Below are 55,903 nucleotides of genomic sequence, written 5' to 3' on the forward strand. Positions count from 1 at the left end.
GGTTCGAGCAATCAGATGTCACCGACAGAATATGAAAACCAGTATTATCAACGGCTCGGAAGTGTCTAGATTATCCGTGGCGATTCAGGATACCGATTTCAATTGTGCGTTTTTTCATCGAAAGGATCCATGATAATAAATACCTGACACTGGCGCGCTTGGGTTGTATACCCTGAACAGGCGAGAAGGCTTTTTCGTTCTCCACCTAAGGCGACAGTAATAAATATAGTCATATTTTCACTGCAGGTGATTCCAGCACGCTGAAGTAAAAAATTAATTTTATTATCCGTAAGATTTCCTGGAGAACTGTAAATCTGGCATTGCTGCTGTTTGAGAGTATAATTTCTGAAAATATTATCTCTTTTTTCGCTGGAGTTTTTCCATATTAAAAAAATGATACAGCAAAATATAATAATAGCCGTCGCTGACAGATATCCGCCAACACTCAAAAAGGAATGCCAGCGATGTTGATTATGTAAAGGGGGAACAGATACCGTCGCGGGAATAATACTCAGTTCGCTGCTGATCCCGATTCCCTTCCGCGTTACGGTAAAAATCACATCCGGCAGACCGGCCTGTGCCAGAGACTGTCTTAAATGATGCATTGACTGATAAAACGTATTTGGGGTGATATATTGCGAGCGCTCTTCGCCCCAGGCATAAGTAATGAGATCATTTTGGGGTATCAGTACCCCCCGGTGCTTAATTAAAAGCGCCAGGCATCGACAGGCTGGCCGTTGTAATTTTACTTCCTGTTGCAGATTCATGTCCCGAAGAATCGGCTCTTCCGTGGAAAAATACCATCTTCCGTCCAGAATATACTGCTCAGCATCCTGCAAAGATGCTGCATCATCGTCTTTATCCATCACAAGCTCTTTATGTAACTGGTTGATCTTTTTTACATAAGTTCTCTTAGGTTATTATTTAACCTTAGCTAAATCTTTAGTTGTTTCCACTTTTATCTGTTTGCGTAAAATCGCGCTCAGTTTTCCACATTAGACAGGTGATTTTATTATGAATACCCACTCTCTCAGTCTTAAGGATCAGGCCGTACTGCAATATCTTATTACCCGTGCAGCAGAAACGAACGGTGACGGGGTACGCTCCCGGGAAATAGCAGATTCGTGCGGGCTTGATATTTATAGCGCACGCTATACGCTCCTGAAACTCACTCGCATGGGATATGTTGTGCGTAACCACGCCGCTGGCGCAAAACGACATTATTGGCTGCCTGTGAAGGACTCGGTGCCCCCCGTTGTGCATCAGAGGAGCACATACTGCCAGTCAGTAAATTGAGCTTCCTTTCCCAGAGGGTAAGGCGCATGGCGAGCTGCGAAAGGTTGCGTACACCCAGTTTATTTTCTACCTGTGCTTTTTTCCCGTACACGGTTTTAAGTTTGATCTGAAAATGTTCTGCAACGTTGTGTACAGAGTAGCCAGCGAGCAGCCTGTTTGTCAGATTTATTTCCTTAACAGTAAGGGACAAGGGTTTTCTGGATATGAAAGGGGTCGAGGTATGTTGAGTAATATAGCGGTATAACTGTTCTGCTGTCATGACGCCATTACAAAGACTGATATAGGAATGTAGCGGATCCATAAAACTCTCTGCTTTATAATTTTGGATCTGATAGCTGGTAATGAAGGCAAGCAGGTTACCCTCCAGATCAAGTACGTTCATATTGCTTATATTGTCGTCAGTATTATTCTCCAGTAATGTCTGAAGGCCGATTTTTAAAAAATAATTTTCAGTATAAATTTTCATGATTTACATTGCTGCGGATAAGATAGGCCAGAAGGAAAGAGTTTCCTGTTTATTTCAATCATATTCTGACGGTCAAGGCATCATATAGATACCCGTCATCAGTTATTAAGACACTCTATCGTATTTCATGACATATGACGACTGAATATAAACCGTGTCACGATTTTCAGGTATTTTTATCGTAATTGACGGTATTACTCTATTTTATCGGGGTGAGGAGACATTTTTTTCTTTATTTTGTGAGGTGAGAAATCATATTCCCAGTTGATAACTGCCGGGGCTTCAGCATGCCATCTCCTGACAACTCAGCAAATATTCTCCGGCAGAACCGTTCGCCGTGATACTCGCTGTCACAGCCAGAACAATGCCAGTCGGCCCTGCGTACTATAATTACATCGCGACAGAAGCCGCCGCCACTCCTGGAAGTGTGCCGGCAACGTCGTCATTTAATATCCATGACTCCTGAATGATTTCATACCTCCGTGCGTTAACGGAGGCTGCTCTCCTCCCTGCCTATCTGCACTCAGTCACAAAATCTGCATCGCTTTTCTGCCCTTTCTTGACAACCTGAATCAGGAGCGTCAATTCTTGCTTCACCGATTGAGCAAATGTAGCTGCAATGATAATGAAAAGCTGAATTCTGGATTCCAGATGTTAAACAAAACCACTGCCTCAGTGAATTAATCGCGAGGTGGTCATCTTATTCGAGTCATTGAGGATCAGAACTATGCGTTACCCTACGGTATTCAAAGCATCGCTTATGGCGGCAATAGGTTTCAGTAACATGGCGCAGGCGCAGGAAGCGGCTACCATTGCTTTTCTGATGCCAGATCAGGCATCCACCCGTTATGAGCAACATGATTTTCCCGGCTTTAAAGCGGAGCTGACCCGGCTCTGTCAGCAGTGCAAGGTTATCTACCAAAACGCCAACGCCAGCGCCTCTTTGCAACAGCAGCAGTTCAACTCCGCCATTGCCCAGGGTGCGAAGGTGATTGTACTGGATCCGGTTGACTCCTCCGCCGCGGCAGGCCTCGTGGAAATTGCCCACTCACAAGACGTGAAAGTGGTGGCTTACGACCGCCCAATCCCCGACAAGCCAGCCGATTTTTATCTCTCCTTTGATAACGAAGGCATCGGCTACGCAATATCCACCTCACTGGTTGAACAGCTGAAGGCGACAAATGTGCCCGCTGGCGCTGGCGTACTACAGATTAACGGCTCACCGACCGATGCCGCAGCGGGCCTGATTCGCGACGGTATCCACCGCGGGCTAAAGGAGTCCGGTTACAAAACGTTAGCTGAATTCGACACCCCGGAATGGGCACCGCCAAAAGCGCAAGAGTGGGCTGCCGGTCAGATAACCCGCTTCGGCGATAAAATTAAGGGCGTCGTCGCAGCGAACGACGGAACCGGTGGTGGGGCGATCGCCGCCTTTAAATCCGGCGGCGTACAGCCAATTCCTCCGGTAACGGGCAACGATGCAACTATCGCTGCATTACAGTTGATTATCGCCGGGGATCAGTACAACACCATCTCCAAACCGTCGGAAATCGTTGCCGCCGCTGCCGCCAAGGTTGCGGTGCAGCTGATCAATGGTCAAAAGCCTAAGGCCACCTCCACTCTCTACAACACACCGTCACAGCTCTTTGTTCCGGCGGTGATTACCGCCAAAAATATCAAAGCGGAAATTTTTGATAAGAAAATCCAGACACCGCAACAGGTCTGTACCGGAGAGTACCAGCAGGCCTGCCAGAAATTAGGGATCCTCAACTAAGTCGCAGCCGGTGCGTTTGCAGACGCACCGACGATAAGAAGGTTTTTACTATGTTAATCAACAATAGCCTCGCTCCGCACATGGATAGCCCGCTTCTTCAGCTAAGGAAAATCTCTAAAAATTTTGGCGCCGTTTCCGCCCTGACGGATATTGATCTCGACGTTTATGCGGGTGAGGTTGTGGCACTGGTCGGCGATAACGGCGCGGGTAAATCGACGCTGGTTAAAGTGCTGGCGGGCGTGCATCAGCCCACTTCCGGCACTATTGAATTTGAGGGTAAGGAAATCACCCTCGATAGCCCAGGAAAGGCGCTGGAGCATGGAATTTCCACTGTTTTTCAGGATTTGGCGCTGTGCGAAAATCTGGACGTGGTAGCGAACCTGTTTCTGGGGCACGAGCTGTCGGCCTGGCAGCTCGACGAAGTGACCATGGAGGTGCAGGCATGGACGCTGCTCAAAGAGCTGGCTGCCCGCATTCCTTCCGTGCGCGAACCGGTGGCCTCCCTTTCTGGCGGACAGCGACAGACTGTCGCCATCGCCCGCTCGCTGCTGCTCCATCCCAAAATTATCATGCTTGATGAACCCACGGCCGCTCTCGGCGTGGCACAGACTGCAGAAGTGCTGAACCTGATTGAACGGGTACGCGAGCGCGGGCTGGGCGTGATTATCATCAGCCACAATATGGAAGACGTGCGGGCCGTTGCCGACAGAATCGTTGTTCTGCGTCTGGGCCGCAATAAAGGCATTTTCACACCCGAAGCCACCAACCAGGATCTGGTTGCCGCCATTACCGGTGCGACGGAGAACGCCGTGTCGCGCCGGGTGGAAAGAAAAACGCATGAACATACGACGGGAGTGAGCTGAGCCATGACCACAACCACCAATAAACCGCTGACGCCTGAAACCAGGCTAGACCGTAGCGACGAGCGTGTCAGCCACCAGGACAGCATCTCCGGCCTACTGCGCGCGTATATCACCCGCATAAAAACAGGCGACCTTGGGATGATACCCGTGGTCCTCGGGCTGATAATTATCTCTATCGTCTTTACCGTGCTTAACCCGATTTATCTGGCACCGAATAACCTCGTCAATATGCTTTTCGACTGTGCCACGGTGGGCTTTATCTCACTGGGTATCGTCTGTGTGCTGCTGCTGGGTGAGATTGACCTTTCCGTCGGGTCGATGAGCGGCCTGGCCTCGGCCATTATCGGCGTGCTGTGGGTGAACCAGGGCTGGCCCGTTATTGGCGCGATAGCCGTCGCGCTGGCAGTAGGCGCCGCCGTGGGCCTGCTCTACGCCCAGCTATACAGCCGCTTAGGAATGCCTAGCTTTGTGGCTACCCTGGCCGGCCTGCTGGCGCTGCTCGGTATGCAGCTCTATATTCTCGGCCCGTCGGGAAGTATTAACCTGCCCTACGTTTCCCCGCTGGTCCGCTTCGGCCAGGTGTTGGTGATGCCAGGCTGGCTGGCACATCTGTTTGCGTTGCTACCGGGGGTGTTGATGCTGGTCCAGGGGTTACGCACCCGCACGCGACGGACTCAGGCCAACCTCTCCTGCGAACCTCTCAGTTCACTTTGGGCGCGCAGCATTTTTATGACTGCCGTGTTCGGGTTTATGGTGTTTTATCTCAATATGGGTCGCGGTGTGCCGTGGGTCTTTGGGCTGTTTATCCTCGTCGTCGTGGTGCTGAACTATGCCCTGAAACGCACAAAATGGGGCCGCTCAATGTTTGCGGTAGGAGGCAATCGCGAAGCTGCGCGCCGCTCCGGCATTAATGTACGCCGTATTTATATCAGTGCGTTTATGATTTGTTCCATATTGGCCACTACAGGCGGGATCCTTGCCGCTTCACGTCTGGCTTCTGCCAGCCAGCAGGCGGGGACCGGGGATGTGAATCTCAACGCTATCGCGGCGGCAGTGATCGGCGGCACCAGCTTGTTTGGCGGACGCGGCAGCGCATACTCTGCTCTTCTCGGCATCATCGTGATTCAGTGTATTTCCAACGGGCTGACGCTGCTCAATCTGCCGTCGTCGTTACGCTATATGATCACCGGCGGCGTGCTGGCCATTGCAGTCATTGTGGATTCTATGGCGAGACGCTCGCGGGTGAGCCACGGTCGCGCCTGAATTCAGCAAAGAGGGGAAGCGCAGAAACCGGGGTCAAAAAGAGCGTTTACTTCCCCGGGATAGTTTCTGCGCCGCCCTGATTGTGAAAACGTCAGGCAAACGCTGGCTGCAAAGCATCAATAAGTTCATCAAGCGTTGGATAGCGCCCGAGCGCTTCCGCAAATTTTGCGTCCTGGTAATCAGCGGCCACCACGAAGGTTTCGATATTCGCCCGCCGGGCGGCGGTAAAACCACTCAGACTGTCCTCAATGACTCTGCACTCCCCGGCCTCCAGCCCAAGCTTAAACATCACCTTATGATAAACAGCGGGATGAGGCTTGCCGAAAGGCTCCTCATCCGCGCTGCACACCACGTCAAACCAGCGCCACAGCTTCAGTCGGTCAAACACCACTTCAATGACCTGTTTACAGGAGGACGTCGCCAGCGCCAGACGGTATCCTGCGGCACGGAAACTGCGTAATGCCTGATCCAGCCCGCTCATTGCCACTCCCTCCCTGCGAATGGCGTCGCAAACCCGTGCGACAATCTGCACTTCGACCTGCCGTGAGGAAATGTTCAGCGGGTATCTTTCACACCATAGCCTTGCGATATCATCAATCCGCTTTCCTTTGGTAGCACTTTCGCACTCCTCAGCCGTTATGGCGATTCCCTGTTTTGCCAGCACCTCGATTTGGGCGCGCTGCCAGAAATTTTCTGAATCGATAATGACGCCGTCCATATCAAAAATAACCGCTTTTATGCTCATCGCTGTTCCTGCTTGTTAGCGGCTGGCAGGATTCGCCAGCCGTGCCCATCTTAAGATGCCCGCACCACCACTTTGTCAGTTTTAACCGCACAACTTTCAAAGCCGGGCTGTTCGACATGGATAAAGTGGCAAAGGAAGAAGGCGATGATATAGAGCGCGGTGTAGGCAATCACTACGCCGATGGTGCTGAAGTACGGCAGCAGCACTACCGCAATCGCCGGAGCCAGGAAGTTCGACAGGCCCGCAGAGAGGTTGTAGACAGAAATCGCGGCCCCTTTGTGATGCGGTTCGAGCGCCGGGAAAACGGCTGCCATCGGCACGAACGCCGCGACGAAAATCCCCAGTGAAATAGCCGGAAGTAGCGCCATAGCAAAGTTATGCCCGAAATACTGCGGCACGTAGTAGAACGCCAGGCTTGAAAGGGCCATACCGATACAGCCGAACCAGCGGACGACGCGCATCCATCCCATTTTTTCAGCCACTATGCCCCAGAAGATATTCGAGAAAATGGTCGTAAAGAAGAATACCGCCCACACCTGGAGCCACTCAGAGGTGCTGAAGCCAAGCTCATCGACGAACATCAACGGCATGATTACCGCAAAGCCGAACAGCGACAGGGTGTTGATAATGCGCACCATGCTCGAATACATAATGCTACGGTTGGTATAGAGCAGCGTAATCGCCCGGCTCAGCTCGTTGAGTTTCTCTTTGGTGGTGAGATTATGCATGTGCGTTGGGGTATGCACGTTACGCAGGGAGATCATCGCAATCACTCCGCCCGTCAGGCAGAAGGCCAGCGCCATCCAAAGCGTACCCAGTTCACCCACCAGTGGAATGGTAAAGCTCGGAATGTAGCTGCCCGCCACGCCAATACCAATCGAATAGACCGCCCAGTACCAGCCCAACGCGGAGCTGGCGTTTTCGCTCTTCACGTTATGGATAATTACCACGATGAAGGAATAGAGGAACAGCGGATAGGCAAAACCGCGAATGCCGTAGAACAGCAGGATCAGCGCGTAGTTAGCGTGCCCCAGACCGAAGATCAGGAACAACACGTGGAACACACACCACAGCACAAAACCGATAAACATGGTTTTCTGCGGCGTAATAATTTCGGCAATCACTCCGGAAACCCAGGCAGACAGCGCGGCAGCGAGGCCATAGAGCGTAAAGGCAAACGACGCCTGTGCGGGCGAAAAGCCTAACTCTTTGATGTAGTGGGAGAGGAACGCCAACTCAAAACCGTCACCGGTCATGAAAACGGCGATAGCGATATAGCCCCACAGCAGGTGAAGCGGTAATCCAAACCATTGTTTATTCGCAACGGACATAGTGACCTCGTTTCTTTTGTACAGGGTAAGCCCGGCCGCAGCCGGGTCACTTTTATTATTAAAATCAGAAGGTTCTATAATTCAGATCGTTCAGGTAGAGCGAAGTAAAGTGCGCGTAACGTTTCATCAGTGCGGCATGCTGCTGAGCCCGCGGTGACCAGCTCTGATATATTTCAGGTTTCCTGCAAATCGATGCCAAATCTTTACCCGCCGCCAGGCAGGCCAGACGGGCCGCCCCGAGCGCCCCCCCGGTTTCGCCGCCCTTGTGGGTGACAATTGGAATATTGAGCACGTCAGCCAGAAGCTGCGCCCACAATGCACTCCGGGCACCACCGCCAACCAACGAACACTGTCCAACGTGCGTACCGCTTTCCTGCAACACCCGCAGCCCATCTGCAAGACCGAAGCTCACGCCTTCCAGCACCGCATACCCCATGTTCGCGCGGCTGCTGGCATGCGTTAGCCCGTGGAAAATGCCTTTCGCATTCGGATCGTTATGAGGCGTACGTTCCCCGGAGAGATACGGCAGAAACATCGGTGCCCCCGCCTTTTCCTGCTCGCTCAGCTGCGCGACTTCCTCAAGCAGCGCCGTTTCGGTCACACCAACCAGCCGACAGAACCATTGCAGGCAGCTGGCGGCACTCAGCATGACGCTCATCTGATGCCAGCGATTGGGCAGCACATGGCAAAACGCATGCACTGCGGAGGCCGGTGCCGGGCGACAGGCGTCGTTAACCACAAACAGCACGCCGGAGGTGCCCAGAGAAATAAACGCATCCCCTGGATTAACCGCCCCCACGCCTATGGCGCTGACCGCGTTGTCACCACCACCACCGGCCACCACCACCGACGGGTTAAGTCCCCAGCTCGCAGCGATTTCAGGAGCAAGCGTGGCTGAGACATCACAGCCTTCAACCAGCGCTGGCATGTTGTGCCTGGACAGACCGCACTTAGCAAGCAGGCTGTCTGACCAATCGCGGCGCGCTACGTCCAGCCAGAGCGTCCCCGCCGCGTCGGACATGTCAGAGATTTTTTTCCCCGTCATCCGTAGCCGCAGGTAATCCTTCGGCAGCAAAACCGTGTCGATACGTTTGAAGTTTTCCGGCTCATGCCTGCATACCCACAGCAGCTTCGGTGCAGTGAAACCCGGCATAGCGAGGTTCCCGGCCACCGTGTGCAGCTCCGGGGCCATTTCCTCCAGCTCTACACACTCCTGCGAGCTGCGGGTGTCGTTCCACAGAATGGCAGGGCGGATCACATTGTCTGCCCCATCAAGCAGCACCGCACCGTGCATTTGCCCGGAGAGGCCAACGGCTTTAATTGCCGCCCAGTGCTGTTCACACTTCTCTTTCAGCGTGCTCATCAGGTAGTCGGTAGCCTCCCACCAGGCCTGCGGGCTTTGTTCTGACCAGTGCGGATGTCGCCGCTGAATGGTCAGCGGCGCGCTGTGGCTGGCCACGATGTCACCGTTTTCGTCAATGACCAGCGCTTTTACTTCTGAGGTGCCGAGATCGATGCCTAAGTACATGATGTATTCCTCAACGGATCAGCGAGTAAACAGCCTGAATTTTTTCTCTCAGCAGCGCGGTGAAATCTTCCCGCAGCGCTAATTCCCCGAACAGCGCTTTGTCACCGGCGTAAAACGCCACGGGATCTTCAGCGTTGAACATCGCATGCACCGCATTGGCGTCCAGGATACCGTCCTGGTATTCATACGGCAGCTGGCCCTTGTGCCACTGCTCCATGAAGACAAAGAAAAGTGCTGGCAGCATGGCGGTCGCGTGCGGTACGGTGCCGCGCTGATAGCATTCGATCATCGTCGGAGTCATCATGGCCGGGATTTTTGAGAAGCCATCCGCCGCCACGCGCTGATTGGTATCTTCGATATAGGGATTGGTGAAACGCTTCAGAACCACATCGCGGTAGGTCGGCAGGTCGATGCCGTTATCGCCCAGGCTTGGGATCACATCTTCGGTGACGTAGCGGTCGGCCATGGCGTAGATGGCGTCCGTTAAAGTGCTTTCATGGATAAACGTCCTCCCCATCAGCGTGCCCGCCCAGGCGATGCAGCTATGGGAAGCGTTCAGGATACGGATTTTCGCCTCTTCGTAAGGGATAACCGACTCAACCATCTCCACGCCAACGGCCTCAAGATTCGGGCGAACGTCGCGGAAATTGTCCTCAACGACCCACTGAATAAAGGTTTCACCCATCACCGGAGCGTTATCGTCAACGCCGGTCTGCGCTTTGATGCGCGCGGGCAGATCCGTCGCCGGACGAGGAGTAATGCGGTCCACCATCGTGTTCGGGCAGGTCGCATTGGCTGCCAGCCACGCGATGACGGGCTGCTTACCGGAGAGTTCGAGAAACTCAACCAGCCCGTCGTGGAAACGCTCACCGTTGTGGCGCACGTTATCGCAGTTAAGCAAGGTCAAAGGTCCCGCGCCGTTGGCCATACGCTGTTCAAGGATACGGGTAATAACGCCATAAATTGTTTTGTTGCCGCCCTTCAGGTCACAGGCCAGATCGACATTTTCCACCTCCAGCCTGTGGGAGGTGTTCAGATAGTAACCCCCTTCCGTCACGGTGAACGCGATGACTTTGGTTTCCGGCTTCGCCCCTTCTGAAATCAGCGGCTGCAGGTCAGCCTGCCATGGCAGCAGTTTCTGAATGGAGGTGATCTCTTCATAGGTCCGTTCCCCTTCCGGGCTGACCGTTTCCAGCATGTAGCGGCCCTTCTGCGCCGTCAGGGCGGCGACGACATGTTCCGCATCATTGCGAATATTCCCGGCGGCGATGTGCCAGCGAGTATCGCCCTGCGCAATCAAACGGTGCAGGTACCAGGCCTGGTGCGCACGGTGAAAAGATCCCAGACCAATATGTAACCAGGTATTCGTAGTCATGACGTAGCTCTCCATTCAGATTTGTGAACTAAATGTAATTGAACATTTATTCAAAATAAGAGCGTTAAATCACAAAAGAGCAAATGATCTTAAATATTTCAAATGACCAATAAAAAATAAATTAGTGTTGCCTGCCTGGTCTGCACGCGACAGAATGCGGGTATCACAACAGGAATAAACTTTCCGCTCCCCCCTCTAAGGTGCTGAAAAAATTGATAACTGAAGACGATATCCGGTTGGATCAGAAAGTGCGCGCCGCGTGGATGTACTACATTGCCGGACAGAACCAGAGTGAGATAGCCACCCAGCTCGGGACCTCGCGGCCAGTTGTACAGCGCCTGCTGGCGGCGGCAAAAGAAGAAGGCATCGTTTCCATCGGTCTTAACCACCCGGTGGCCAGTTGCCTGAACTACGCGCAAATGCTGAAAGAGAAATACGATCTTATCGAGTGCAGCGTCGTTCCTGCTTTTACCCATGACATGACGCTCGACAGCGTCTCCTTCGGCTGCTATCAGCTGATGAAGAAATATCTTCATAGCGATGAGGATAAGGTGGTCGGTGTAGGCTCAGGCTTAACGCTGAAAAAGACCATCCGGCGGATTGATTTCGACAGCGTCAATACCCGCTGTGTGGCATTAATCAGCGCCATGAACGCGGACGGGAAATGTAACTACTACGATGATGTGCCGCTGTTGCTGGCGAGTAAAATCCAGGCCAATTATTATCAGTGGCCTGCCCCGCGCTATGCGCAGACGTCGCTGGAACATCAGATGTGGTGTTCGAACCGCCTCTTTAGCAACGTCTCCGACGTCGCGCTGGATTCGGACGTTATTTTCGTCGGCATCGGCGCGCTGACGCAGGACAGCCCAATCTTTAAAGACGGTTTCATCACCCTCGAACAGCTGGAAACGCTGACCCGGCAGGGGGCCATCGGGGAGATTCTGGGCCGCTTTATTGATGCCAGCGGCGACGTGGTAGAGAGCGATATCAACGATCTGATCACCAGCTATGATATCCGCCGCAGCCCGTGTCCGCGCATTGCTGCCGCCTGCGGCGAGGACAAGCGCAGGGTGATTTTCTCGGCGCTTAAGGGCAAGTGGATTAACGGCCTGGTGACCGATGAACACACCGCCCGATGGCTGCTGACCCGCTAAAGCGGGCTGCCGATGGTGAGCGTGGGCGGGATTTCGATGCACTGAATTTTGGCATCACCAGAATCGATAATTGAAAACGCCGCTTCCAGCATCGCCGGGACGTCCTGACGCACCATATCGATATCGTGGCCTAACAGCGGCACAAACGGATCCCAGTCAAAGCAGCCCATCGGCGGCTGCTGCGTACCGGTTTGCCCACGGGCAGACAACCACTGCACCACTCCTTCCAGTGAAATGGTCGAATTGACAAACAGGCCATACACACCATCTTCCGGCGGCGTAAAATCTGCCAGGCTCGCCTGAACATGCTTTGGCGAGTAGCCATCAACAAAGGTGTTTTTCGCTGACACGACAAGGCCCGCCGCCTGATGCGCATCCCGGAAGCCGCGCAGACGCTCCCGGGTGTTGTGGTCGTTGCGCCTGCCCCCAATAAACGTCAGCGCGACCTTCTTGCCAAAGCGCTTCTCGGCGTTGAGCAAAATACGTTCGGTCAGCGCCTTTGCTCCGGCATAGTTATCGGAGATAACCGAAGGCGCGAGCGTGCCCGGCAGGTCGAGATTCAGCGTGTGAACGCCCGCCTGCGAACACAGCTCAGAGATTTCATCAGGCCGCGTCGCCCCGGTCGCAATCACCCATTCAACCTGCCAGGAGAGCATGGTGCGCACCGCTTCCAGCTCCAGCTGCGGGTCGCGGCGGGTACAGGTGATAATCGGGAACAGGCCGCGCTCACGCGCCATCTCTTCAAATTTTTCGACGATGGAGCCAAAGTAGCGGTTATCGTATTTCGGCACAATCATGCCAATCACGCGGGATTTATCTTTGCGCAGCAGGCTGGCCTGGCGATTAACCGCGTAGCCCTGCTCCTGAGCCACCTGGGTGACCTTCTCTGCCAGCTTCGCGCTAATGCGGCGCTTCTTCCAGTTACCGTTAAGAATAGCGCTCACCGCACTCGCCGAAACCCCGGTCAGTTCTGCCAGGTCGTAAATCGTTATTTTCTTCGTTTTCCTGGTGCGTATCACAAATTTCTATCTCCATTTTTTATCGGGCTTGCCGCACATTTCATCTGGTGCTAAATCTGCTCTATCGATTGAGCAATTTACATTGCATCCCAATAATCTGCCTGGCTGACAAGGATTATAAAATGAAAAACACATTACCCTCCAAGAATTGCGCACTGAACGGCAAAGTAGCAGCCATTACCGGTGCCGCCTCCGGCATTGGGCTGGAATGCGCCAGAACGCTGCTGGCAGCAGGCGCAAAGGTTGTGCTGATCGACCGCGACGGTGAAAAGCTTGAGAGGCTGATTGCGGAAATGGGTGAAAACGCCTTTGCCCTGGTGGTGGATCTGATGCAGCCGCAGCAGGTCGATAATATCCTCGAGGGGATCCTGGAAAAGGCCGGGCGTCTGGATATCTTCCATGCTAACGCAGGCGCCTATATTGGCGGCCCAGTGGCGGAAGGCGATCCTGATGTCTGGGACCGCGTGCTTCACCTTAACATCAATGCCGCTTTTCGCAGTGTGCGAGCGGTACTGCCTCACCTGATCGCCCAGAAGTCCGGGGATATCATATTCACCAGCTCTATCGCGGGCGTGGTGCCGGTCATCTGGGAACCTATCTATACCGCATCCAAGTTTGCTGTACAGGCATTCGTTCATTCAACCCGTCGCCAGGTTGCACAGTATGGTGTACGTGTGGGGGCAGTACTGCCAGGCCCGGTGGTCACCGCCCTGCTCGACGATTGGCCAAAAGAGAAAATGGAAGAAGCACTGGCTAACGGTAGCCTGATGCAGCCGATTGAAGTCGCGGAGTCGGTTCTGTTTATGGTGACACGTAGCAAGAATGTCACCGTGCGTGATTTAGTCATCCTGCCAAACAGCGTCGATCTGTGATCCAGGGATAATGGATAACAATATGAAAAGTGAAACACAAAGTACCCTGATAGGTGTGGATGTTGGTTCAGGCAGCGTCCGCGCCGGTATATTCGACCATGAAGGTCATCTACTGGCGCACGCGTCGCGTCCAATCACACTGCATCGCAGTACAGGGAGCAAAGTCGAGCAATCCAGCGGCGAAATCTGGCAAGCGGTGTGTGAAAGTATTCGTGAAGCGGTGAGTGCGGCAGACGTCCCGGCAACCAGCGTAAAAGGAATTGGTTTTGATGCCACCTGTTCTCTGGTGGTGCTGGGGCAAAACGGCGAGCCGCTACCGGTCAGTGACGCTAACCATCCCGATCGCAATATCATCGTCTGGATGGATCACCGCGCCACCGGGCAGGCCGAGCGCATTAACGCCACAGCGCACCCGGTACTGAAATATATTGGCGGCAAAATATCTCCGGAAATGGAAACGCCAAAGCTCCTTTGGCTGAAGGAAAATCGCCGGGAAGTCTATGACAATGCCTGGCAGTTTTTTGACCTGGCAGACTTCCTCACCTGGCGCGCCACGGGGGATCTCGCCCGTTCAACCTGTACCGTAACTTGCAAATGGACCTATCTGGCGCACGAAAAGCGTTGGGATGCCGACTATTTTCGAACCATCGGCCTTAACGAACTGGCGGATGAAGATTTCGTGCGCATTGGTCAGCAAATCGTTGAGCCAGGAACCCCTTGCGGCGAAGGACTTAGCCCCAGCGTGGCAGATGAGCTGGGATTGCCTGTCGGTACACCTGTCGCCGTGGGGATGATTGACGCCCATGCTGGCGGTATCGGCACAGTAGGAGTGGATAAAGGTGCGCTGCACAATCTTGCCTGGGTGTTTGGCACTTCCGCCTGCACAATGACCTCTACGGAAAACCCCGTTTATATTCCCGGTGTGTGGGGGCCTTACTATTCAGCTATGGTGCCAGGCATGTGGCTGAGTGAAGGAGGTCAGAGCGCAGCGGGTGCGGCGATTGATCAACTGATCTCTTTCCATCCTGCTGCCGCTGAAACACGCAAACAGGCAGAGGCCCTTAATGTACCGTTACCCGTTTATCTCGCGGATCTCGCGCTGGCGAAAGTCACCGAGCCTTCCCGCACAATAGCTCTGGCCCGCGGAATACACGTGGTGCCGGAGTTTTTAGGCAACCGCGCCCCCTTTGCCGATCCCCATTCCCGGGCGGTCATTGCAGGTCTGGGAATGGAAAATGATTTGGACAATTTGATCGCACTCTACATCGCAGGGCTGTGCGGGATTGGTTACGGTCTACGGCAGATCGTCGATGCTCAACGTCATGAAGGGGTTAAAACCGAGAAGATTGTTATCAGCGGTGGCGCAGGCCAGCATCCACTGGTACGTCAACTGCTGGCGGACGCCTGCGATCTGCCGGTCATCGCTACCCAGTGTAGCGAACCCGTATTGTTAGGCTCAGCTATCCTCGGGGCCGTTGCGGGAAATGTTGCTGCGACCGTCAGTGAAGCAATGTCGCAGATGACAACAATGGATAGGCAATTTGAGCCGCAGGAGATGTACCGCCAGACGCATCAGGGACGATATGAAAGCTATAAGCTTTTACAGCAGACGGCGAAGGCGATTCGGGAGAATTAAACGCGTTAATTCCCTTTCCAGGTGGAATTATACCGATCAGTTAATGATCGATTGATCGATACTGCGGTTGTGTGCCAGTCAGGGTATAAGAGCAATACCGGGAGGCCCTCGCCTCCCGGTATTGCATGGCTGAAACGACGTTATCGCGGATATGCAGAGGTTGTTGGCGGTGCTGCAACAAATCAGCGCTTTCTCCACCGAACACGCCGCCCAGTTCCCTGAGCGCCTTCTGTAGACCTTCGCCCAGCGCCGTGAAGCTCCCCCGCCAGCGGCAACCCGCATCCAGCGCCAGCGATTACACAGAATTTTGCGGGCATATTGTGGGCATAGTTAAAGATGGCCACAGATTTATGCCCGGATGCTCACGGTTAAACAAATCGACGCGGCCAAACGGGCAGCAGAAAAGAGGTTTCTGCATGGCTCCACGCCCAAAACCCTATATTTTCAATGCGGTATTACTGTTCATTTCGGCAAGCTGTCCAGGCGTCGCTGTAAGGGGATTTATTGCACAATGAAATTAATGTGTCGTCGTTTCACGACAGTCGTAAGTAACTAAAAATTAATGGGAAAATCATGCTTGTCACCCTCCATTTTTAAGCGTACATTAGCGCCGTCTGGAGCATTTAACGCTCAGCATTCTGAGGTGGTGCCGAAGGATAAAGCGGGACAAATTCCCCTTTTATTCGAGGCGGTGTCAGCTCTCGTAACGCAGTCAGGATAGTTTTCATTAGGGCGTATCAAGCTATACGCGGAGTGATGTGACGTGAAATACTTTATTATGGGCATCTCTTTTATGGTCATCGTCTGGGCCGGCACCTTCGCCCTGATGATTTAGCCCTGAGCATGCAGTAAAAAAACAGGAGCCCTATGGCTCCTGTTTGCATTTCTGGGTGTAGCTGCCGGGTGGCGCTGACGCTGACCCGGCCTACGAAAAGAAATGGATTTTGTAGGCCCGCGCAAACGAAGTGCCGCCGGGCAATTGATATTACTCAGCGTCTTCCGTCGCCGCTTTACTGGCCGCAGGAAGCAAACCGTCGGCACGGAACATCGCCTTAATGCCGCGAATGGCCTGGCGAATGCGGTCACGGTTTTCGATCAGCGCGAAGCGCACGTGCGTGTCGCCGTAATCACCGAAACCAATTCCCGGCGAGACGCAGACTTTCGCCTCATGCAGCATTTTTTTCGCAAACTCCAGCGAGCCCATGGCCGCGTACTGTTCCGGAATTTTCGCCCAGACGTACATCGATGCCTTCGGCATCTCCACCATCCATCCGGCTTCGTGCAGACCTTTTACCAGCATGTCGCGACGGCGTTTATACTGTGCGGCGATATCACGTACGCACTGCTGGTCACCTTCCAGGGCGGCAATGGCCGCCACCTGTAGCGGCGTGAAGGTCCCGTAATCGTGATAGCTTTTGATGCGCGCCAGCGCGTTAACCAGCACCGGGTTGCCGACCATAAAGCCGATACGCCAGCCTGCCATATTGTAGCTTTTGGAGAGCGTGAAAAATTCAACTGCGACGTCCTTCGCGCCAGGCACCTGCATAATTGACGGCGCTTTCCAGCCGTCATAAACGATGTCGGCATAGGCCAGATCGTGCACCACCAGCACATCGTAACGCTTCGCAAGCTCGACCACCTTCTCGAAAAAGTCCAGTTCAACGCACTGCGCGGTCGGGTTCGACGGGAAGCCAAGGATCATCATTTTCGGCTTCGGGTAGCTTTCACGGATGGCACGTTCCAGCTCGTTGAAGAAATCAACGCCCTCCACCAGCGGCACTGAGCGCACCTGCGCGCCCGCTATCACCGCACCGTAGATGTGGATCGGGTAGCTCGGGTTCGGTACCAGCACGGTATCGCCGTGATCCAGCGTCGCCAGCATTAAGTGTGCGAGCCCTTCTTTCGAACCAATCGTGACGATGGCTTCACTTTCCGGGTCGATCTCCACGTTGTAGCGCTCCTGATACCAGTGCGAAATCGCCCGGCGCAGGCGCGGTATACCGCGGGAGGTGGAATAGCCGTGGGTGTCCGGGCGCTGGGCCACGGTGACAAGTTTTTCCACGATGTGCGGCGGGGTTGCACCGTCAGGGTTCCCCATGCTGAAGTCGATGATATCTTCGCCGCGCCGACGCGCAGCCATCTTCAGCTCAGCGGTGATGTTGAAAACGTAAGGGGGAAGCCTGTCGATACGGGTAAAACGGCGTTCAGGTTTGAACTCAGCCATAGATTCCTCGGATAACGTGAGCGCCCGGACCGTCCGAGCGACGCTGCCACCTGTGTGGCATTCACGAAAATAACCTGATTTTTTTCCCGCTGTCGAGAGGGCCGTGCAAAAATAGTTCAGCGGCATGAAATGAGGAAATACTTATTAAGAAGCACAAACCCTTTCAGCCTCTTTTCCTTTCTACAGCTAATTTTAATTTACATAACAACATCAACTGATTTACCTGAAGAGACCGCCTGACGCTCTAATCACCTGTACCGTCAGAGCATGCTCTTTAATCCCCTTTTAAAATTGCGTCTTTTCCTCGTTCCCTGTTCAGCGTGATTGCTGGCTATCCCCGGCGAGGTTTTTTATCATATTCCTTTCAGTGATACCCACGGCGTACCCATGCACGAAATCTTAAACATGCTGTTGGCGGTCTTCGATCGCGCCGCCCTGATGCTGATCTGTTTGTTTTTCCTCATCCGCATCCGACTGTTCCGCGAGCTGCTGCACAAATCAGCCCACACGCCAAAAGAGCTGCTGGCCGTGACGGCGATCTTCTCCCTGTTTGCGCTGTTCAGCACCTGGTCCGGCGTGCACGTTGAAGGTTCGCTGGTGAACGTGCGCATTATTGCGGTGATGTCCGGCGGCATCCTTTTCGGTCCTTGGGTCGGCGCTATCACTGGCCTGATTGCCGGGACGCACCGTTACCTGATCGACATCGGCGGCGTGACCGCGGTTCCCTGCTTTATCACCAGCATAGTTGCCGGGCTGCTCTCAGGCTGGATCAACGTAAAAATCCCCAAAGCGCAGCACTGGCGCGTGGGGATCCTCGGCGGGATGCTGTGTGAAACGCTGACCATGATCCTCGTGGTGCTGTGGGCACCAACCATGGCTTTAGGTATTGATATCGTGTCAAAAATTGGCGTACCGATGATCCTCGGCAGCGTCTGCATCGGCTTTATCGTGCTGCTGGTGCAGAGCGTCGAAGGCGAGAAAGAGGCCAGCGCCGCGCGCCAGGCGAAGCTGGCGCTGGACATCGCCAACAAGACGCTACCGCTGTTCCGTCACGTCAACAGTGAATCCCTGCGCCAGGTGTGCGACATCATTCGCCAGGATATACACGCCGATGCGGTAGCCATTACCGACAACGACAAAGTACTGGCCTACGTGGGCGTTGGCGAAACCAACTACAAGCACAACGATCCCGGGATAAGTCCGCGTACCAAACAGGCACTGCGCGAGGGCAAAATCATTATTCGCAATGACGACGAAGCCTGGCGCACGCCGGAGATCCATTCGCTGCTCATCATTCCGCTTTGGGAAAAGGGCATCGTCACCGGCACGCTCAAAATTTATTACCGCCACGCGCACCAGATAACGTCTTCATTGCAGGAGATGGCGGTCGGTCTGTCGCAGATTATCTCCACTCAGTTGGAGGTTTCGCGCGCCGAGCAATTGCGCGAAATGGCAAATAAGGCAGAACTGCGCGCGCTGCAAAGCAAAATCAATCCCCATTTCCTGTTTAACGCCCTGAACGCGATTTCATCATCGATTCGCCTCAATCCGGACACCGCCCGGCAGCTGATTTTCAACCTGTCACGCTATCTGCGCTATAACATTGAACTGAAGGACGATGAGCAGATCGACATCCGTAAGGAGCTGTACCAGATCAAGGACTATATCGCCATCGAGCAGGCACGATTCGGCGACAAGCTGACGGTGATTTACGACATCGACGACGAAGTGAACTGCGTGATTCCAAGCCTGCTGATCCAGCCGCTGGTGGAAAACGCCATTGTTCACGGCATTCAGCCGTGCAAGGGCAAAGGGGTGGTGACCATCAGCATTACCGAAAGCGGAAACCGCGTGCGCATCAGCGTGCGGGATACGGGGCACGGCATCGATCCGGCGGTAATCGCGCGGGTGGAAGCCAACGAAATGCCGGGAAATAAAATTGGGCTGCTGAACGTTCACCATCGAGTAACGCTGCTTTACGGTGAAGGGCTGCATATTCGCCGCCTCGAGCCCGGCACCGAAATTGCGTTTTACGTGCCGAACCAGCGTGCCCCCGTTGCGGCACCCGTCAGCCTGCTCTCATAAGGACGTTGTATGAAAGTCATCATTGTTGAAGATGAAGTGCTGGCCCAGCAGGAGCTGACCTGGCTGATTAAAGAGCACAGTGAGATGGAGATCGTCGGCACGTTTGATGATGGGCTGGACGTGCTGAAATTTCTGCAGCACAACCGCGTCGATGCCATTTTTCTCGACATCAACATTCCCTCTCTCGACGGCGTGCTGCTGGCGCAGAACATCAGCCAGTTCGCGCACAAACCGTTTATCGTGTTCATTACCGCCTGGAAAGAGCATGCGGTGGAAGCCTTTGAGCTGGAGGCCTTCGACTACATTCTGAAACCGTATCAGGAGTCGCGGATTGTCACGATGCTGCAAAAGCTGGAAAACGCCTGGCAGTTGCAAAACGGAAGCGGAAACCCACCTGGTAGCCCACAGCGGGAAAACGACACCATCAATTTAGTGCGCGATGAGAAGATTTTCGTCACGCCAATTAACGATATCTATTACGCCGAAGCGCACGAGAAGATGACGTTTGTCTATACCAGGCGCGAATCCTGGGTCATGCCGATGAACATTACAGAGTTTTGCAGCAAGCTGCCCGCCGCGCATTTCTTCCGCTGTCACCGCTCCTACTGCGTCAATCTCAACAAAATCCGCGAGATAGAGCCGTGGTTCAATAACACCTACATTCTGCGATTAAGGGATCTCGATTTTCAGGTACCGGTAAGCCGCAGCAAAGTGAAGGAATTCAGGCAGTTGATGAAGCTGTAAAAAAGGCGCCGTTGGCGCCTTTTTTTGTCAGAGAACCTGACCTAACGTCTGACGCAGATGCGCTCCGGCACCGGTTAAGCCTGGGTTATCATGCACAATCAGAAACACCGGGATATCCTGCACGTAAGCTTTGAAACGGCCTTTGTCCTCAAAACCGCCGCGGAAGCCAGAGGCTTTGAAGAACTCCAGGAAGCGAGGCACGATACCGCCAGCGATGTAGACGCCGCCAAAGGTGCCGAGGGTCAGCGCAAGGTTGCCGCCAAAACGCCCGAGGATCACGCAGAACAGCGACAACGCGCGACGGCAGTCGGTGCAGGAACCGTCCAGCGCACGCTCGGTCACGTCTTTTGGCTGTATATTTTCCGGCAGGCGGCCATCCGCTTTAACAATGGCGCGGTAAAGATAGACCAGGCCCGGGCCAGACAGCACGCGTTCGGCGGAAACATGGCCCAGCTCGGTGCGCAGCTCCTGAAGGATAATCCCCTCTTCTTCGCTGTTTGGCGCGAAGTCGACATGACCGCCCTCACCCGGCAGGCTAACCCAGCGTTTGTCGACATGAACCAGATGCGCCACGCCAAGCCCTGTTCCTGCGCCATAAACGGCAATCGGCTTGCCTTCCACCGGTTCGCTGCCGCCGAACTGAATCAGATGCTCTTTTTTCAGCATCGGAATCGCCATCGACACGGCGGTAAAATCGTTGATGATTTCCAGATGGGTAAAGCCCAGGTTATTTTTCATCTCCTCAATGGAAAACGCCCAGGTGTGGTTAGTCATTGCCACCCAGTCGCCGGTTATCGGGCAGGCAATCGCAATGCAGCCCTCTTTAACGTCCACCTTCAGTTCATCAAGATAGACACGCACCACCGCTTCCAGGCTTGGGTAATCCAGACCGGAATAGGTTTTTGCCTGAGAAATCTCACCGCTGGCCAGATCGCACAGCGCCAGACGGCAGTTGGTGCCGCCCACATCCCCGGTTAATGCAAACTTTGTCATTCTGTTACGGCTCCGCTAAAGTCAGAATAAGTCTTTGGCACACTGTAAATTCATGCAGGCATAACAACAACGACCAACGCAACAGCGCCCGCGATTTATCGATCCCGGTCACACTATAACTTTACCGTTTCAGCACCAATTGCAATGAAGCTCTTGTCCTTCAACGGCAAAGTGTTGCGCGCTCAGTGTAAAAAGGAAATCACCATGCTCCATCCGCGAGCCAGAACCATGCTTTTATTATCGGTTCCCGCCCTGATTATCGGTATCGCCTCCAGCCTGATCCTGGTGGTGACGATGAAAATTGCCGAACTGTTACAACAGTTTCTCTGGACTACGCTCCCGACAAGCCTGGGGGTTAACGTCGATTCGGGCCTGTGGATTATCCTGATGCTCACCGCCACCGGCCTGGCGATAGGACTGGTTATCCGCTTTAGCCCCGGTCATGCCGGGCCCGATCCGGCAACGGAGCCCTTAATCGGTGCGCCCGTGGCGCCTTCTGCTCTGCCCGGCCTGATTCTGGCGCTGATTCTTGGTCTGGCGGGCGGCGTAAGCCTGGGCCCGGAACACCCTATCATGTCGGTGAACATTGCGCTGGCGGTTGCACTCGGCGCACGCGCCTTTCCTCGCGTAGGGGCGATTGACTGGACCATCCTTGCAGCCTCCGGCACGATTGGCGCGCTCTTCGGCACGCCCGTTGCGGCGGCGCTGATTTTTTCACAAATGCTGAGCGGCTCCGATGATGTCCCTCTCTGGGACCGATTGTTCGCGCCGATGATTGCAGCAGCCGCCGGCGCCTTAACCACCAGCCTGTTTTTCCATCCGCAGTTTTCCCTGCCCGTCGCGCATTACAGCCAGATGCGGCTGGTGGACATTTTCAGCGGGGCCGTTGTCGCCGCCATCGCCATTGCCGTCGGTATGGTGGCCGTCTGGTGTCTGCCTCGCCTACACGCCTTGATGCACAGGCTAAAACATCCGGTACTCATTCTGGGAATTGGGGGCTTTTTACTGGGGATTTTGGGGGCATTTGGCGGCCATATTACCCTGTTTAAAGGGCTGGATGAGATGCACCAGCTTGCCTTCAGCCAGACGCTGAGCGCATCCGATTACATGGTTATCGCCATCACGAAGCTCGCGGCTCTGGTGATTGCCGCAGCCAGCGGTTTTCGCGGCGGGCGTATTTTCCCGGCAGTGTTCGTGGCGGTTGCGCTCGGTTTAATGCTTCACGCGCACGTGGACGCGGTCCCGGCAGCCATCACCATTTCCTGTGCGATCCTCGGACTGATGCTGGTGGTGACCCGCGACGGCTGGCTGAGCCTGTTTATGGCCGCCGTCGTCGTGCCGGACACCACCCTGCTGCCGCTGTTGTGCATCGTCATGCTGCCCGCCTGGCTGCTGCTGACGGGCAAACCGGTAATGATCGCCAGACCGCCCCGCTAATCTGTTTACTGAGGAGTACTGTTGCGGGCCTCCAGCGCCTGGGTTACGGCCCGCAGCAGCTCAGGGATCTCCTGCTTCGGCAGCACCACCTCCACAAAGCTCAGCCGCTGACGACGAGCGGCCAGCTCCAGCACTTCACGAAGCTGAACCGTCTCCGTTACCCGCCAGCTTTCAGCCTGACAGTTCAGGCTAAGCGCCTGGGGCAGCTGCGTCCAGTTCCACGATGCGATATCGTTGTAGCGCTGCTCCGGCCCGTGAATGGCCCGTTCAACCGTGTAACCTTCATTGTTCAACAGCAGGATCAGCGGCTTCTGGCCATCGCGTAGCATTGAGCCCAACTCCTGTATCGTCAACTGTGCGGCCCCATCCCCTACCACCAGCACTACACGCCTTTCCGGAGCAGCCGTTTGCGCACCAAACGCGGCAGGAAGCGTAAAGCCAATCGACCCCCACAACGGCTGAACGATCAGCATCGCATCTTCAGGCAACCTCAGCGAGGCTGCACCAAATGCCGCGGTGCCCTGGTCTGCAAGAATAATATCACCCGGCAGTAGCGCATCCTGCAAAGCCTGCCAGAAGCTATTTTGCGTCAATATGCCGCTGGATTTTGCCGCGGGCAGTGCCGCACGGGGCTCCGGAACAAGCCAGTTTGCGGAAAGTTCGGCACACAGTGCCTGTAAGGCCCGCGCCGCCTGTTCGATCGGCAATCCGCTGAACCAGCGTGCGCCGACGCGAGCGGCATTCGGCTGAAGCTCAATGGTTTTTGCCTGCGGTAGCACTTGAGTGAACCCGGCGGTAATGGTGTCGGTAAAGCGGGTACCAATGCACAGTATGGCATCGGCGTCCTCGATGGCGGCCCGTGCTTTCTCATCGCTGGCCGCGCCGCTGTATGTCCCGACGAATCCGTTCTGATGCTCATCCAGCAGCCCTTTGCCCATTAATAACGTGGCATTGGCCAGCGGCTGAGCGCTGACCCAGCTTCTGAGCATCGGCTGAAGGCCATAGCGCTGAGCCAGAAAATCCGCCAGCAGCGCAACGCGTTTGCACGGCGTCAGCATCTGCCGCGCCGCAGCAAGAAATGCCGACATCGCGTTATCATCCACATACTCAGGCAAAAGCGTGATAGCGTTTACAGGCGCGGTAGCAGGTGCTTTTGCAACATCCGCTGGCAGCATCAGATAAGCCGGGCGACGTTCGGTCAGCATTTCCCGCAGCACCCTATCAATTTCCTGGCAGGCGTTGCTGACCGTCAGCTTCGCACGGGCCACGCTCACCGGAATACTCATCTCAAAAAAGTGGCCGAAATCGCCGTCGCCAAGCGTGTGGTGCAGCATTTCCCCGCGCTGCTGGCTGCCCGAGCCCGGCGCACCGACAATATGTAAAACAGGTACATACTCGGCGAAACTCCCTGCGATGCCGTTCAATGCGCTCAATTCCCCGACGCCGTAGGTTGTCAGCAGCGCACCCGCGCCATGCACTCTTGCATAACCATCTGCCGCATAGGCAGCATTCAGCTCATTCGCGCAACCCACCCAGCACACGCTGGGGTGATCGATGACATGATCGAGAAACTGCAAATTGTAATCACCCGGAACGCCAAACATATGGTCAATACCGCATCCGGCGAGACGATCCACCAGATAATCCGCGATTGTGTATGTCGATTGCATAGCCATCTTCCTGTCGCCGCATAGATATTCTGAGTATTAGAGATGCACGGAGTCTGTCCAGAAGCATAAGAATTTCGTAGTGGAAAGCAGAATTTACAGAATTCAGGAGTGTACCTGCGGAACAACATTGATTAGTGTAAACGCATACACACCCTGTCCCTACTGGAGGTTTTGATGGTTTATCAGGCAAATCCGGCACGCTATGAGACGATGACGTATCACCGCTGCGGCCGGAGCGGACTGAAGCTCCCGGCGATTTCGCTCGGCCTGTGGCATAACTTTGGCGATGAAACCTTAGTGGAAACCAGCCGCCAGCTGCTGCGCCATGCCTTTGACCTCGGCATTACCCATTTTGATCTGGCCAACAACTACGGCCCGCCACCGGGTTCTGCGGAGAGCAATTTTGGCCGCATTTTGCGCGAAGATTTTTTGCCATACCGCGATGAACTGATCATCTCCAGCAAAGCGGGTTACACCATGTGGGATGGGCCTTACGGCGACTGGGGCTCCCGCAAATATTTAGTGGCGAGCCTCGATCAGAGCCTGAAGCGCATGGGGCTTGAGTACGTAGATATTTTCTATCATCACCGCCCGGATCCCGATACGCCGCTTGAAGAAACGATGCGTGCTCTGGACCACGTGGTACGTCAGGGCAAAGCGCTGTACGTCGGGCTTTCCAACTACCCTGCCGACCGCGCCCGCGAAGCGTTTGCGATTTTGCAGGATCTCGGTACGCCTTGCCTGATTCACCAGCCGAAGTATTCAATGTTCGAGCGCTGGGTAGAAAACGGCCTGACAGACTTATTACGGGAACAGGGCGTGGGTTCAATCGCCTTTTCCCCGCTGGCGGGTGGCCAGCTGACGGATCGCTATCTGAACGGTATCCCTGCGGATTCCCGTGCCGCCAGCGGCAGCAAGTTCCTGAGCGCCGATCAGATTACCGATGAGAAAGTGGAGAAAGCACGTAAGCTCAATGAAATTGCCGCGAAGCGAGGGCAAAAGCTGTCACAAATGGCATTAGCCTGGGTACTGCGCGAAGACAGAATCACCTCCGTACTGATAGGGGCCAGCAAAACGGCACAGCTTGATGATGCCGTCGGTATGCTTAGCAATCGTCATTTTTCGCCACAGGAGATCGCCGCCATCGACGCAATCCTTGCCGGTTCAAAATAGCAGCAACTTTAGCAAAAAATGCTGTCTCCTGGCGATTAGGAGTTGGCCGATGCAGCCTGTTTGTAACACCTCGTAATATTGCGTTAACAGGCCGAAAAAGGCTCGATCGTAAGGAGACAGACACATGTTCAGGTCACTGATTCTGACAGCACTATTGCTGGCAACGGCCCCGCTGGTTGCCAATGCAGGCGAAATCACCCTGGTGCCATCCGTAAAATTACAAATTGGCGATCGTGATAATTACGGGAATTACTGGGACGGCGGCCGCTGGCGCGACCACGATTACTGGCGTCGTAACTATGAATGGCGCAATGCCCGCTGGCACCGTCATGACAACGGCTGGCACCGCGGTTGGGAAAAGCGTAATGCCTACGAACGCGGCTACCGTGAAGGCTGGAATGACCGCGACGATCATCGCGGTGGCTGGGGTCGCGGCCGGGGTGGTCACGGCCATCATCACTAAATATCTTGCCTGGTGGCGCTAAGCTCATCGGGCCTACAGCCGTACCGGAACACGTTTACAGGCCCGCGCCGCCGGGCCTTACAACTCCAGCAACGTTCCCACCAGCAACCAGCCATTCAGCGCGACGACGAGCACCACAATCACCCAGCCCGTACGTTTCACCAGACGAGTGTTGACCAGATCGCCCATCAGCTTTTGATCGCTGGTAAATAACAGCAGCGGTATCAGCGCCAGCGCGATCCCGAAGCTCAGCAGAACCTGGCTCATCACCAGAATACGGGTCGGATCGAGCCCCATCATAATCACCACGAACGATGGCAGCATAGTGATCGCCCGGCGGAACCACAGCGGAATATGGAAGCGGATGAAGCCCTGCATCACCACCTGCCCGGCCAGTGTGCCCACCACCGTGGATGAAAGCCCGGCGGCAATCAGGCTCAGGCCGAAAATCGTTGCCGCGGCGTGATTCAGCAACGGCTCCAGCGTCAGGTAGGCCTGGTCCAAATCGGCGATACCCGTGTGGCCGTTAAAGTGGAATGCCGCTGCGGCCGTCGCCATCATCGCCAGATTCACAAAACCAGCAATCGTCATGGCTATCGCTACATCCCAACGGGTGGCATTGTAACGCTCCTGCCTCGTGCCACCGTGCAGATGCTGAGTCAACGATGAATGCAGATAGATCACGTGCGGCATAATGGTTGCACCCAAAACGCCCGCCGCCAGAAACACGGCTTCAGACGTTGGCAGAGAAGGAATAATCATTCCTTTCGCCAGCGGCGCCATTGCCGGCTGCGAGAAAATCAGCTCAACAATATAGGCTGCGGCAACGAACAACAGCAGGCCGCCAATGACTTTCTCCAGCGGCTTTTGCCCCCGACGCTGTAACATCAGGATCAGGAACGTCGCAATACCTGTCAGCACCGCCCCCTGCAACAGTGAAATCCCCAGAATCAGCTTGAAACCAATCGCCGCACCAATGAATTCGGCCAAATCGGTGGCCATGGCGATAATTTCAGCCTGCACCCAGTAGAACCAGACCAGCGGACGCGGATAGTGGTCGCGAATTTGTTCGGCGAGATTTTTACCGGTGGCGATCCCCAGCTTGGCGGAGAGGACCTGAATGAGCATCGCCATCAGGTTTGCCCAGACCACCACCCAAAGCAGCTGGTAACCGTAGCTCGCCCCCGCCTGAATATTGGTGGCAAAGTTACCCGGATCGATATAGCCGATGGCAGCAATGAACGCAGGCCCCATTAATGCAAGCCGCATCTTGCGCGCTGCGCGACTGCTGCTACTCTCAACGCGACTGTTTGTCATTTTCTGCCTCTGAAATATAGCCTTTGCTATGTTTTATGTTATCAAAATGAGAATGATTATCAAGTTCATTTGGCGAGGTGATAATGATTTCTCTGATAGACAGGAACGATAGCCGTGTTGAGCCATGTTAGTGGAATGGGAGACCGCCAGGTCGCCTCTTAGTCAGACTAGTACAAAAAGGTAACTTTTAACACCCTTACATAACATAACAGAAATGTATGGTTGATCACCTTTTTTGAGATCGCTCACAGGTTCTAACTATAGTGCGGCGCAGATCTCGTTTTCTTTTATCTTGTTGCATAGAATGTGCACGGAAATTTAACCTGCCTCATATTTGGAGCAAATATGGACCGCGTCCTACACTTTGTCCTCGCGCTTGCCGTGGTTGCGATTCTGGCTTTGCTGGTTAGTCATAACCGTAAAGAAATCCGCATCCGCTATGTTATTCAGTTACTTGTTATTGAAGTCCTGCTGGCCTGGTTCTTCCTGAACTCAGATATCGGCCTTGGCTTTGTGAAAGGATTCTCCGAGATGTTCGAAAAACTTCTCGGTTTCGCTAATGAAGGGACAAATTTCGTCTTCGGTAAAATGAACGATGAAGGCCTGGCATTCTTCTTCCTGAAAGTGCTCTGCCCAATCGTCTTCATTTCCGCTCTGATTGGTATTCTGCAGCATATCCGTATTCTGCCGATTGTGATTCGCGCGATCGGTACCGTGCTGTCTAAGGTTAATGGAATGGGCAAACTGGAGTCGTTCAACGCGGTCAGCTCTCTGATTCTGGGGCAGTCTGAAAACTTCATCGCCTATAAAGACATTCTCGGCAAAATGTCGCGCAACCGCATGTACACCATGGCGGCAACCGCGATGTCTACCGTCTCCATGTCCATCGTCGGCGCTTACATGACTATGCTGGAACCGAAGTACGTGGTTGCGGCGCTGGTACTGAACATGTTCAGTACCTTTATCGTTCTGTCACTCATCAACCCGTACCGCGTTGAGCAGAGCGAAGAGAACCTGCAGATGTCCAATCTGCATGAAGGTCAGAGCTTCTTCGAAATGCTGGGCGAGTATATTCTTGCTGGCTTCAAGGTCGCGATCATCGTTTCTGCGATGCTGATTGGCTTCATCGCACTTATCGCTGCACTGAACGCCCTGTTCGCCACCGTGACCGGCTGGTTCGGCCATAGCATCTCCTTCCAGGGTATTCTGGGCTACATCTTCTGGCCAGTGGCCTGGGTGATGGGCGTGCCTGCCAGCGAAGCGCTGCAGGTCGGCAGCATCATGGCGACGAAAATGGTGTCCAACGAATTCGTTGCCATGATGGATCTACAGAAAATTGCCAGCACGCTCTCCCCGCGCGCAGAAGGTATTCTCTCCATCTTCCTGGTCTCCTTCGCTAACTTCTCTTCCATCGGGATTATTGCCGGTGCGATTAAAGGCCTGAACGAAGAACAGGGCAACGTGGTTTCCCGCTTCGGCCTGAAGCTGGTTTACGGTTCTACGCTGGTGAGCGTGCTGTCCGCATCCATCGCGGCACTGGTTCTGTAAGTTTCTGAACCTCATACAGCAAAAAGCCGGGTTCGCCCGGCTTTTTTTATGCCCTCAGTTCCTCAAGCGGGCGAGGTTTGCCCATCAGATAGCCCTGCAAATAGTCAACGCCCATCTCGTAGAGCAACTTACGCTGCGCTTCGGTTTCCACAAACTCTGCCACCAGCGTCAGGTTTTTTACCTTCGCCAGTTCGCAAATCGACTTGACGATCATCGCATCAACCGGATCGGTGACGATATCGCGCACGAAGCAGCCGTCAATTTTAACGATATCCGCCTCGAGGCTTTTCAGGCGTTCGTAGTTGGCATAACCCGTTCCGTAATCATCAATGGCAATCTGGCAGCCGTATTCACGCAAGCACCGGATATTGAGCATACTGATTTCTGAGCTGGAAAAAGCCTGCTGTTCGGTAATTTCAAGCACCACCAACGAGGGGGAAATCTCATACCGCTTAAAGAGCGCAATGATTTTATTGGCACTCTCTTTTTGCATCAGAGTGACCGGCATCAGGTTTACGGAGAAGCGCTCACCCGGCAATGTTTTCATGGCGCGGAACAGGGTTTCCACGACCTGCAGGTCAAAGCGCTCACTCAGGTTGAACTGAGCAATCACCGGAATGAACCGATCGGGGGTAATGACTTTGCCCTCCCAGACCATGCGGGCCAGGATTTCATGGTAACGATCACCTGATTCGCTGACGATGGGCTGGGCATAGAGCCGCACCCCACCTTCAGCCAGCGCTTTCTTAACGCGGCTCAGCTGGAGAACACGCTCAGTGGTGTTGTCAGAAACCGTCGCCAGGCTGTTATTGAGTGCCAGCACTCGACGAGCCGCGCAGGCCTGTTCGGATAGCCAGCTTAGTTGCCCTAACTTGTGATGCAGTGCCTCTCCTTCACCATCAATCACGCCCCAGGCCGCGCCGAATTCAAGATCCAACGCATCGCCCTGCCAGTTGAACGTCTGGCTATTGAGGAAATCGACGATATAAGAAAGCCTCGCTGCCGTTTCGGAACCGTAAAGCACGAGCAGCAGCTCGCTGCCTGGCAGCTGGAAAAGTTTCTCATCACGCCCTAACAACGGCTGCAAATCCCGGGTAACCATACGCTTGCAGTGAACGCGCATCATCATGCCGTAATGGCGGCTTAAAAATTCAAGATTATCCATCCGCAAACAGCAGACGTTCACATGAGGATGGGTGTCGAGATAGCTTTCAAACGCGCGCAGATTAGGCAGACCCGTCAAAGGATCCTGCAACGCCTGGCTTTGCCATTTACGCTTAATGAGATTGCTGCGCCCCTGAATTCGCGCCATGTGTAGCATGCAGATGGTGAAAGAGATGAGCACCGACAGAACAAACGACAGCGCATACTCCGTGTTCACGCCCTGCAAAAAGTTGCGATTGTAAGCCACGAGGAAAAACGCGCTGATGCCCCAGAGCAGGCATATAAGCGGATAACTGAAGCGGTTGATAACGAGGAAAAAGAGAATAAAGATGACCGGCACCAGATAACCGGCAATGTAATCTGATTCAAACGGCGCACAGAGCGTGATCAGCAGCGCCGTCAGCACAATCAGCCAGTTCACGGTAAACAGCCACTGCTGGCGAGCGAAAACGAGTCGTATATGACGCTGCCAAAAAGTTCGCGCAAAGCGTGGGTTCAGGATCATTCGCAGCGGATAGTAAAACAAGTACGTAAAAATGAGCGCAGCGCAGATCAGGCTCTGAATATCCACTAGGCTGTACACCACTGAACTGGGGATGAAAAAACCGGATACCGAGACAGGAAAATTGAAAAAATGCCCGGCCAGGTACATTGCGCCTTTCATCACCAGCGGCGCAAAAAAGCAGGCCCAGAAGATCCGAATGCCCATGCTGCCGTTGGATAAACCAAAACGCCACCGCGCTCCCAGGCGCCAGCGCAGGATCTCACAGGCAAGGATCGGGGCGAACAGTTGGCAAACAAGCAGCACCAGGCTTTGTGGAAAAGGTAACGGCAGCAGCCAGGCGTTAGTTAAAGCGAATGCGAGGAGCAGCGGAATTATCGCATATCGGCCAAACAGCAGCAGCATCGACAAAATCACGCTAATCGGCAGCCATGCGAGGTACAAATTATTGCCATCAATTCCCGTTTCTGGCGAAAGCAACCGTGAGAAAGGAAGCGAGAAGAGACTCAAGACTAGCGCCAGCAGAAACTTTTTGGCAGAAGCATTTTTTTTCAACATCATGATTATCTGGAGAAGATTCCTGCTGAACATGTAGCGATAACAGGGGAATATTATGTTTATTAATTGAGCGAAGCAAGTTTCCCGGACAAGAAATGTCTTAATGTTTATGTGGAATTTAAAAAAGAGAAATATATCCAAGAAGCGTAGACGCTTTCAGGCTGATTCACGAATATCTCAGGTGCTAAAAAGCAAAAACCCCCGCCGAAGCGAGGGTCTGAATTTTGGTGGAGCTAAGCGGGATCGAACCGCTGACCTCCTGCATGCCATGCAGGCGCTCTCCCAGCTGAGCTATAGCCCCACAATGTGCTGTTACGTTCCAAATCTGTTGGGTGCAGAATTTGGTGGAGCTAAGCGGGATCGAACCGCTGACCTCCTGCATGCCATGCAGGCGCTCTCCCAGCTGAGCTATAGCCCCGTAACGTAAAGCGTGTCGTGTTGACGGGCGGCATAATATGAATTCCCTTGCCAGGTGTCAACGGCAAAATGTTCCCTCCAAATTCAATCGCTGAAAAAGCACGCAACCGAATGACATTGCGAGCGTTCTCGCAACCAGGAGTTAAACGCATCACGTTTTCAACTAAAAGGATGCTATAACATGAACCACTAATTCCACACAGGCACTCAGGAAATAGCATGATCAAGGAACGAATGACGCCGGAGGAACTCGCCCATCTGACCGGTTATAGCCGACAAACCATCAATAAATGGGTGCGAAAAGAGGGCTGGGAAACGTCGCCAAGACCGGGTGTTCAGGGCGGTAAAGCACGCCTTGTCCACGTCAGCGAACAAGTGCGCGCGTTTATTCGCAGCGCTCAGCGTGCAGCCGACAGCGCAGCAGCCGCTCACTCCGCCGAAGACAGTTTTGACTCACTTCTGCTGTCGCTGGCAAAAGAGATGTCTGAGCAGGAGCAACAGCAGCTGACCAGCCTGTTGTTGCGTGAAGGCCTCACCGGCTTGCTGTTCCGTCTGGGAATCAGGACGTAAGGCACCCGATGAAAATACTTCACAGTAAAATGACCACGCAGGAGCTGGCGAACTGCGTAGGTATGGCGAAGCAGACGATCAACCGCTGGATCCGCGAACAAAATTGGGTCACGGAACCCATTCCTGGTGTGAAAGGTGGGCGCGCCCGGCTGATTCACATCACGCCGGAAGTGCGGGATTTCCTCTCTTCAACGCCCAAACTGCGCCACCTGTCGCTCACTTTAAAAGCAGCGGAGCCTGATTCGTTTTATCACGCGCAGGACAAAGATCCCGTCTGGCGGCAAATTCAGGAAGTCCTCGGGATGATGACGCCTGAAGAAAAACAGCGCTTACAGCTGTTATTAGTGCGGGAAGGATTACGGGGTTTTCTGCAGCAGCTGAATATCGCGGACTAACGTGAATAAAAAAATGACAGGCCTGAGCCTGCCATTTTATTAAGGATGGTTACTGCTGATTTTCACGTTCAGCAATAAATGCCAGCGCTTTGTTGATGCGTGCCACGCTTCGGCTCTTACCAATAGCATGAACAGTCACATCCAGCGCCGGAGACTGGCCTGCACCGGTCACCGCAACGCGCAGCGGCATCCCCACTTTGCCCATTCCCACTTCCAGCTCATCGGCGGTAGCCTGAATGGCATGATGAACGTTTTCCGCAGTCCAGTCGGTGATGGCGTTCAGCTTATCGCGTACCACTTCCAGCGGCTGACGGGCAACCGGGCGCAGGTGTTTCTTCGCTGCGTCTGCATCAAACGCCTCAAACTCTTCATAGAAGTAACGGCAGCTCGCCGCCATCTCTTTCAGCGTTTTGCAACGCTCGCCCAGCAGTGTCACCAGCTCAGACAGCTGTGGGCCGGTACGGGTATCAATGTTTTCCTGCTCAATGTGCCACTGCAGGTGCGTCGCCACATACTCTGGCGCCAGAGTATTAATGTAGTGGTGATTAAGCCACTGCAATTTTTCAGTGTTGAATGCGCTGGCTGATTTGCTGACCGCGCTCAGGGAGAAGAGCTTGATCATCTCTTCACGGCTGAAAATTTCCTGATCGCCGCTGGACCACCCCAGACGCACAAGATAGTTCAGCAGGGCTTCTGGCAGATAACCATCATCACGGTACTGCATCACGCTGACTGCACCGTGACGCTTGGACAGCTTTTTACCGTCGTCACCGTTGATCATCGATACGTGCGCGTAAACCGGCACTGGCGCATTTAACGCTTTCAGAATATTGATCTGACGCGGAGTGTTGTTGATGTGGTCTTCACCACGGATCACGTGGGTGATTTCCATATCCCAGTCATCAACCACTACGCAGAAGTTGTAGGTTGGCGAACCGTCGGTACGACGGATAATCAGATCGTCCAGCTCCTGGTTGCTGAACTCAATCGGACCGCGAATCTGGTCGTCGAAAATAACGGAACCGTCCTGCGGATTGGCAAAACGCACCACGCAAGGTTCGTCAGCGGTATGATGTTCGTGACCATGGCGGCAGCGGCCGTCATAGCGCGGCTTCTCACCTTTTGCCATCTGTTCTTCACGCAGAGCATCCAGACGCTCTTTAGAGCAGTAGCATTTATATGCCGTGCCGGCGACCAGCATCTCATCAATCACCGCGTTGTAGCGATCGAAACGTTTAGTCTGGTAATAAGGGCCTTCATCCCACTCCAGGCTCAGCCAGTTCATGCCGTCCATAATAGCTTCGATGGCTTCCGGCGTGGAGCGCTCGAGGTCGGTGTCTTCAATACGCAGCACGAACTCACCGTCGTGGTTGCGAGCAAAAAGCCAGGAATAGAGAGCAGTACGAGCACCGCCGACGTGCAGATAGCCGGTCGGGCTAGGCGCGAAGCGAGTTTTGATTTTCATGAAATGGCCTTACGTTTAGAAAGTTGCCGACAGCCGGCAAATCCTGGGGGAAAAATAATGGGCAATATTCTATCACTCCCACCTGAATCCTCAATGTCGATCCCGCTGAAACGCTGCGCTTAGCGGATTTTGTTTATAAATCATGCGTCACGGGGCGATTTACGATCGTTTTGTTTAATTTTACGACGAACAAACAAAATCTTTGGAAAAGGCGTTGACTCATTTTCAACTCTCCCTATAATGCGACTCCACACAGCGGGGGTGATTAGCTCAGCTGGGAGAGCACCTCCCTTACAAGGAGGGGGTCGGCGGTTCGAACCCGTCATCACCCACCAACTACTTTAAGTAGTCTCCGCCGTGTAAAGTAAGAAATCGAGAAGTGGGTGATTAGCTCAGCTGGGAGAGCACCTCCCTTACAAGGAGGGGGTCGGCGGTTCGATCCCGTCATCACCCACCACTTTCTCGCCAGCTGAATTTCTTACTAAAAATGAAGTACCGAAGTGGGTGATTAGCTCAGCTGGGAGAGCACCTCCCTTACAAGGAGGGGGTCGGCGGTTCGATCCCGTCATCACCCACCACTTCGGGTCGTTAGCTCAGTTGGTAGAGCAGTTGACTTTTAATCAATTGGTCGCAGGTTCGAATCCTGCACGACCCACCAATGTGGAAAGGCGCCCTAAAGGCGCCTTTTTGCTATGCGCAATTCGTCAGGATGAGACGAGTGGTATCCTGCACGACCCACCCATAACGTTTTTCAACATCCCTCTTTTTTCTTCTCAAGCCTTTATTCTATTCTGCCGATAACTCTTTTTTCATCCCTGAAAGGAGTTCACGATGACCAGCATTTCCATGCCCTCTTCTTCTGCCCCAGGATTACAAACAACCACCAGCACTGCCGCGCCACAGGGCAACGACACCTCATCGCAAATCACGCGTATCACACAGCAAATCACCAAACTGACCCAGCAGCTGAAAACCATTGCTGATGGTCCTGGCGATGCCGATGAGAAACAGAAACAGGCGGAGCTGATTCAGGAGCAGATCACGATGCTCGAAGCCCAGCTGGCACAGCTTCAGCGCCAGCAGGCGGAAAAAGAACAGGATCAGCAAACGGCATCAGCCCCTGTGACAGGGGTCAATAACCCGTCTGAAGACCATCAAATAGATATTTACGTCTGATACAGCGGATCGTGTTTCCGGGCGGCGGTCAGCGCTTCTGCCTGCTCACCGACAACATCCCACAGCGCCTGCGCCGCCGTCGAAAGCGATCGATTTTTGCGCCTGGCCAGCATCAGCTGCCGCTGAACCACGGGGGTCAGGCGCTTAACCGTCAACTGGCTTCCCTGCGGTAACGGCAACGCCAGAGCGGGTAAAATGCTGATCCCAATCCCCGCCTCAACCATAGGAAAGAGCGTCGCCGGATGGCCAATTTCCTGCACAATACTGGCTGTTATGTTATGAGCCTGCAGCGCAGCATCGATAAGCAGGCGACTGCCCGATGCATAATCCTGTAATACAAGGCGCGTGTTTTCCAGAGCCTGCCAGGTCACCTCCGGCAAGCTGGCAAACGGATGATCCTGATGACAGAGCACGAAAAACGGCTCCGAGAGAATCGACTCGCACTGTAAATCTCCGACGGCGCCCGGATCAATCACGATGCCAAAATCCACTTCCCCCTGACGAATGCTTTCCAGCACCCACCGCTGCGGACGATCGTGGAGGACAAAATCAATCTCCGGGTAGCGCCGGTTGCTGGCAGCAATGCACTGAGGAATCAGATGCGCCGAGATCGTCTGACTGGCCGCCACGCGCACTGTGCCTGTGAGCTGTTGTCCTACTCGCCCGGCTTCGCGCAATGTGCTGTTCAGTTCATCCAGCAATCGCTCAAGCCTGGCGGCCAGTTGCTGCCCGGCCTCAGTCAGCACAACCTCCCGGGTGGTCCGGTCAAGCAGGCGCACACCGGTCTGGTGCTCCAGCTCTTTGACGCTATGGCTGACGGCCGACTGGCTGAGGCCAATTATCTCCCCTGCCCGACTGAAGCTTTTGGCCTGTGCGACGGTGATAAACACCTTTAACTGGCGGAGCGAATAATTCATGGGATAAATTCATCAATGGATGCAATAAATCAATTTTATTTCTCAAAGTGAAATAAGCACAATAGCAGCATCGACTTTTCAGGAGCGTTTATGAAACTTTTTCGCATTCTCGATCCGTTCACGCTGACGCTAATCTGTACCGTATTGCTTGCCTCCCTGTTCCCCGCTCGCGGTGGCTATGTTCCGTTTTTTGAAGGCCTGACCACCGCCGCCATCGCCCTGCTGTTCTTTATGCACGGCGCTAAACTCTCCCGCGAGGCCATTATTGCGGGCGGCAGCCACTGGCGATTACATCTTTGGGTAATGTGCAGCACCTTCGTTCTGTTCCCGGTTTTAGGCGTGCTCTTCGCCCGTTGGGCGCCAATCGATGTTGATCCCGCACTCTACAATGGCTTCCTGTATCTCTGCATTTTGCCTGCCACCGTACAATCGGCGATTGCTTTCACTTCTATGGCGGGCGGCAACGTTGCCGCTGCGGTGTGTTCAGCCTCCGCATCGAGCCTGCTCGGGATTTTCATCTCCCCCCTGCTGGTCGGCCTGCTGATGAACCTCCACGGCGCGGAAGGCAGCCTGGAGCAAGTCGGCAAAATCATGCTTCAGCTGTTGCTTCCGTTCGTGCTCGGCCACCTCTCACGCCCATGGACCGGTGCATGGGTGGCACGAAATAAGAAATGGATTTCCAAAACTGACCAGACCTCCATTCTGTTAGTGGTTTACTCGGCCTTCAGCGAAGCCGTCGTTAACGGTATCTGGCATAAAGTGGGCGTGGGATCGCTGCTGTTTATCGTGGTTGTAAGCTGCGTGCTGCTGGCGATTGTGATTGCGGTTAACACCGTGGTGGCGCGTAAATGCGGGTTTAATAAGGCTGACGAAATTACGATTGTCTTCTGCGGCTCGAAAAAGAGTCTGGCCAACGGTATCCCGATGGCCAACATTCTCTTCCCGACGGCGATGATCGGCATGATGGTGCTGCCGTTAATGATTTTCCATCAAATCCAGCTGATGGTCTGCGCCGTGCTGGCACGACGCTATAAGCAACAGGCCGAAGCGCGACAGGCGAAAGCGGCCGCTGATGAAGCGAAAGCCTAACGGCCGCGCTTGAGGGGCTGCACCAGATGCGTCAGCCCCTCTGTCTTGATAAGCAGCGTAATCGCCATCAGCTCACCCAGCCGCCCGGCTGGAAACTCATCCTTGCGGGCGAACCACAGAAGGTATTCTTCCGGCAGATCAATCAGCATCCGGCCTTTGTATTTCCCGAACGGCATCTCGGTGTTGGCTATCTCAATCAGCTGCTCTTTTTCCACTTTACGCTCCCAGCAACCGCAACATTTCTGCTTCGTCGATCACCTCGATACCCAGCTCCTGCGCTTTAGCCAGTTTTGAGCCCGCTGCCTCGCCGGCAATTACCAGATCGGTTTTCTTCGATACGCTGCCAGCCACTTTCGCACCGAGTTCAACCAGGCGGGCTTTCGCATCATCGCGTGACATCTGGCTCAGGCTGCCGGTCAGTACTACAGTTTTGCCGGCAAACGGACTGTCAATTTCTTCTGCTTTGATAATAACGGGAGTAGGCCAGTGCACGCCCTCGGCTTGCAGCTGTTGAATGACCTCACGATTGCTCTCTTCAGCAAAGAAGTTAAACACGTGCGTGGCGACCACAATGCCAACATCGGGGACTTTTTGCAGCTCCTCAATCGAGGCGCTTTCCAGTGCATCCAGCGCCCCAAAATGCGCAGCCAGCCCTGCTGCCGTCGCTTCACCCACTTCACGGATGCCCAGCGCATAGAGGAAGCGCGCAAAGGTCGTTTCTTTGGCTTTCTCCAGCGCGTTGACCACGTTCTGGGCCGATTTTGGCCCCATCCGATCGAGCCCGGTGAGCTTGCCTGCCGTCAGGCGGAACAAGTCAGCAGGCGTGTGGACATACTCTTTTTCGACCAGCTGATCGATGATTTTGTCACCCATGCCGTCAACGTCCAGCGCGCGGCGGGAAATAAAGTGCTTCAGCGACTCTTTACGCTGTGCGCCACAAATCAGGCCACCGGTACAGCGAGTAACCGCTTCGCCTTCGACGCGCTCGACGTCCGAGCCGCAAACCGGGCAGTGCGTGGGGAACTCGACTTCCCGGGTCTCTTCCGGGCGCTCTGAAAGCACCACGTTCACAACCTGTGGGATCACATCCCCGGCGCGGCGAATCACCACTTTGTCACCAATGCGCAGGCCCAGACGTTCGATCTCGTCAGCGTTATGCAAGGTCGCGTTGCTGACCAGAACGCCCGCCACCTGCACGGGCTCCAGGCGCGCAACGGGCGTGATAGCCCCGGTACGTCCAACCTGAAACTCCACGTCGCGCACAAAGGTCATTTGCTCCTGCGCCGGGAACTTAAACGCCACCGCCCAGCGCGGGGCGCGAGCGACAAAGCCAAGCTGTTCCTGTAGCTCGAGCGAATCGACTTTAATCACCACGCCGTCGATATCGAACCCCAGATGCGGGCGATCTTCCTCGACCTGATGGTAGTAAGCGAGTACTTCCTCCGGCGAGCTGCACAGCTTCACGCGGTTGCTGACGGGCAAGCCCCACGCCTTAAACTGCTGAAGGCGCCCCAAATGACTGCGCGGCAGTTCGCCGCCTTCGAGCACGCCGACGCCGTAGCAGAAGAAAGTAAGCGGTCGCTTCGCGGTAATGCGTGGATCAAGCTGACGCAGCGAACCCGCCGCAGCGTTACGCGGGTTGGCGAACAGCTTACCGCCCGTACGGCGCGCATCTTCATTGATTTTTTCAAAGCCCGACTGAGGCAGGAAAACTTCACCGCGCACTTCCAGACGCGCAGGAATATTCTCTCCGTGCAGCTTCAGCGGAATAGCGCGAATGGTACGCACGTTGGCGGTAATATCCTCGCCGGTGGTACCGTCTCCCCGAGTGGCAGCCTGCACCAGCACGCCGTTTTCATACAGAATGCTGACCGCCAGGCCATCCAGCTTCAGCTCACAGCAATAGGTCAGCGCGTCTGTGCTTTTCAGCCTGTCCTGCACGCGCTTGTTGAACGCAACGAAGCTCTCTTCATCAAAAACGTTGTCCAGCGAAAGCATCGGCACTTCATGACGAATCTGGCCGAAAGCGGTCAGCGGTGCGGCACCTACGCGCTGGGTGGGCGAATCCGGGGTAACAAGCTCAGGGTGCTGAGCTTCAAGCTCGCGCAATTCGCGCATCAGGCGGTCATATTCCGCATCCGGTACTTCCGGGGCATCCATGACGTGATAGAGGTATTCGTGATGGCGAAGCGTGGTTCGCAGTTCTGTCAGCTGTTGTTCGATTGATTGCATATCTCACCATCAATGATAAAAAACCCCCGACAGGCGGGGGTTCTGGAAGGGATTGCGACGCGCCAGAGTATCAGGCGTTGGCGTCTTTTACTTCGCGGATACGATCCTGATACTCACGCACTTTCTGCGGGGTAATCATCCGGCGCTGATCGTCGAGCACCACACCACCGACTTCGTCTGCGATGTACTGCGCAGACTGGAGCATCAGCTTAAAGTTTTGCAGCTCATCACCGTAGGATGGCACCTGCATGAAAATGGTCACGCCAGGCGTTTGCATATCGCCCATGTTTTCCGGGTCGAAGGTGCCGGGCTTCACCATGTTGGCGAGGCTGAACAGCGCCGGGCCACCGCCGCCAGGATTGAGATGGCGATGGTAAATGTTCATATCACCAAACACAAAGCCGGACTGCTCAACACTGTTGCGCAGGAGTTCACCATTGATGAACGACCCCTGATGCGCGGCAACGCTGAGAACGATAACCGCTTCTTTGCGCTCAGCTTTTACAGGCTGTGGTGCTTCTGTAGCCGCAGGCTGCGTTTCTGGCGCGGGCTGAGGAGCAGCTGCCGGTTGCTGAGCAACAGGCTGCGGATCAGCAACAGCAGGCTGATGGGGCTGTGGAGCGGGTTGTGCGGCCTGCGGTGCAGATACTGGCTGCTGATACTGCGGCGCAACGGGCTGCTGCGGCGCGGTATGCGGCTGATGCACAGGTGCGTGCTGCGGCTCTGCAGGCGGCTGTACCGGAGCCTGATGCTGATGCACAGGCTGTTGGCGCACGGGTTGCTGCTGCGGCTGAACCGGCTGGCGTACAGGCTCGTCATGACGCACAGGCTGTTGCACCTGACGTTCATAAGGAGGCTGATACTGGTGCTGCGGAGCCTGATGGGTAGCGTCATGCTCCCCGGTATTCACGTTCTGGGCAGGGTTCACCCGATGAACGCGAACTTCACCTACGCCTTCAACATCGTCATCGAAGCCGTCGTCATCGGACTCATCGTCGTGACGCGATTTCATGCGTTTCATTGGGCGATCGCGGAACATTGAGGAACGTTCTTTGCGGCTGGTCCAGAAACCATGAACCAGTAATGCAATTATGGCGATCGCGCCAACAATGATTAATATCAGACGCAAATCCTGCATCATTATATTCTCTGTTGTTCTAACACCTTGCCACCACGGCAAACATTTACTCACTAAGAGTATTTGCCCATTACGTCAAGTGCAAGTGCGTACCCGGAAATCGGACGATAAAGATGAACCAAATCGTGCTTTTTGCTGTTTTTTCGAACATTTCTGAACTGGTCATCGTCTGACAACCCGATAAACTGGTCGCGCAACCGCCAGGACTTTGACAAAAGGAGTCTCCCCTGACCATGGTTTCCTCTTCCGTTCCCCGCAGTGGGGTATATTACTTTTCCCAGGGCTGTCAGCTGATTCGCCTGCCCGGCCTGCGTCGTTACGTTTTTATGCCGCTGCTGGTCAATATCATCCTGATGGGCGGCGCTTTCTGGTGGCTGTTCAGCAAACTGGGTAACTGGATCCCGGCGATGATGCAACACGTGCCAGACTGGCTACAGTGGCTGAGCTACCTTCTCTGGCCGATTGCGGTGATTTCCGTGCTGCTGGTATTTGGCTATTTATTCTCGACCATCACCAACTGGATTGCCGCGCCTTTCAGTGGGCTGCTGGCCGAACAGCTTGAAGCACGACTGACGGGCGCGACGCCGCCGGACACCGGCATTTTCGGCGTGCTGAAAGATGTACCGAGAATAATGAAACGCGAATGGCAAAAGCTGGCCTGGTATCTGCCACGGGCAGTAGTTTTGCTGGTTCTCTACTTTATTCCCGGCATCGGACAGACGGTGGCCCCGATACTTTGGTTCCTGTTCAGCGCGTGGATGATGGCTATCCAGTACTGCGATTACCCGTTCGATAACCATAAAGTGCCGTTCAAAACGATGCGGGAAGCGCTGCGCGCCCGGAAAGTCACCAATATGCAGTTTGGCGCGCTAACCAGCCTGTTTACGATGATTCCAATCCTCAACCTGGTGATCCTGCCAGTGGCAATTTGCGGTGCAACGGCCATGTGGGTCGACTGCTATCGCGATAAGCACGCCCTCTGGAAGTGATTGTCTTCTGTCTATAAAAGTAAATAAGGAGTGGCTTTTGCCACCCCTTATTCCATACTGATAACCTTTATTTCACATCAGCATATCGATATGCGAAAACTTTCCTTCCGCATCATGACCATCCGCGTATGCTGGTGTCGTTTCCCAAATTTCAGACAGTTAAGGACGGGCTATGAGTAAGATTTTTGAAGATAACTCGCTGACAATCGGTCATACGCCGCTGGTTCGACTGAACCGAATCGGTAATGGACGCATCCTCGCGAAGGTGGAATCACGCAACCCGAGCTTCAGCGTCAAATGCCGCATCGGTGCCAACATGATTTGGGATGCCGAAAAACGTGGCGTGCTCAAGCCAGGCGTTGAGCTGGTGGAACCCACCAGCGGCAACACCGGTATTGCGCTGGCTTATGTGGCTGCCGCACGCGGCTACAAGCTCACGCTGACCATGCCGGAAACCATGAGTATCGAACGCCGTAAGCTGCTGAAAGCGCTGGGTGCTAACCTGGTGCTGACCGAAGGCGCTAAAGGGATGAAGGGTGCCATCCAGAAAGCGGAAGAGATCGTCGCCAGCGACCCTGAAAAATTCCTGCTGCTGCAACAGTTCAGCAACCCGGCGAACCCGGAAATCCACGAAAAAACCACCGGCCCGGAAATCTGGGAAGACACAGACGGTCAGGTTGATGTGTTTATTGCGGGCGTCGGCACTGGCGGTACGCTGACTGGCGTATCCCGCTATATTAAAGGCACTAAAGGTAAAACCGACCTGATTAGCGTCGCCGTCGAACCGACCGACTCGCCAGTCATCGCCCAGGCTCTGGCTGGGGAAGAAATCAAACCCGGCCCGCACAAAATTCAGGGTATCGGCGCAGGCTTTATTCCAGGCAACCTCGATCTCAAGCTCATCGATAAAGTGGTTGCCATTACTAATGAAGAAGCCATTTCCACGGCACGCCGTCTGATGGAAGAAGAAGGCATTCTTGCAGGGATTTCTTCCGGCGCCGCCGTAGCTGCTGCGCTGAAGCTTCAGGAAGACGAAACCTTTACCAATAAGACTATTGTGGTTATCCTGCCTTCTTCGGGTGAACGTTATTTAAGTACCGCATTATTTGCCGATCTCTTCACAGAGAAAGAACTGCAACAGTAATGCCAAATGTAAAAAAATGACGAAAAAAGCACCCTTCCGGGTGCTTTTTTGTGGCATACGTCATACTTTTGGCCCACCTGGCATTGCTTCCCCCCGTCGGGTCTGGTATTTAACCATCACATTTATTTTGATGCGCGAAATTATTCAGTTCAGGATTTCCGCCTGCTGAATCGATTTTATGATTTGGTTCAAGTCTTGCTTTCGCTGCATAATGTTTAATGACGAGCTAAACGTCACCGGCCAGAAGTGCCTGCCAGGATTGCGTCAGACCTTCTGCGTCGTTTCGTATCCGCCGGCGCTAATCTATACAGGCTAAAGTGTAGCCGCCAGGCTAGACTTTAGTTCCACAACACTAAACCTATAAGTTGGGGAAATATAATGTTCCAGCAAGAAGTTACCATTACCGCTCCGAACGGTCTGCACACCCGCCCTGCCGCTCAGTTTGTTAAAGAAGCTAAAGGCTTCACCTCTGAGATCACCGTGACCTCCAACGGCAAAAGCGCCAGCGCTAAAAGCCTGTTCAAACTGCAGACTCTGGGTCTGACTCAGGGCACCGTAGTGACCATTTCTGCAGAAGGCGAAGACGAGCAGAAAGCAGTTGAGCATCTGGTTAAACTGATGGCTGAACTCGAGTAAGTTCACGAGTTCTTTTTAAAATCAGTCACAAGTAAGGTAGGGTTATGATTTCAGGCATTTTAGCATCCCCGGGTATCGCTTTCGGCAAAGCACTGTTGCTGATTGAAGATGAGATTGTCATCGACCGGAAGAAAATTTCTGCCGACGGCGTCGATCAGGAAGTTGAACGCTTTCTGAGCGGTCGTACTAAAGCGTCCGCACAGCTGGAAGCTATCAAGACTAAAGCTGGCGAAACGTTCGGCGAAGAAAAAGAAGCCATCTTCGAAGGCCACATCATGTTGCTGGAAGATGAGGAGCTGGAGCAGGAAATCATAGCCCTGATTAAAGATAAACACATGACTGCTGACGCAGCAGCCAATGAGGTTATCGAAGGTCAGGCAACTGCCCTGGAAGAGCTGGATGATGAATACCTGAAAGAGCGTGCGGCTGACGTACGTGATATCGGTAAACGTCTGCTGCGCAACATCCTGGGCCTGGCGATCATCGACCTGAGCGCCATTCAGGACGAGGTTATCCTCGTCGCTAAAGACCTGACGCCATCCGAAACCGCGCAGCTGAACCTGAAAAAGGTGCTGGGTTTCATCACCGACATTGGCGGCCGTACCTCCCACACCTCCATCATGGCGCGTTCCCTCGAACTGCCAGCGATCGTGGGCACCGGTAGCGTGACCTCTGAAGTGAAAAACGGTGACTATCTGATCCTCGATGCGGTTAACAACAAAGTGTACGTTAACCCGACCAACGAAGAGACCGAAGCCCTGCGTAAGATTCAGACTCAGGTTGCTGAAGAGAAAGCTGAACTGGCAAAACTGAAAGATCTGCCGGCTATCACCCTCGACGGTCATCAGGTAGAAGTATGTGCCAACATCGGTACCGTTCGTGATATCGACGGTGCAGAGCGCAACGGCGCTGAAGGTGTCGGCCTGTACCGTACAGAATTCCTGTTCATGGACCGCGACGCGCTGCCAACTGAAGAAGAACAGTTCGCTGCATACAAAGCCGTTGCTGAAGCCTGTGGCTCGCAGGCGGTCATCGTCCGTACCATGGACATCGGTGGCGACAAAGAGCTGCCGTACATGAACTTCCCGAAAGAAGAGAACCCGTTCCTGGGCTGGCGTGCAGTGCGTATCGCGATGGATCGCAAAGAGATCCTGCGCGATCAGGTTCGCGCTATCCTGCGTGCTTCTGCTTTCGGTAAACTGCGCATTATGTTCCCGATGATCATCTCTGTTGAAGAAGTTCGCGCCCTGCGCAAAGAGATCGAAATCTACAAACAGGAACTGCGCGACGAAGGTAAAGCCTTTGACGAAGCAATCGAAATCGGCGTGATGGTGGAAACCCCAGCCGCGGCGACCATTGCCCGTCATCTGGCGAAAGAAGTTGATTTCTTCAGTATCGGTACCAATGATTTAACGCAGTACACCCTGGCAGTTGACCGTGGTAATGATATGATTTCGCACCTCTACCAGCCAATGTCACCGTCCGTCCTGACGCTTATCAAGCAAGTTATTGATGCTTCTCATGCTGAAGGCAAGTGGACTGGCATGTGTGGTGAGCTTGCAGGCGATGAACGTGCTACACTTCTGTTGCTGGGTATGGGTCTGGACGAATTCTCTATGAGCGCCATTTCCATCCCGCGCATTAAGAAGATTATCCGTAACACGAACTTCGAAGATGCGAAGGTTTTAGCAGAGCAGGCTCTTGCTCAACCGACAACGGACGAGTTAATGACGCTGGTTAACAAGTTCATTGAAGAAAAAACAATCTGCTAATCCACGAGATGCGGCCCAAATTACTGCTTAGGAGAAGATCATGGGTTTGTTCGATAAACTGAAATCTCTGGTTTCTGATGATAAGAAAGACACCGGAACTATTGAGATTGTTGCCCCGCTCTCTGGCGAGATCGTCAACATCGAAGACGTGCCGGATGTTGTTTTTGCTGAGAAAATCGTGGGCGATGGCATTGCCATCAAACCAACCGGTAACAAAATGGTTGCGCCGGTTGACGGTACCATCGGCAAAATCTTTGAAACCAACCACGCGTTCTCTATCGAGTCCGACAGTGGTATCGAGCTGTTCGTTCACTTCGGTATCGACACCGTTGAACTGAAAGGCGAAGGTTTCAAACGTATCGCAGAAGAAGGCCAGCGCGTGAAAGTTGGCGATCCGGTAATAGAGTTCGATCTGCCACTGCTGGAAGAGAAAGCGAAGTCTACTCTGACTCCGGTTGTTATCTCCAACATGGACGAGATCAAAGAGCTGATCAAACTGTCCGGCAGCGTAACCGTTGGTGAAACCCCGGTTATTCGCATCAAAAAATAATTGATGCTGCATGGATAAAAAAATGGCGCCTACGGGCGCCATTTTCGTTTCTGCTCTTTGTCACTAGCGCGGCGGTAAAATCAGCTCGTCATAGCCCTTTTCAAGCGTGTAGCCCATCACTTCTACGACACGACTTCCGGCCGCGCGCACTGCGTCCTGCAAGGTGTTCCCCTGCACAACGGCGCTAATCAGCTCCGAACAAAACAGATCGCCTGTGCCTTTCAAATCGGTTGCCACACGCGGCCAGCCGCTGATATCAACGCTCTCTTTCGTCACCAGAACCACATGAATATCGTTGTCGTCCCGCACCGGCGCGCTGGTGATTGCCACCCATTTTAACGTGTCGGAAAGCAGACCTTTCGCTGCGGCAATCGCCTCGTCGAGCGTATCGCACGGCTTGCCGCTTAGCACGCCCAGCTCAAATACGTTTGGCGTGATGCCCTGCGCCAGCGGCAGAAGATGCTCACAATAGGCGGCAGGAATCTCTGGTTTCACGTACACGCCGCTGTCGGTATCGCCGATCACCGGATCGACCAGAATCATCATCTGCGGATGTTTTTCCCGCATGGCCTTCAGCCATTCAGCCAGAATAGCAATCTGGCTGGCGCTGCCCATGTAACCGGTGGTGACGGCTTTCAGTTCGCGCAGAGCGTCACGCTCTTCCAGCGCCCGCAGGTAACCGCTGAACCACTCATCAGGAATAACCCCGCCGTAGAAAGTATCGTAATGCGGCGTGTTGCTGAACAGCACCGTCGGCACGGCCAGCACGTTCAGGTGATGCTGTTTGATATTCGGCACCGCCACGCTGTTGCCCACGCTGCCGTAGACCACCTGAGACTGCACGGCCACAATGTCGGCCTGCTGCGCCCGGGTTTTATCCCGAAAAAGTATCATTTCCATGACCGTTAAATCCCCGCCCCCTGACTGTAACTTTCTTCACCAAACACGCCGGTCGACAGATACCGATCGCCGCGATCGCAAATAATGGCAACCACGACCGCGCCGGGATTGGCCTTCGCCACCCGCAGCGCCCCCGCGACCGCCCCGCCAGAACTCACACCGCAGAAAATACCTTCCCGCACCGCCAGCTCACGCATGGTATTTTCCGCATCGCGCTGATGAATATCCATGACCTCATCCACCAGAGCGGCATTATAAGTCCCGGGCATATATTCCGCGGGCCAGCGGCGAATCCCCGGAATACTGCTGCCCTCTTCCGGCTGCAGCCCGACGATGGTCACCGGCTTATCCTGTTCGCGAAGAAAACGAGATACGCCGGTAATGGTGCCGGTCGTTCCCATGCTAGAGACAAAGTGCGTGATTCGCTGATTTGTTTGCTGCCAGATTTCCGGCCCGGTGGTGGTGTAGTGCGCGTAAGGGTTGTCGGGATTGTTAAACTGGTCGAGAAGCTTGCCTTCACCGCGCTTCGCCATCTCAAGCGCCAGATCGCGCGCGCCTTCCATGCCCTGTTCCTTGCTGACAAGGATCAGCTCAGCGCCGTAGGCACGCATTGCCGCGCGGCGCTCCTGGCTCATGTTGTCCGGCATCAGCAGCTTCATGCGATAGCCTTTCAGCGCCGAGATCATCGCCAAAGCGATACCGGTATTGCCGCTGGTCGCCTCAATCAGCACATCACCCGGTTTGATTTCGCCGCGTGATTCCGCCTGCACAATCATGGAAAGCGCCGCACGGTCTTTAACGGATCCGGCAGGATTATTTCCTTCGAGCTTGACCCAGATTTCACTGCCGTTCGCCGGCGTCAGGCGCTGAAGCCTGACTAAGGGAGTATTGCCGATGGTGTGTTCGAGTGTTGTCACTTCTGCATTCCAATAAAAAAGCCCGGTGCGCTGTGCTTACCGGGCCTACAAAACCATGCATTTTCTTGTAGGCCGGGTATGCGAAGCGCTACCCGGCAACATCAGGATGCAATAAAGCTATCAGGCAGATTCCGCCAGAGCAAGCTCCTCGCGGTTTTCAATCCGCGTTTTCCCGTCGTAAAGGCGTGCATGCTGTAGCCCCACAAACAGGCGCTCTCCGCGCAGTGGAGCATCATCGCCGCGCATGACAACGGTCAGCGTTTCGTTATACCAGCCGAGCGGCTGCACAACGAGCTGGGTGTAATGGCCTTTCGGGCTGGCTTCCAGCACCTGCACGGGCAGCGGAGAATCCAGGCTTGTACGGCGGCTCACGTCCACTTCCCACGGACGGAGGAACAAATCGACCGATCCCTGATAAGCTGGCGTGTAGCCAAGCGGCCAGCGGTGCGCTCCAACGTGGAATTGCCCTCCGCGAACGGTTCCTTTCAGGCGGTTCACTTCCCCCATAAACTCCAGTACAAATCTTGTGGCAGGTTCACGCCAGACCTGATCGGGCGCGTCCACCTGCTCAATATTGCCCTGGCTCATCACCACCACGCGGTCAGCAACTTCCATCGCTTCTTCCTGATCGTGGGTCACGAACACGCTGGTGAACTTCAGCTCTTCGTGCAGCTGACGCAGCCAGCGGCGCAGCTCTTTACGTACCTGCGCATCCAGCGCACCGAACGGCTCATCCAGCAGCAGAATTTGTGGCTCAACGGCCAGCGCACGTGCCAACGCCACGCGCTGTTTCTGCCCGCCGGAAAGCTGTGCAGGGTAACGATCCGCCAGATGTGCCAGCTGAACCATTTCCAGCAGTTTGGTGACTTTGGCTTTAATTTGCGCCGCATTCGGGCGCTCACGGCGCGGCAGCACCGTCAGGCCAAAGGCGATGTTATCGAACACCGTCATATGGCGGAATAACGCATAGTGCTGGAACACGAAGCCAACTTTGCGCTCGCGGGCGTGTAAGCGGCTGACATCCGTACCGTGGAAGCGAATCTGCCCGCTGGTCTGATGCTCCAGGCCGGCAATAATACGCAGCAGGGTGGTTTTGCCGGAGCCCGACGGCCCAAGCAGCGCCACCATCTGACCGGACGGAATATCCAAAGAAATATCATTCAGCACCTGAGTGCGCCCAAACGATTTCTTAATGCCGGCAATTTCAATGCTCATGATGCTTCTCCTGATGCACGCGTTTTTCCTGATTTTCCAGGCGCCACTGCACCACACTCTTCAAAAACAGGGTCAAAATAGCCATTAACGTCAGCAGGGCCGCGGCGGTGAAGGAACCCACCGTGTTGTAGTCCTGCTCGAGTAATTCAATCTGCAGCGGCAGCGACAGCGTTTCACCACGAATCGAACCGGAGACCACCGATACTGCGCCAAATTCACCTATTGCGCGGGCATTGGTCAGCACCACACCGTACAGCAGCGCCCAGCGAATATTCGGCAGCGTGACCCGGCGGAACATCTGCCAGCCAGAAGCGCCGAGCAAAATCGCCGCTTCGTCCTCATTGCTACCCTGACTCAGCATCACCGGTACCAGCTCACGCACCACAAACGGACAGGTAACGAAAATCGTCGCCAGCACCATTCCCGGCCAGGCAAACATAATTTGCAGGTTATGCGCATCCAGCCACGAACCGAGTGGACCGTTCGAGCCGTAGAAAAGCAGATACACCAGACCTGCCACAACAGGTGAAACCGCAAAAGGAATATCCAGCAGCGTCAACAGCAGCTGGCGGCCCGGGAAGTTAAATCGCGTCACCAGCCAGGCCAGCAGCGTGCCGAACACCAGGTTCACCGGCACGGTGATAAGCGCAATCATCACCGTCAGCCAGATGGCATGCAGCATGTCCGGGTCGGCCAGGTTTTGCAGCACCGGCATCAGCCCTTTGCTGAATGCCTGCACAAAGATGTAAATCATCGGCACCAGCAGGATAAAGGCCGATACCAGCAGCCCGGTGCCTATAAGAAACCATTTTCCCCAGTTAATGCGGGGCGCGTCATAGCGTTTCAATTGCGTAACTTCCGCCATTAGTGACCTACCACACGTCGGCCAAAGCGACTTTGCAGGGTGTTGATGGAAAACAGCAGCAGCAGCGACGCCGCCAGGATCACCGAGGCGATCGCGCTCGCCGCCGGATAGTCAAACTCCTGCAGGCGGACAAAAATCATCAGCGAGGTCACTTCCGTTTTCCAGGCAATGTTGCCCGCAATAAAGATCACCGCACCAAACTCACCGAGGCTGCGAGTAAACGACAGCGCAACCCCCGCCAGCAGCGCCGGGGAAAGCTCCGGCAGCACTACTTTACGGAAGCTCTGAATGCGCGTGGCTCCGAGCGTTTCCGCCGCTTCTTCGTATTCGGGGCCCAGCTCTTCCAGCACGGGCTGAACGGTACGCACCACAAACGGGATGCTGGTAAAGGCCATCGCCACCGCAATTCCGAGCCAGGTGTACGTCACCTTGATATCGAACTTCGCCAGCCATTCGCCATAGAAGCCATTAACAGAAAACAGAGAGGCCAGCGTCAGGCCCGCCACCGCCGTTGGCAGGGCAAACGGTAAATCCATCAGCGCGTCGAGCAGCGTGCGGCCCGGAAAACGGTAGCGCGTCAGGATCCATGCCATCAGCAGGCCAAACACGCCGTTAAAGATGGACGCCACGAATGCCGACAGCAGCGTCACTTTGTAGGCAGCCACTACCTGAGGGTTGGTGATGACTTCCCAGTACTGCGCCCAGCTCATCTGCGCCAGCTGCATCACCAGCGCGCTGAGCGGCAGCAGCAGAATCAGACACACAAACAACAGGCTGGTGCCGAGGCTTAAGGTAAAGCCCGGCAGCACTCGCCGCGAAGAGACAGCAAACATTACTTATGCCCCGCCGCCAGCAGCTTATCCAGCTCGCCGCCGCTGGCAAAATGGGTCTTCATCACTTCAGGCCAGGAGCCGAACTGATCTTCCACACGGAAGAGATCGGTTTGCGGGAATTTGTCTTTCAACTTGTCCATCACGGCCGGGTTATTCACACGGTAGGAGTAATCGGTAATGATGGTTTGCGCCTGCGGGCTGTAAAGCCAGGTCAGATAGGCCTTAGCGGCTTCTTCCGTGCCGTTGGCTTTGACGTTTTTATCGACCCAGGTCACCGGGAACTCGGCCAGAATGTTGGTTTTCGGCACCACCACTTCGAAGCCCTGATCGGCATACTGTTTACGAATGTTGTTCACTTCGGATTCAAACGTGATCAGCACATCGCCCAGGCCACGCTCAACGAAGGTGGTGGTCGCGCCACGGCCGCCGGTATCGAACACCTGCACGTTTTTGAGGAACTGCGTCATGAACCGTTCAGTTTTGGCGTTATCGTTGCCATCGGCTTTGGCGGCTGCACCCCAGGCGGCAAGATACGTATAACGGCCATTACCGGACGTTTTGGGATTAGGGAAAACCAGCTGCACGTCGGTGCGGACTAAATCGCTCCAGTCATGAACGTTCTTCGGGTTGCCTTTGCGCACCAGGAACGCCATGGTCGAATAGAACGGCGAGCTGTTGTTTGGCAGACGACTCTGCCAGTTGGCCGGGATAAGGTTACCTTTGTCATGCAGAATCTGTACGTCAGTCACCTGGTTGTAGGTGACCACATCTGCCTTCAGGCCCTGCAAAATCGCCAACGCCTGCTTGGATGAACCGGCATGAGACTGTTTAATCGTCAGCTTGTCGCCGCCGTGCTCTTTCGCCCACTGCTGTTCAAACGGAGGATTCAGGGCCGCAAACAGCTCGCGTGAAACGTCATAGGAACTGTTCAGCAGTTCAGTTGCCTGTACCTGGGTTGCCAGCAGCAAAGCGCCGAGCGCCAGGGTTCCTTTTTTCAGTGATGTAACGGCCATTGCGCACCCTTATCAGAATAATGACTATCTTATGGCCATCATATTTATAACGAGGATGAAAGCAGTAACGGTTTTATATACCGTTTGGTGATTTACAAGTTTAAAACAGAATAAGAGGTTACCCGACGTTGATTTGATACACTCGGCAAACAACTAATGGAGGATAAAGCCATGCGTCAAAGGACAATTGTCTGCCCGATAATTCAGAACAACGGTGAGTACCTGTTGTGCAAAATGGCAGATGACAGAGGCGTTTTCCCCGGCCAGTGGGCCCTCTCCGGTGGCGGAATGGAGCCCGGAGAAACCATGGAGCAGGCGCTGCTGCGGGAGATTGCCGAGGAGCTGGGCGATAAGCTGGAAATCAGCCAGATCGCGCCGTGGCACTTCCGTGACGATACGCGAATCAAAACCTACGCCGATGGCACACAGGAAGAAATTTACATGATTTACCTGATGTTTGACTGCGTCAGCGCCAATCGGGACATTACGTTTAATGAAGAGTTTCAGGCCGTGGCGTGGGTGCGGCCAGAGAAGCTGGGTGAATACGATTTGAACGTGGCGACGCGCCAGACGTTTATCGATAAGGGATTATTGTAGATTGTATTGCCCGGTGGCGGCTACGCCTTACCGGGCCTGTATTTTGCAGGCCGGTGCAAGCGCAGCGCCGCCCGGCATAATGATTTTTACAGCGCCAGCAATTTATCCAGAGAAGGGGCGAAGTAGTAACCGCCGGTCACCGGTTTGGTGAAACGCAGCATCGCGTCACGCTTGCCGTCTGTGTCACCAAACATGCTCAGCAGCTGCTGCTCAATATTGTACAGACGCGCACAGTAGGCGCAGAAGTACAGGCCATGCGTGCCGCTGGCGGTGCCGTACGGCAGGCTCTGACGCACAATCTTCAGGCCTTTACCGTTCTCTTTCAGGTCGACGCGCGACAGGTGCGAGGTCTCAGGACGATCGTCACCGTCGATCTCTTCGTTGGCTTCTTTGGTACGGCCAATCATCATTTCCTGATCCGGAATGCTCATGCGGTTCAGCTGTTTGAGGTTGTGCTCCCAGCGCTGGACGAACACGTAGCTGCCGCCCGCGTCCACGCCGTCGGCAATCACCGCCACCTCACGGCGAGTTTCTTCGCCTGCCGGGTTTTCGGTGCCGTCAACGAAGCCGCTAAGATCGCGCTCTTCCACCCAACGGAAGCCGTGAATTTCTTCTTTCACGTCAATGGCTGCACCAAACGCTTCCATAGCGGCCTGAGCGACAGAGAAGTTTACGTCATGACGCAGGGAGAGGATGTGGATCAGCACATCATACTGCGTAGCCGGAGCAAGACCTTTGCCATAAGGGGTAAAATCTTTCAGTTCCTCCGCCCCCTGGCCACCGCTGAGGCTACGCCAGGTCTCATGCCCGAATGCTACCACTGCGCCGAGATGCGCATCGGGGAATTTCGCTTCAAAGGTGGCCAGCTTATCGGCAAACACTTTGCTGCACTCACGCAGGGCGTTGACGTCCCCTTTCACATTGGCTTCAATCCAAATCGCCGCACGGCAATGTTCCGGCAAAATGCCGCTCTGAACCTGAGACATCGCTGCTCCTCCTGAAAAAACAAAAAAAGATGCCACGACATCGTGGCATTGATTGATGCGGCGTATTATACCCGCTTTTTTGTCAGGGCAGCTTGTCCGCGCGCAAATTAGCGACGCCAGATAATCTTACTGACTTTCCAGCTTTTCAGGGAGTCGTCCGGCGGCATCAGCTCCTGTGGCCCGGCCCATTCGCCGCTGAACAAGTAGCTGATATGCTGGCTGTCTTTGGCTTTACACTCGACGCCCGCGCTGTCGTCGCCGGTCGCTTTTTCGCAGCTGCCGTACGCTTTGCTGTACAGATCGCTGAAGCGCGTGCCAATTTTACCGCCGTCGGCCACGCCGATGTCACTGTCCATCACGTCAATGCGGCTCAGGGTTCCCGCCTCACCGTTCACCACCAGCGCCACTTTGTCGTCCTTTAGGGCTTCGAAGTATTTTACGATGTTGCCTTTGTCTGTCTTCATGCCGCTGCGCAGGCGGTAATCGCCGTCCAGCGCATCACTGATGGCTTTTTCATCCAACGGCGTGGAGGCCGTCAGATCACCAACGCCCTGTTCGGTGACTTCGGTTGAGGAGCCAAACCAGTTCCACGGCAAAGCGGACGACCAGTGCACCGAGCTAAAGCCCGAGCTGACAGTCGCGCAGCCGGTTAATGCCAGAGGAAGCGCGCAGAGTAATAAACGCATCGATTTCATTTCAGGGTCCTTTCTATGTCAACACAACGCCAGTTGGAGTCCGGAACGGCAGAAAAGTGCCATTAATCCTCAGACAGGGAAAAACAGGCGCGTAAACGGCGGTTACTGAGCAGCCACCAGAGGGCAAAAATATCCATCACCACCAGCGCGAGGCCAATACCGCTCAGCGGCTCTCCCTGCAACCACAGCAGCGGCTGCCAGGCCAGCAGCACCAGCTGTGCCGCTATCAGCACCCAGCGCATTGCCGCCCACAGGCGCGGACTCTGATGCCGCCGCCCGCTAAGCAAAAACGCGACGACCGCAGGTACACCCGGCAGCAGGCCAAGCCAGAAATTATCACGATCGGGATAAAACAGATTCAGCAACGAGTCGCCCTGCTGGCGCGACGCGCCGGCCATCACGAACAGTACCCAAGTTCGGGCCTGCAACAGCAGTACGCACCAGAACAGAAAGGGCAGCCGAAGCCGCCCGTGACCATCGTATGCCGACGGTGAAAACTCAATATTCTTCATCTTCAATCAGGCGCTTACCCAGCACGGCCACATCGCCATGCTCGTAGCCCAGGCGTTCATACATGCCCTGGACCATATCGTTATCTTCGCGCACCATAATTTGCAGCTTCGGACAGCCGCGGGCGATCAGTTTTTTCTCCAGCCGGTTGAGCAGCGCGTTAGCGATCCCTCTTCCCCGATAGTCCGGATGAACGCCAAGGTAATAAGCCGAGCCGCGGTGACCGTCGTAGCCGCCCATCACGCTGCCCACGACTTCACCATTAACCTCGGCCACCAGAAACAGGCTGACGTCATGATTGAGCTTACGCTCAATATCCATTTCCGGGTCGTTCCATGGGCGCAGCAGGTCGCAACGCTCCCAAAGCGTAATAACCTCTTCGAAATCGGACTGGCGAAAAACGCGTATCTCCATGGTATTACCCATCTTTTCAGGTTTAAAAACAGTGATTATGGCGCGAACGCCTTAATTAGCCAATATCTGGCGAATAACGCTCAAAAAAATGGCATAATGTTGCATTGTCACGTATTGAAATGAAAAGTAAAACAATTCTCATCCCGAAAAGTCGTAACGGAAAACACGATACGATATAACACATGGATTATTTATTTTTACACATCAGGCCGCATGAGCACTTTTAAACCCTTAAAAACACTCGCTTCGCGCCGTCAGGTGCTAAAAGCCGGACTGGCCGCGCTAACGCTGTCCGGCATGTCCAAAGCCATCGCAAAAGATACAACGCTGAAAACCAGCAACGGCCACAGCAAACCGGCGGCGAAGAAAGCTGGATCCCGCCGCATCGTGATGCTCGATCCGGGGCATGGCGGTATTGATACCGGCGCCATCGGCCACGGCGGTTCCAAAGAGAAGCATGTGGTGCTGGCCATTGCCAAAAACGTTCGCTCTATCCTGCGTGGTCACGGCATCGACGCCCGCCTGACGCGCACCAGCGATACCTTTATTCCACTGTACGACCGCGTGGAAATCGCCCACAAACACGGTGCGGATCTGTTTATGTCGATTCACGCCGACGGCTTTACGAATCCAAGTGCTGCCGGAGCCTCGGTATTTGCCCTCTCCAACCGCGGGGCAAGTAGCGCCATGGCGAAATATCTCTCCGATAAAGAGAACGCCGTTGATGAGCTGGCGGGCAAAAAAGCGCTCGATAAAGATCACCTGCTCCAGCAGGTGTTGTTCGATCTGGTACAAACAGACACTATTAAGAACAGCCTGACGCTCGGCTCGCATATTCTGAAGCAGATTAAACCGGTGCATAAGCTGCACAGCCGCAGTACGGAACAGGCGGCGTTCGTGGTGCTCAAATCACCGTCAATTCCCTCGGTGCTGGTCGAGACCTCGTTCATAACCAACCCGAGTGAGGAGAAGCTGCTTGGCACGACTGCATTTCGCCAGAAGATTGCCAACGCCATTGCTTCCGGCATCCTCAGCTATTTCAGCTGGTTCGATAACCAGAAAGCCCACGTGAAGAGACGTTAATGAAACCCGATGTTGCCCAGGTCAAAGCCTTTTTGCTGCGTCTTCAGGACTGTATCTGCCAGCAGCTTGCTGAAATCGACGGCAGTGAGTTTATTGAAGACAGCTGGCAGCGCGAGGCTGGCGGCGGCGGTCGCAGCCGGGTACTGCGCGACGGTGGCGTATTCGAGCAGGCCGGCGTCAACTTC

Annotated in this window: 53 protein-coding genes, 6 tRNA genes and 1 pseudogene (1 of these 60 cut by a window edge); 30 read left to right on the plus strand and 30 right to left on the minus strand. The window is 54.5% G+C overall.

The features are described from left to right. Positions 1-98: 98 nt before the first annotated feature. Complete coding sequence (locus AB1287_RS09560) at positions 99-866, minus strand: winged helix-turn-helix domain-containing protein (RefSeq protein WP_312625183.1); 768 nt, start codon at positions 864-866, stop codon at positions 99-101. A 148-nt stretch (positions 867-1,014) separates the two neighbouring features. Here AB1287_RS09560 and AB1287_RS09565 point away from each other — a divergent pair. Then, positions 1,015-1,167, plus strand: a pseudogene (locus tag AB1287_RS09565) (FaeA/PapI family transcriptional regulator); the annotation flags it as partial. A 1-nt stretch (position 1,168) separates the two neighbouring features. Here AB1287_RS09565 and AB1287_RS09570 read toward each other — a convergent pair. Both AB1287_RS09570 and AB1287_RS22465 read right to left on the minus strand, forming a co-directional pair. Continuing rightward, on the minus strand, positions 1,169-1,762 hold the full coding sequence (locus AB1287_RS09570) for a LuxR C-terminal-related transcriptional regulator (RefSeq protein WP_312625182.1): 594 nt from the start codon (positions 1,760-1,762) through the stop codon (positions 1,169-1,171). Positions 1,763-1,994: 232 nt separating this feature from the next. Further along, positions 1,995-2,153 carry a putative zinc ribbon protein gene (locus AB1287_RS22465; RefSeq protein WP_436799832.1) on the minus strand — a complete coding sequence of 53 codons (159 nt, stop codon included), beginning with the start codon at positions 2,151-2,153 and terminating at the stop codon, positions 1,995-1,997. A gap of 369 nt (positions 2,154-2,522) precedes the next feature. Here AB1287_RS22465 and AB1287_RS09575 point away from each other — a divergent pair, with 369 nt between their 5' ends. The 3 genes from AB1287_RS09575 to AB1287_RS09585 are packed head-to-tail and all read left to right on the plus strand — an operon-like array spanning position 2,523 to position 5,662. Beyond that, entirely contained in the window at positions 2,523-3,536 is a 1,014-nt protein-coding gene (locus AB1287_RS09575) for an ABC transporter substrate-binding protein (RefSeq protein ID WP_409438220.1), read from the plus strand. A 50-nt stretch (positions 3,537-3,586) separates the two neighbouring features. After that, positions 3,587-4,399, plus strand: coding sequence for an ATP-binding cassette domain-containing protein (locus tag AB1287_RS09580; protein ID WP_436799829.1), 813 nt, complete (start codon positions 3,587-3,589; stop codon positions 4,397-4,399). Between the two features lie 3 nt (positions 4,400-4,402). Further along, positions 4,403-5,662: a sugar ABC transporter permease gene (locus AB1287_RS09585; RefSeq protein ID WP_435617626.1), complete on the plus strand. Its 1,260-nt coding sequence runs from the start codon at positions 4,403-4,405 to the stop codon at positions 5,660-5,662. 91 nt (positions 5,663-5,753) lie between these two features. Here AB1287_RS09585 and AB1287_RS09590 read toward each other — a convergent pair whose 3' ends face one another. From AB1287_RS09590 to dalD, 4 genes are all read right to left on the minus strand, one after another. Next, positions 5,754-6,407, minus strand: coding sequence for an HAD family hydrolase (locus AB1287_RS09590; protein WP_435617627.1), 654 nt, complete (start codon positions 6,405-6,407; stop codon positions 5,754-5,756). 50 nt (positions 6,408-6,457) lie between these two features. Beyond that, complete coding sequence (locus tag AB1287_RS09595; protein WP_435617628.1) at positions 6,458-7,738, minus strand: RbtT/DalT/CsbX family MFS transporter; 1,281 nt, start codon at positions 7,736-7,738, stop codon at positions 6,458-6,460. Positions 7,739-7,802: 64 nt separating this feature from the next. Beyond that, positions 7,803-9,266 carry a xylulokinase gene (gene xylB / locus AB1287_RS09600; RefSeq protein WP_435617629.1) on the minus strand — a complete coding sequence of 488 codons (1,464 nt, stop codon included), beginning with the start codon at positions 9,264-9,266 and terminating at the stop codon, positions 7,803-7,805. A 10-nt stretch (positions 9,267-9,276) separates the two neighbouring features. Further along, the gene (gene dalD / locus AB1287_RS09605; protein ID WP_312625173.1) at positions 9,277-10,641 is read right to left on the minus strand and encodes a D-arabinitol 4-dehydrogenase; all 1,365 of its coding nucleotides are present in this window, start codon (positions 10,639-10,641) and stop codon (positions 9,277-9,279) included. 212 nt (positions 10,642-10,853) lie between these two features. Here dalD and AB1287_RS09610 point away from each other — a divergent pair, with 212 nt between their 5' ends. Continuing rightward, positions 10,854-11,795 (plus strand): sugar-binding transcriptional regulator, encoded by a 942-nt coding sequence (locus AB1287_RS09610; RefSeq protein ID WP_312625171.1) that lies wholly within the window; start codon positions 10,854-10,856, stop codon positions 11,793-11,795. On the opposite strand, the gene AB1287_RS09615 is transcribed toward AB1287_RS09610, so the two are convergent. Further along, positions 11,792-12,814, minus strand: coding sequence for a LacI family DNA-binding transcriptional regulator (locus tag AB1287_RS09615; RefSeq protein WP_312625169.1), 1,023 nt, complete (start codon positions 12,812-12,814; stop codon positions 11,792-11,794). The genes AB1287_RS09610 and AB1287_RS09615 overlap by 4 nt on opposite strands. A gap of 122 nt (positions 12,815-12,936) precedes the next feature. Here AB1287_RS09615 and AB1287_RS09620 point away from each other — a divergent pair, with 122 nt between their 5' ends. The 3 genes from AB1287_RS09620 to ypdK all read left to right on the plus strand — a co-directional run bounded on the left by AB1287_RS09620 (position 12,937) and on the right by ypdK (position 16,157). Further along, a complete protein-coding gene (locus tag AB1287_RS09620; RefSeq protein WP_312625167.1) occupies positions 12,937-13,686 on the plus strand; it encodes an SDR family oxidoreductase in 750 nt (249 codons plus the stop codon). 22 nt (positions 13,687-13,708) lie between these two features. After that, complete coding sequence (locus tag AB1287_RS09625; RefSeq protein ID WP_312625165.1) at positions 13,709-15,322, plus strand: FGGY-family carbohydrate kinase; 1,614 nt, start codon at positions 13,709-13,711, stop codon at positions 15,320-15,322. A 763-nt stretch (positions 15,323-16,085) separates the two neighbouring features. Further along, the gene (gene ypdK, locus AB1287_RS09630) at positions 16,086-16,157 is read left to right on the plus strand and encodes a membrane protein YpdK (RefSeq protein ID WP_101706262.1); all 72 of its coding nucleotides are present in this window, start codon (positions 16,086-16,088) and stop codon (positions 16,155-16,157) included. 150 nt (positions 16,158-16,307) lie between these two features. On the opposite strand, the gene alaC is transcribed toward ypdK, so the two are convergent. Next, positions 16,308-17,546: an alanine transaminase gene (gene alaC, locus AB1287_RS09635; RefSeq protein ID WP_435617630.1), complete on the minus strand. Its 1,239-nt coding sequence runs from the start codon at positions 17,544-17,546 to the stop codon at positions 16,308-16,310. A 387-nt stretch (positions 17,547-17,933) separates the two neighbouring features. Here alaC and AB1287_RS09640 point away from each other — a divergent pair, with 387 nt between their 5' ends. Further along, positions 17,934-19,631, plus strand: coding sequence for a LytS/YhcK type 5TM receptor domain-containing protein (locus AB1287_RS09640; RefSeq protein WP_435617631.1), 1,698 nt, complete (start codon positions 17,934-17,936; stop codon positions 19,629-19,631). Positions 19,632-19,640: 9 nt separating this feature from the next. Then, a complete protein-coding gene (locus AB1287_RS09645; protein ID WP_312625159.1) occupies positions 19,641-20,375 on the plus strand; it encodes a LytR/AlgR family response regulator transcription factor in 735 nt (244 codons plus the stop codon). A gap of 27 nt (positions 20,376-20,402) precedes the next feature. Here AB1287_RS09645 and glk read toward each other — a convergent pair whose 3' ends face one another. Continuing rightward, positions 20,403-21,368, minus strand: coding sequence for a glucokinase (gene glk / locus AB1287_RS09650; RefSeq protein ID WP_435617632.1), 966 nt, complete (start codon positions 21,366-21,368; stop codon positions 20,403-20,405). A gap of 204 nt (positions 21,369-21,572) precedes the next feature. On the opposite strand from glk, the gene AB1287_RS09655 reads away from it, so the two are divergent. Then, positions 21,573-22,805, plus strand: coding sequence for an ion channel protein (locus tag AB1287_RS09655; RefSeq protein ID WP_435617633.1), 1,233 nt, complete (start codon positions 21,573-21,575; stop codon positions 22,803-22,805). Positions 22,806-22,810: 5 nt separating this feature from the next. On the opposite strand, the gene AB1287_RS09660 is transcribed toward AB1287_RS09655, so the two are convergent. After that, positions 22,811-24,475 (minus strand): alpha-keto acid decarboxylase family protein, encoded by a 1,665-nt coding sequence (locus tag AB1287_RS09660; RefSeq protein WP_435617634.1) that lies wholly within the window; start codon positions 24,473-24,475, stop codon positions 22,811-22,813. Between the two features lie 174 nt (positions 24,476-24,649). On the opposite strand from AB1287_RS09660, the gene mgrA reads away from it, so the two are divergent. Beyond that, positions 24,650-25,648 carry an L-glyceraldehyde 3-phosphate reductase gene (gene mgrA, locus AB1287_RS09665; protein WP_435617635.1) on the plus strand — a complete coding sequence of 333 codons (999 nt, stop codon included), beginning with the start codon at positions 24,650-24,652 and terminating at the stop codon, positions 25,646-25,648. Positions 25,649-25,772: 124 nt separating this feature from the next. After that, positions 25,773-26,111, plus strand: coding sequence for a DUF2502 domain-containing protein (locus tag AB1287_RS09670; RefSeq protein WP_312625153.1), 339 nt, complete (start codon positions 25,773-25,775; stop codon positions 26,109-26,111). Positions 26,112-26,189: 78 nt separating this feature from the next. Here the strand turns inward: AB1287_RS09670 and AB1287_RS09675 are convergent, their stop codons facing one another. Beyond that, the gene (locus AB1287_RS09675) at positions 26,190-27,428 is read right to left on the minus strand and encodes an Nramp family divalent metal transporter (RefSeq protein ID WP_435617636.1); all 1,239 of its coding nucleotides are present in this window, start codon (positions 27,426-27,428) and stop codon (positions 26,190-26,192) included. Between the two features lie 345 nt (positions 27,429-27,773). Here AB1287_RS09675 and nupC point away from each other — a divergent pair, with 345 nt between their 5' ends. Continuing rightward, complete coding sequence (gene nupC / locus AB1287_RS09680; RefSeq protein WP_312625149.1) at positions 27,774-28,976, plus strand: nucleoside permease NupC; 1,203 nt, start codon at positions 27,774-27,776, stop codon at positions 28,974-28,976. 46 nt (positions 28,977-29,022) lie between these two features. Here the strand turns inward: nupC and AB1287_RS09685 are convergent, their stop codons facing one another. The 3 genes from AB1287_RS09685 to AB1287_RS09695 all read right to left on the minus strand — a co-directional run bounded on the left by AB1287_RS09685 (position 29,023) and on the right by AB1287_RS09695 (position 31,618). Next, positions 29,023-31,203 (minus strand): EAL domain-containing protein, encoded by a 2,181-nt coding sequence (locus tag AB1287_RS09685; protein WP_435617637.1) that lies wholly within the window; start codon positions 31,201-31,203, stop codon positions 29,023-29,025. A gap of 222 nt (positions 31,204-31,425) precedes the next feature. Next, positions 31,426-31,501 (minus strand) — tRNA-Ala (locus AB1287_RS09690). 41 nt (positions 31,502-31,542) lie between these two features. Then, positions 31,543-31,618, minus strand: a tRNA-Ala gene (locus AB1287_RS09695). Between the two features lie 218 nt (positions 31,619-31,836). Here AB1287_RS09695 and AB1287_RS09700 point away from each other — a divergent pair. Both AB1287_RS09700 and AB1287_RS09705 read left to right on the plus strand, forming a co-directional pair. Further along, the gene (locus tag AB1287_RS09700; protein ID WP_435617638.1) at positions 31,837-32,187 is read left to right on the plus strand and encodes a YfeC-like transcriptional regulator; all 351 of its coding nucleotides are present in this window, start codon (positions 31,837-31,839) and stop codon (positions 32,185-32,187) included. Between the two features lie 8 nt (positions 32,188-32,195). Further along, a complete protein-coding gene (locus AB1287_RS09705; RefSeq protein ID WP_312625145.1) occupies positions 32,196-32,582 on the plus strand; it encodes a YfeC-like transcriptional regulator in 387 nt (128 codons plus the stop codon). A 49-nt stretch (positions 32,583-32,631) separates the two neighbouring features. Here the strand turns inward: AB1287_RS09705 and gltX are convergent, their stop codons facing one another. Then, positions 32,632-34,047: a glutamate--tRNA ligase gene (gltX, locus tag AB1287_RS09710; RefSeq protein ID WP_435617639.1), complete on the minus strand. Its 1,416-nt coding sequence runs from the start codon at positions 34,045-34,047 to the stop codon at positions 32,632-32,634. Between the two features lie 259 nt (positions 34,048-34,306). Here gltX and AB1287_RS09715 point away from each other — a divergent pair. The 5 genes from AB1287_RS09715 (at position 34,307) to AB1287_RS09735 (ending at position 35,223) form a co-directional block, all read left to right on the plus strand. After that, positions 34,307-34,382 (plus strand) — tRNA-Val (locus AB1287_RS09715). A 46-nt stretch (positions 34,383-34,428) separates the two neighbouring features. Further along, positions 34,429-34,504 (plus strand) — tRNA-Val (locus tag AB1287_RS09720). A 45-nt stretch (positions 34,505-34,549) separates the two neighbouring features. Continuing rightward, positions 34,550-34,625, plus strand: a tRNA-Val gene (locus tag AB1287_RS09725). A gap of 4 nt (positions 34,626-34,629) precedes the next feature. After that, positions 34,630-34,705 (plus strand) — tRNA-Lys (locus tag AB1287_RS09730). Between the two features lie 173 nt (positions 34,706-34,878). Continuing rightward, on the plus strand, positions 34,879-35,223 hold the full coding sequence (locus AB1287_RS09735; protein ID WP_312625143.1) for a FlxA-like family protein: 345 nt from the start codon (positions 34,879-34,881) through the stop codon (positions 35,221-35,223). Here AB1287_RS09735 and AB1287_RS09740 read toward each other — a convergent pair. After that, entirely contained in the window at positions 35,214-36,140 is a 927-nt protein-coding gene (locus AB1287_RS09740; RefSeq protein ID WP_435617640.1) for a LysR family transcriptional regulator, read from the minus strand. The two genes, AB1287_RS09735 and AB1287_RS09740, sit on opposite strands and share 10 nt — an antisense overlap. Positions 36,141-36,230: 90 nt before the next feature. Between AB1287_RS09740 and AB1287_RS09745 the strand changes: the two genes are divergently transcribed. Further along, positions 36,231-37,229, plus strand: a complete 999-nt coding sequence (locus AB1287_RS09745; RefSeq protein ID WP_312625141.1) for a bile acid:sodium symporter family protein — start codon at positions 36,231-36,233, stop codon at positions 37,227-37,229. On the opposite strand, the gene AB1287_RS09750 is transcribed toward AB1287_RS09745, so the two are convergent. From AB1287_RS09750 to zipA, 3 genes are all read right to left on the minus strand, one after another. Further along, the gene (locus AB1287_RS09750; RefSeq protein ID WP_097163179.1) at positions 37,226-37,444 is read right to left on the minus strand and encodes a DUF3820 family protein; all 219 of its coding nucleotides are present in this window, start codon (positions 37,442-37,444) and stop codon (positions 37,226-37,228) included. The two genes, AB1287_RS09745 and AB1287_RS09750, sit on opposite strands and share 4 nt — an antisense overlap. Before the next feature lies 1 nt (position 37,445). Continuing rightward, positions 37,446-39,461: an NAD-dependent DNA ligase LigA gene (gene ligA, locus AB1287_RS09755; RefSeq protein ID WP_435617641.1), complete on the minus strand. Its 2,016-nt coding sequence runs from the start codon at positions 39,459-39,461 to the stop codon at positions 37,446-37,448. 70 nt (positions 39,462-39,531) lie between these two features. Beyond that, positions 39,532-40,602, minus strand: coding sequence for a cell division protein ZipA (gene zipA / locus AB1287_RS09760; RefSeq protein ID WP_435617642.1), 1,071 nt, complete (start codon positions 40,600-40,602; stop codon positions 39,532-39,534). Between the two features lie 230 nt (positions 40,603-40,832). On the opposite strand from zipA, the gene cysZ reads away from it, so the two are divergent. The 5 genes from cysZ (at position 40,833) to crr (ending at position 45,690) form a co-directional block, all read left to right on the plus strand. Beyond that, positions 40,833-41,588, plus strand: a complete 756-nt coding sequence (gene cysZ, locus AB1287_RS09765; protein ID WP_435617643.1) for a sulfate transporter CysZ — start codon at positions 40,833-40,835, stop codon at positions 41,586-41,588. Between the two features lie 172 nt (positions 41,589-41,760). Continuing rightward, on the plus strand, positions 41,761-42,732 hold the full coding sequence (cysK, locus tag AB1287_RS09770; RefSeq protein WP_312625134.1) for a cysteine synthase A: 972 nt from the start codon (positions 41,761-41,763) through the stop codon (positions 42,730-42,732). A gap of 378 nt (positions 42,733-43,110) precedes the next feature. Beyond that, positions 43,111-43,368 (plus strand): phosphocarrier protein Hpr, encoded by a 258-nt coding sequence (gene ptsH / locus AB1287_RS09775; RefSeq protein WP_000487600.1) that lies wholly within the window; start codon positions 43,111-43,113, stop codon positions 43,366-43,368. A gap of 44 nt (positions 43,369-43,412) precedes the next feature. Next, entirely contained in the window at positions 43,413-45,140 is a 1,728-nt protein-coding gene (ptsI, locus tag AB1287_RS09780; protein WP_312625132.1) for a phosphoenolpyruvate-protein phosphotransferase PtsI, read from the plus strand. A 40-nt stretch (positions 45,141-45,180) separates the two neighbouring features. Next, complete coding sequence (gene crr, locus AB1287_RS09785; protein ID WP_000522253.1) at positions 45,181-45,690, plus strand: PTS glucose transporter subunit IIA; 510 nt, start codon at positions 45,181-45,183, stop codon at positions 45,688-45,690. Between the two features lie 63 nt (positions 45,691-45,753). Here crr and pdxK read toward each other — a convergent pair whose 3' ends face one another. The 6 genes from pdxK to cysP form a co-directional block, all read right to left on the minus strand. Continuing rightward, complete coding sequence (gene pdxK, locus AB1287_RS09790) at positions 45,754-46,590, minus strand: pyridoxine/pyridoxal/pyridoxamine kinase (RefSeq protein ID WP_435617644.1); 837 nt, start codon at positions 46,588-46,590, stop codon at positions 45,754-45,756. A 5-nt stretch (positions 46,591-46,595) separates the two neighbouring features. Beyond that, positions 46,596-47,507, minus strand: a complete 912-nt coding sequence (gene cysM, locus AB1287_RS09795) for a cysteine synthase CysM (protein WP_435617645.1) — start codon at positions 47,505-47,507, stop codon at positions 46,596-46,598. 120 nt (positions 47,508-47,627) lie between these two features. Then, positions 47,628-48,722, minus strand: a complete 1,095-nt coding sequence (gene cysA, locus AB1287_RS09800; RefSeq protein ID WP_435617646.1) for a sulfate/thiosulfate ABC transporter ATP-binding protein CysA — start codon at positions 48,720-48,722, stop codon at positions 47,628-47,630. After that, a complete protein-coding gene (gene cysW / locus AB1287_RS09805; RefSeq protein ID WP_312625125.1) occupies positions 48,712-49,587 on the minus strand; it encodes a sulfate/thiosulfate ABC transporter permease CysW in 876 nt (291 codons plus the stop codon). Before cysW ends, cysA begins: the two co-directional genes overlap by 11 nt. Beyond that, complete coding sequence (cysT, locus tag AB1287_RS09810) at positions 49,587-50,420, minus strand: sulfate/thiosulfate ABC transporter permease CysT (RefSeq protein ID WP_064326924.1); 834 nt, start codon at positions 50,418-50,420, stop codon at positions 49,587-49,589. Before cysT ends, cysW begins: the two co-directional genes overlap by 1 nt. Beyond that, a complete protein-coding gene (cysP, locus tag AB1287_RS09815) occupies positions 50,420-51,433 on the minus strand; it encodes a thiosulfate ABC transporter substrate-binding protein CysP (protein WP_435617647.1) in 1,014 nt (337 codons plus the stop codon). Before cysP ends, cysT begins: the two co-directional genes overlap by 1 nt. A gap of 171 nt (positions 51,434-51,604) precedes the next feature. Here cysP and nudI point away from each other — a divergent pair, with 171 nt between their 5' ends. Continuing rightward, on the plus strand, positions 51,605-52,030 hold the full coding sequence (nudI, locus tag AB1287_RS09820) for a nucleoside triphosphatase NudI (RefSeq protein WP_435617648.1): 426 nt from the start codon (positions 51,605-51,607) through the stop codon (positions 52,028-52,030). A gap of 86 nt (positions 52,031-52,116) precedes the next feature. Here the strand turns inward: nudI and AB1287_RS09825 are convergent, their stop codons facing one another. The 4 genes from AB1287_RS09825 to AB1287_RS09840 form a co-directional block, all read right to left on the minus strand. Continuing rightward, positions 52,117-53,016 carry a Dyp-type peroxidase gene (locus AB1287_RS09825; RefSeq protein ID WP_312625120.1) on the minus strand — a complete coding sequence of 300 codons (900 nt, stop codon included), beginning with the start codon at positions 53,014-53,016 and terminating at the stop codon, positions 52,117-52,119. A gap of 107 nt (positions 53,017-53,123) precedes the next feature. Continuing rightward, the gene (locus tag AB1287_RS09830) at positions 53,124-53,711 is read right to left on the minus strand and encodes an RpoE-regulated lipoprotein (protein WP_435617649.1); all 588 of its coding nucleotides are present in this window, start codon (positions 53,709-53,711) and stop codon (positions 53,124-53,126) included. A gap of 62 nt (positions 53,712-53,773) precedes the next feature. Continuing rightward, the gene (locus AB1287_RS09835) at positions 53,774-54,223 is read right to left on the minus strand and encodes a DUF2919 domain-containing protein (RefSeq protein ID WP_312625116.1); all 450 of its coding nucleotides are present in this window, start codon (positions 54,221-54,223) and stop codon (positions 53,774-53,776) included. Further along, positions 54,210-54,635 (minus strand): GNAT family acetyltransferase, encoded by a 426-nt coding sequence (locus AB1287_RS09840; RefSeq protein ID WP_312625114.1) that lies wholly within the window; start codon positions 54,633-54,635, stop codon positions 54,210-54,212. The genes AB1287_RS09835 and AB1287_RS09840 overlap by 14 nt, the downstream gene beginning before the upstream one ends. Before the next feature lie 213 nt (positions 54,636-54,848). Here AB1287_RS09840 and amiA point away from each other — a divergent pair, with 213 nt between their 5' ends. Together amiA and hemF are read left to right on the plus strand one after the other, a co-directional pair. Further along, entirely contained in the window at positions 54,849-55,718 is an 870-nt protein-coding gene (amiA, locus tag AB1287_RS09845; RefSeq protein ID WP_435617650.1) for an N-acetylmuramoyl-L-alanine amidase AmiA, read from the plus strand. Then, on the plus strand, positions 55,718-55,903 hold the beginning of the coding sequence (gene hemF, locus AB1287_RS09850) for an oxygen-dependent coproporphyrinogen oxidase (protein WP_435617651.1). It continues 714 nt past the right edge of the window; only the first 186 of its 900 coding nucleotides appear in the window; it begins with the start codon at positions 55,718-55,720; its stop codon lies off the right edge, out of view. The genes amiA and hemF overlap by 1 nt, the downstream gene beginning before the upstream one ends.

The sequence above is a fragment of the Scandinavium sp. UTDF21-P1B genome (genome assembly GCF_040750395.1).
In the GTDB taxonomy this organism is placed as follows: domain Bacteria; phylum Pseudomonadota; class Gammaproteobacteria; order Enterobacterales; family Enterobacteriaceae; genus Scandinavium.

What these genes read in the sequence shown, in the direction of transcription:
- AB1287_RS09560 (WP_312625183.1), bottom strand. Translation starts at nt 866, where the DNA reads ATGGATAAAGACGATGATGCAGCATCTTTGCAGGATGCTGAGCAGTAT.
- AB1287_RS09570 (WP_312625182.1), bottom strand. Translation starts at nt 1,762, where the DNA reads ATGAAAATTTATACTGAAAATTATTTTTTAAAAATCGGCCTTCAGACA.
- AB1287_RS09575 (WP_409438220.1), top strand. Translation starts at nt 2,523, where the DNA reads ATGGCGGCAATAGGTTTCAGTAACATGGCGCAGGCGCAGGAAGCGGCT.
- AB1287_RS09580 (WP_436799829.1), top strand. Translation starts at nt 3,587, where the DNA reads ATGTTAATCAACAATAGCCTCGCTCCGCACATGGATAGCCCGCTTCTT.
- AB1287_RS09585 (WP_435617626.1), top strand. Translation starts at nt 4,403, where the DNA reads ATGACCACAACCACCAATAAACCGCTGACGCCTGAAACCAGGCTAGAC.
- AB1287_RS09590 (WP_435617627.1), bottom strand. Translation starts at nt 6,407, where the DNA reads ATGAGCATAAAAGCGGTTATTTTTGATATGGACGGCGTCATTATCGAT.
- AB1287_RS09595 (WP_435617628.1), bottom strand. Translation starts at nt 7,738, where the DNA reads ATGTCCGTTGCGAATAAACAATGGTTTGGATTACCGCTTCACCTGCTG.
- xylB (WP_435617629.1), bottom strand. Translation starts at nt 9,266, where the DNA reads ATGTACTTAGGCATCGATCTCGGCACCTCAGAAGTAAAAGCGCTGGTC.
- dalD (WP_312625173.1), bottom strand. Translation starts at nt 10,641, where the DNA reads ATGACTACGAATACCTGGTTACATATTGGTCTGGGATCTTTTCACCGT.
- AB1287_RS09620 (WP_312625167.1), top strand. Translation starts at nt 12,937, where the DNA reads ATGAAAAACACATTACCCTCCAAGAATTGCGCACTGAACGGCAAAGTA.
- AB1287_RS09625 (WP_312625165.1), top strand. Translation starts at nt 13,709, where the DNA reads ATGAAAAGTGAAACACAAAGTACCCTGATAGGTGTGGATGTTGGTTCA.
- alaC (WP_435617630.1), bottom strand. Translation starts at nt 17,546, where the DNA reads ATGGCTGAGTTCAAACCTGAACGCCGTTTTACCCGTATCGACAGGCTT.
- AB1287_RS09640 (WP_435617631.1), top strand. Translation starts at nt 17,934, where the DNA reads ATGCACGAAATCTTAAACATGCTGTTGGCGGTCTTCGATCGCGCCGCC.
- AB1287_RS09645 (WP_312625159.1), top strand. Translation starts at nt 19,641, where the DNA reads ATGAAAGTCATCATTGTTGAAGATGAAGTGCTGGCCCAGCAGGAGCTG.
- glk (WP_435617632.1), bottom strand. Translation starts at nt 21,368, where the DNA reads ATGACAAAGTTTGCATTAACCGGGGATGTGGGCGGCACCAACTGCCGT.
- AB1287_RS09655 (WP_435617633.1), top strand. Translation starts at nt 21,573, where the DNA reads ATGCTCCATCCGCGAGCCAGAACCATGCTTTTATTATCGGTTCCCGCC.
- AB1287_RS09660 (WP_435617634.1), bottom strand. Translation starts at nt 24,475, where the DNA reads ATGCAATCGACATACACAATCGCGGATTATCTGGTGGATCGTCTCGCC.
- mgrA (WP_435617635.1), top strand. Translation starts at nt 24,650, where the DNA reads ATGGTTTATCAGGCAAATCCGGCACGCTATGAGACGATGACGTATCAC.
- AB1287_RS09670 (WP_312625153.1), top strand. Translation starts at nt 25,773, where the DNA reads ATGTTCAGGTCACTGATTCTGACAGCACTATTGCTGGCAACGGCCCCG.
- AB1287_RS09675 (WP_435617636.1), bottom strand. Translation starts at nt 27,428, where the DNA reads ATGACAAACAGTCGCGTTGAGAGTAGCAGCAGTCGCGCAGCGCGCAAG.
- nupC (WP_312625149.1), top strand. Translation starts at nt 27,774, where the DNA reads ATGGACCGCGTCCTACACTTTGTCCTCGCGCTTGCCGTGGTTGCGATT.
- AB1287_RS09685 (WP_435617637.1), bottom strand. Translation starts at nt 31,203, where the DNA reads ATGATGTTGAAAAAAAATGCTTCTGCCAAAAAGTTTCTGCTGGCGCTA.
- AB1287_RS09700 (WP_435617638.1), top strand. Translation starts at nt 31,837, where the DNA reads ATGATCAAGGAACGAATGACGCCGGAGGAACTCGCCCATCTGACCGGT.
- AB1287_RS09705 (WP_312625145.1), top strand. Translation starts at nt 32,196, where the DNA reads ATGAAAATACTTCACAGTAAAATGACCACGCAGGAGCTGGCGAACTGC.
- gltX (WP_435617639.1), bottom strand. Translation starts at nt 34,047, where the DNA reads ATGAAAATCAAAACTCGCTTCGCGCCTAGCCCGACCGGCTATCTGCAC.
- AB1287_RS09735 (WP_312625143.1), top strand. Translation starts at nt 34,879, where the DNA reads ATGACCAGCATTTCCATGCCCTCTTCTTCTGCCCCAGGATTACAAACA.
- AB1287_RS09740 (WP_435617640.1), bottom strand. Translation starts at nt 36,140, where the DNA reads ATGAATTATTCGCTCCGCCAGTTAAAGGTGTTTATCACCGTCGCACAG.
- AB1287_RS09745 (WP_312625141.1), top strand. Translation starts at nt 36,231, where the DNA reads ATGAAACTTTTTCGCATTCTCGATCCGTTCACGCTGACGCTAATCTGT.
- ligA (WP_435617641.1), bottom strand. Translation starts at nt 39,461, where the DNA reads ATGCAATCAATCGAACAACAGCTGACAGAACTGCGAACCACGCTTCGC.
- zipA (WP_435617642.1), bottom strand. Translation starts at nt 40,602, where the DNA reads ATGATGCAGGATTTGCGTCTGATATTAATCATTGTTGGCGCGATCGCC.
- cysZ (WP_435617643.1), top strand. Translation starts at nt 40,833, where the DNA reads ATGGTTTCCTCTTCCGTTCCCCGCAGTGGGGTATATTACTTTTCCCAG.
- cysK (WP_312625134.1), top strand. Translation starts at nt 41,761, where the DNA reads ATGAGTAAGATTTTTGAAGATAACTCGCTGACAATCGGTCATACGCCG.
- ptsH (WP_000487600.1), top strand. Translation starts at nt 43,111, where the DNA reads ATGTTCCAGCAAGAAGTTACCATTACCGCTCCGAACGGTCTGCACACC.
- ptsI (WP_312625132.1), top strand. Translation starts at nt 43,413, where the DNA reads ATGATTTCAGGCATTTTAGCATCCCCGGGTATCGCTTTCGGCAAAGCA.
- crr (WP_000522253.1), top strand. Translation starts at nt 45,181, where the DNA reads ATGGGTTTGTTCGATAAACTGAAATCTCTGGTTTCTGATGATAAGAAA.
- pdxK (WP_435617644.1), bottom strand. Translation starts at nt 46,590, where the DNA reads ATGGAAATGATACTTTTTCGGGATAAAACCCGGGCGCAGCAGGCCGAC.
- cysA (WP_435617646.1), bottom strand. Translation starts at nt 48,722, where the DNA reads ATGAGCATTGAAATTGCCGGCATTAAGAAATCGTTTGGGCGCACTCAG.
- cysW (WP_312625125.1), bottom strand. Translation starts at nt 49,587, where the DNA reads ATGGCGGAAGTTACGCAATTGAAACGCTATGACGCGCCCCGCATTAAC.
- cysT (WP_064326924.1), bottom strand. Translation starts at nt 50,420, where the DNA reads ATGTTTGCTGTCTCTTCGCGGCGAGTGCTGCCGGGCTTTACCTTAAGC.
- cysP (WP_435617647.1), bottom strand. Translation starts at nt 51,433, where the DNA reads ATGGCCGTTACATCACTGAAAAAAGGAACCCTGGCGCTCGGCGCTTTG.
- nudI (WP_435617648.1), top strand. Translation starts at nt 51,605, where the DNA reads ATGCGTCAAAGGACAATTGTCTGCCCGATAATTCAGAACAACGGTGAG.
- AB1287_RS09825 (WP_312625120.1), bottom strand. Translation starts at nt 53,016, where the DNA reads ATGTCTCAGGTTCAGAGCGGCATTTTGCCGGAACATTGCCGTGCGGCG.
- AB1287_RS09830 (WP_435617649.1), bottom strand. Translation starts at nt 53,711, where the DNA reads ATGAAATCGATGCGTTTATTACTCTGCGCGCTTCCTCTGGCATTAACC.
- AB1287_RS09835 (WP_312625116.1), bottom strand. Translation starts at nt 54,223, where the DNA reads ATGAAGAATATTGAGTTTTCACCGTCGGCATACGATGGTCACGGGCGG.
- AB1287_RS09840 (WP_312625114.1), bottom strand. Translation starts at nt 54,635, where the DNA reads ATGGAGATACGCGTTTTTCGCCAGTCCGATTTCGAAGAGGTTATTACG.
- amiA (WP_435617650.1), top strand. Translation starts at nt 54,849, where the DNA reads ATGAGCACTTTTAAACCCTTAAAAACACTCGCTTCGCGCCGTCAGGTG.